The 57,671-nt window shown below is 67.0% G+C and carries 51 protein-coding genes (2 of these 51 running past the window's edge); 18 read left to right on the top strand and 33 right to left on the bottom strand.

The genetic code is table 11. The features are described from left to right. The 10 genes from CETAM_RS00815 to amn all read right to left on the bottom strand — a co-directional run. Window positions 1-1,138, bottom strand: the 5' portion of a protein-coding gene (locus CETAM_RS00815) for a TRAP transporter large permease (RefSeq protein WP_156229308.1). Its footprint begins 179 nt before the window's first position; 1,138 of the gene's 1,317 nt are visible here — the first part of the coding sequence; its start codon is at window positions 1,136-1,138; its stop codon lies off the left edge, out of view. Beyond that, a complete protein-coding gene (locus CETAM_RS00810; protein ID WP_156226636.1) occupies window positions 1,138-1,707 on the bottom strand; it encodes a TRAP transporter small permease in 570 nt (189 codons plus the stop codon). Before CETAM_RS00810 ends, CETAM_RS00815 begins: the two co-directional genes overlap by 1 nt. 4 nt (window positions 1,708-1,711) lie before the next feature. Further along, a complete protein-coding gene (locus CETAM_RS00805) occupies window positions 1,712-2,785 on the bottom strand; it encodes a TRAP transporter substrate-binding protein (RefSeq protein WP_231587537.1) in 1,074 nt (357 codons plus the stop codon). A gap of 373 nt (window positions 2,786-3,158) precedes the next feature. Then, complete coding sequence (locus CETAM_RS00800) at window positions 3,159-4,286, bottom strand: Wadjet anti-phage system protein JetD domain-containing protein (RefSeq protein ID WP_197085766.1); 1,128 nt, start codon at window positions 4,284-4,286, stop codon at window positions 3,159-3,161. Then, on the bottom strand, window positions 4,273-7,590 hold the full coding sequence (locus tag CETAM_RS00795) for an ATP-binding protein (RefSeq protein WP_231587536.1): 3,318 nt from the start codon (window positions 7,588-7,590) through the stop codon (window positions 4,273-4,275). Before CETAM_RS00795 ends, CETAM_RS00800 begins: the two co-directional genes overlap by 14 nt. Next, window positions 7,587-8,216 (bottom strand): DUF4194 domain-containing protein, encoded by a 630-nt coding sequence (locus tag CETAM_RS00790; RefSeq protein WP_156226633.1) that lies wholly within the window; start codon window positions 8,214-8,216, stop codon window positions 7,587-7,589. Before CETAM_RS00790 ends, CETAM_RS00795 begins: the two co-directional genes overlap by 4 nt. A gap of 3 nt (window positions 8,217-8,219) precedes the next feature. Next, the gene (locus CETAM_RS00785) at window positions 8,220-9,701 is read right to left on the bottom strand and encodes a DUF3375 domain-containing protein (protein WP_156226632.1); all 1,482 of its coding nucleotides are present in this window, start codon (window positions 9,699-9,701) and stop codon (window positions 8,220-8,222) included. A gap of 200 nt (window positions 9,702-9,901) precedes the next feature. Continuing rightward, window positions 9,902-11,056 (bottom strand): Fic family protein, encoded by a 1,155-nt coding sequence (locus CETAM_RS00780; protein WP_156226631.1) that lies wholly within the window; start codon window positions 11,054-11,056, stop codon window positions 9,902-9,904. Between the two features lie 89 nt (window positions 11,057-11,145). Next, window positions 11,146-13,881: an FAD-binding and (Fe-S)-binding domain-containing protein gene (locus tag CETAM_RS00775; RefSeq protein WP_231587535.1), complete on the bottom strand. Its 2,736-nt coding sequence runs from the start codon at window positions 13,879-13,881 to the stop codon at window positions 11,146-11,148. Between the two features lie 8 nt (window positions 13,882-13,889). Further along, entirely contained in the window at window positions 13,890-15,317 is a 1,428-nt protein-coding gene (amn, locus tag CETAM_RS00770) for an AMP nucleosidase (RefSeq protein WP_231587534.1), read from the bottom strand. Window positions 15,318-15,473: 156 nt separating this feature from the next. Between amn and CETAM_RS00765 the strand changes: the two genes are divergently transcribed. Next, a complete protein-coding gene (locus CETAM_RS00765) occupies window positions 15,474-17,105 on the top strand; it encodes a multicopper oxidase family protein (protein WP_231587533.1) in 1,632 nt (543 codons plus the stop codon). 155 nt (window positions 17,106-17,260) lie between these two features. Beyond that, complete coding sequence (locus CETAM_RS00760; RefSeq protein ID WP_156226630.1) at window positions 17,261-18,427, top strand: AMIN-like domain-containing (lipo)protein; 1,167 nt, start codon at window positions 17,261-17,263, stop codon at window positions 18,425-18,427. Window positions 18,428-18,434: 7 nt separating this feature from the next. On the opposite strand, the gene CETAM_RS00755 is transcribed toward CETAM_RS00760, so the two are convergent. Further along, window positions 18,435-18,947, bottom strand: a complete 513-nt coding sequence (locus tag CETAM_RS00755) for a ferritin (RefSeq protein ID WP_156226629.1) — start codon at window positions 18,945-18,947, stop codon at window positions 18,435-18,437. A gap of 47 nt (window positions 18,948-18,994) precedes the next feature. On the opposite strand from CETAM_RS00755, the gene CETAM_RS00750 reads away from it, so the two are divergent. Then, window positions 18,995-19,870: an esterase/lipase family protein gene (locus tag CETAM_RS00750; RefSeq protein WP_156226628.1), complete on the top strand. Its 876-nt coding sequence runs from the start codon at window positions 18,995-18,997 to the stop codon at window positions 19,868-19,870. On the opposite strand, the gene CETAM_RS00745 is transcribed toward CETAM_RS00750, so the two are convergent. Continuing rightward, on the bottom strand, window positions 19,867-20,799 hold the full coding sequence (locus tag CETAM_RS00745; protein ID WP_156226627.1) for an NAD-dependent protein deacetylase: 933 nt from the start codon (window positions 20,797-20,799) through the stop codon (window positions 19,867-19,869). The two genes, CETAM_RS00750 and CETAM_RS00745, sit on opposite strands and share 4 nt — an antisense overlap. 155 nt (window positions 20,800-20,954) lie before the next feature. Between CETAM_RS00745 and CETAM_RS00740 the strand changes: the two genes are divergently transcribed. Both CETAM_RS00740 and CETAM_RS00735 read left to right on the top strand, forming a co-directional pair. Continuing rightward, complete coding sequence (locus CETAM_RS00740) at window positions 20,955-21,491, top strand: Rib/alpha-like domain-containing protein (RefSeq protein WP_156226626.1); 537 nt, start codon at window positions 20,955-20,957, stop codon at window positions 21,489-21,491. A 235-nt stretch (window positions 21,492-21,726) separates the two neighbouring features. Next, a complete protein-coding gene (locus CETAM_RS00735) occupies window positions 21,727-22,773 on the top strand; it encodes an NAD(P)-dependent alcohol dehydrogenase (RefSeq protein WP_156226625.1) in 1,047 nt (348 codons plus the stop codon). Between the two features lie 36 nt (window positions 22,774-22,809). Here the strand turns inward: CETAM_RS00735 and CETAM_RS00730 are convergent, their stop codons facing one another. Beyond that, entirely contained in the window at window positions 22,810-24,495 is a 1,686-nt protein-coding gene (locus tag CETAM_RS00730) for an FUSC family protein (protein ID WP_231587532.1), read from the bottom strand. Between the two features lie 255 nt (window positions 24,496-24,750). On the opposite strand from CETAM_RS00730, the gene CETAM_RS00725 reads away from it, so the two are divergent. Continuing rightward, complete coding sequence (locus CETAM_RS00725) at window positions 24,751-25,308, top strand: TetR/AcrR family transcriptional regulator (RefSeq protein WP_156226623.1); 558 nt, start codon at window positions 24,751-24,753, stop codon at window positions 25,306-25,308. Here CETAM_RS00725 and CETAM_RS00720 read toward each other — a convergent pair whose 3' ends face one another. The 3 genes from CETAM_RS00720 to CETAM_RS00710 are packed head-to-tail and all read right to left on the bottom strand — an operon-like array spanning window position 25,309 to window position 29,644. Then, on the bottom strand, window positions 25,309-27,555 hold the full coding sequence (locus CETAM_RS00720; RefSeq protein WP_156226622.1) for a cytochrome P450: 2,247 nt from the start codon (window positions 27,553-27,555) through the stop codon (window positions 25,309-25,311). A gap of 45 nt (window positions 27,556-27,600) precedes the next feature. Continuing rightward, entirely contained in the window at window positions 27,601-28,755 is a 1,155-nt protein-coding gene (locus CETAM_RS00715; protein WP_156226621.1) for a serine hydrolase domain-containing protein, read from the bottom strand. A 58-nt stretch (window positions 28,756-28,813) separates the two neighbouring features. Next, window positions 28,814-29,644 carry an SDR family NAD(P)-dependent oxidoreductase gene (locus CETAM_RS00710; protein ID WP_156226620.1) on the bottom strand — a complete coding sequence of 277 codons (831 nt, stop codon included), beginning with the start codon at window positions 29,642-29,644 and terminating at the stop codon, window positions 28,814-28,816. A gap of 238 nt (window positions 29,645-29,882) precedes the next feature. On the opposite strand from CETAM_RS00710, the gene CETAM_RS00705 reads away from it, so the two are divergent. Further along, window positions 29,883-30,578: an aspartate/glutamate racemase family protein gene (locus CETAM_RS00705; protein WP_156226619.1), complete on the top strand. Its 696-nt coding sequence runs from the start codon at window positions 29,883-29,885 to the stop codon at window positions 30,576-30,578. 33 nt (window positions 30,579-30,611) lie between these two features. Continuing rightward, a complete protein-coding gene (locus CETAM_RS00700; RefSeq protein WP_231587531.1) occupies window positions 30,612-32,090 on the top strand; it encodes a succinic semialdehyde dehydrogenase in 1,479 nt (492 codons plus the stop codon). On the opposite strand, the gene CETAM_RS00695 is transcribed toward CETAM_RS00700, so the two are convergent. Genes CETAM_RS00695 through CETAM_RS00685 form a run of 3 tightly spaced genes read right to left on the bottom strand, consistent with a single transcriptional unit; the run spans window position 32,087 to window position 33,461 of the window. Beyond that, the gene (locus CETAM_RS00695; protein WP_156226618.1) at window positions 32,087-32,629 is read right to left on the bottom strand and encodes a DUF4334 domain-containing protein; all 543 of its coding nucleotides are present in this window, start codon (window positions 32,627-32,629) and stop codon (window positions 32,087-32,089) included. The genes CETAM_RS00700 and CETAM_RS00695 overlap by 4 nt on opposite strands. Window positions 32,630-32,652: 23 nt before the next feature. Beyond that, window positions 32,653-32,961, bottom strand: a complete 309-nt coding sequence (locus CETAM_RS00690; RefSeq protein WP_156226617.1) for a monooxygenase — start codon at window positions 32,959-32,961, stop codon at window positions 32,653-32,655. Window positions 32,962-32,981: 20 nt separating this feature from the next. Next, complete coding sequence (locus tag CETAM_RS00685; RefSeq protein ID WP_156226616.1) at window positions 32,982-33,461, bottom strand: MarR family winged helix-turn-helix transcriptional regulator; 480 nt, start codon at window positions 33,459-33,461, stop codon at window positions 32,982-32,984. A 110-nt stretch (window positions 33,462-33,571) separates the two neighbouring features. Here CETAM_RS00685 and CETAM_RS00680 point away from each other — a divergent pair, with 110 nt between their 5' ends. Continuing rightward, on the top strand, window positions 33,572-34,501 hold the full coding sequence (locus CETAM_RS00680) for an aldo/keto reductase (protein ID WP_156226615.1): 930 nt from the start codon (window positions 33,572-33,574) through the stop codon (window positions 34,499-34,501). Between the two features lie 13 nt (window positions 34,502-34,514). Continuing rightward, window positions 34,515-35,630, top strand: coding sequence for an SDR family oxidoreductase (locus tag CETAM_RS00675; RefSeq protein ID WP_156226614.1), 1,116 nt, complete (start codon window positions 34,515-34,517; stop codon window positions 35,628-35,630). Window positions 35,631-35,779: 149 nt separating this feature from the next. On the opposite strand, the gene CETAM_RS00670 is transcribed toward CETAM_RS00675, so the two are convergent. Further along, window positions 35,780-36,010, bottom strand: coding sequence for an Rv0909 family putative TA system antitoxin (locus tag CETAM_RS00670; RefSeq protein WP_231587530.1), 231 nt, complete (start codon window positions 36,008-36,010; stop codon window positions 35,780-35,782). A gap of 805 nt (window positions 36,011-36,815) precedes the next feature. Between CETAM_RS00670 and CETAM_RS00665 the strand changes: the two genes are divergently transcribed. Both CETAM_RS00665 and CETAM_RS00660 read left to right on the top strand, forming a co-directional pair. Beyond that, complete coding sequence (locus CETAM_RS00665) at window positions 36,816-37,622, top strand: hypothetical protein (RefSeq protein WP_156226613.1); 807 nt, start codon at window positions 36,816-36,818, stop codon at window positions 37,620-37,622. 41 nt (window positions 37,623-37,663) lie between these two features. Beyond that, window positions 37,664-38,620: a caspase family protein gene (locus tag CETAM_RS00660; protein ID WP_156226612.1), complete on the top strand. Its 957-nt coding sequence runs from the start codon at window positions 37,664-37,666 to the stop codon at window positions 38,618-38,620. A gap of 72 nt (window positions 38,621-38,692) precedes the next feature. Here CETAM_RS00660 and bsaP read toward each other — a convergent pair whose 3' ends face one another. The 3 genes from bsaP to CETAM_RS00645 form a co-directional block, all read right to left on the bottom strand. Then, window positions 38,693-38,932, bottom strand: a complete 240-nt coding sequence (gene bsaP / locus CETAM_RS00655) for a biotin synthase auxiliary protein BsaP (protein WP_156226611.1) — start codon at window positions 38,930-38,932, stop codon at window positions 38,693-38,695. Then, window positions 38,932-39,945 carry a biotin synthase BioB gene (gene bioB / locus CETAM_RS00650; protein WP_156226610.1) on the bottom strand — a complete coding sequence of 338 codons (1,014 nt, stop codon included), beginning with the start codon at window positions 39,943-39,945 and terminating at the stop codon, window positions 38,932-38,934. Before bioB ends, bsaP begins: the two co-directional genes overlap by 1 nt. 78 nt (window positions 39,946-40,023) lie before the next feature. Next, window positions 40,024-41,109: a baeRF3 domain-containing protein gene (locus tag CETAM_RS00645; protein WP_156226609.1), complete on the bottom strand. Its 1,086-nt coding sequence runs from the start codon at window positions 41,107-41,109 to the stop codon at window positions 40,024-40,026. A gap of 111 nt (window positions 41,110-41,220) precedes the next feature. On the opposite strand from CETAM_RS00645, the gene CETAM_RS00640 reads away from it, so the two are divergent. Next, window positions 41,221-42,552, top strand: a complete 1,332-nt coding sequence (locus CETAM_RS00640; RefSeq protein WP_156226608.1) for a M20/M25/M40 family metallo-hydrolase — start codon at window positions 41,221-41,223, stop codon at window positions 42,550-42,552. Here CETAM_RS00640 and CETAM_RS00635 read toward each other — a convergent pair. Genes CETAM_RS00635 through CETAM_RS00605 form a run of 7 tightly spaced genes read right to left on the bottom strand, consistent with a single transcriptional unit; the run spans window position 42,549 to window position 48,351 of the window. Continuing rightward, window positions 42,549-43,412 (bottom strand): prenyltransferase, encoded by an 864-nt coding sequence (locus CETAM_RS00635; protein ID WP_156226607.1) that lies wholly within the window; start codon window positions 43,410-43,412, stop codon window positions 42,549-42,551. The genes CETAM_RS00640 and CETAM_RS00635 overlap by 4 nt on opposite strands. An 8-nt stretch (window positions 43,413-43,420) precedes the next feature. Continuing rightward, complete coding sequence (locus tag CETAM_RS00630; RefSeq protein ID WP_156226606.1) at window positions 43,421-43,705, bottom strand: lycopene cyclase domain-containing protein; 285 nt, start codon at window positions 43,703-43,705, stop codon at window positions 43,421-43,423. Beyond that, window positions 43,702-44,052, bottom strand: a complete 351-nt coding sequence (locus tag CETAM_RS00625; protein WP_330221205.1) for a lycopene cyclase domain-containing protein — start codon at window positions 44,050-44,052, stop codon at window positions 43,702-43,704. Before CETAM_RS00625 ends, CETAM_RS00630 begins: the two co-directional genes overlap by 4 nt. Further along, a complete protein-coding gene (gene crtI / locus CETAM_RS00620) occupies window positions 44,045-45,691 on the bottom strand; it encodes a phytoene desaturase family protein (protein WP_330221214.1) in 1,647 nt (548 codons plus the stop codon). The genes CETAM_RS00625 and crtI overlap by 8 nt, the downstream gene beginning before the upstream one ends. Beyond that, the gene (locus tag CETAM_RS00615) at window positions 45,688-46,599 is read right to left on the bottom strand and encodes a phytoene/squalene synthase family protein (protein ID WP_156226604.1); all 912 of its coding nucleotides are present in this window, start codon (window positions 46,597-46,599) and stop codon (window positions 45,688-45,690) included. The genes crtI and CETAM_RS00615 overlap by 4 nt, the downstream gene beginning before the upstream one ends. Further along, on the bottom strand, window positions 46,592-47,560 hold the full coding sequence (locus CETAM_RS00610) for a polyprenyl synthetase family protein (protein ID WP_156226603.1): 969 nt from the start codon (window positions 47,558-47,560) through the stop codon (window positions 46,592-46,594). Before CETAM_RS00610 ends, CETAM_RS00615 begins: the two co-directional genes overlap by 8 nt. After that, on the bottom strand, window positions 47,557-48,351 hold the full coding sequence (locus CETAM_RS00605; RefSeq protein ID WP_156226602.1) for a glycosyltransferase family 2 protein: 795 nt from the start codon (window positions 48,349-48,351) through the stop codon (window positions 47,557-47,559). Before CETAM_RS00605 ends, CETAM_RS00610 begins: the two co-directional genes overlap by 4 nt. Window positions 48,352-48,863: 512 nt before the next feature. Here CETAM_RS00605 and CETAM_RS00600 point away from each other — a divergent pair. Further along, window positions 48,864-49,526: a lipocalin family protein gene (locus tag CETAM_RS00600; protein WP_156226601.1), complete on the top strand. Its 663-nt coding sequence runs from the start codon at window positions 48,864-48,866 to the stop codon at window positions 49,524-49,526. A 126-nt stretch (window positions 49,527-49,652) separates the two neighbouring features. Here CETAM_RS00600 and CETAM_RS00595 read toward each other — a convergent pair whose 3' ends face one another. Beyond that, window positions 49,653-51,197 carry an SDR family oxidoreductase gene (locus CETAM_RS00595; RefSeq protein ID WP_156226600.1) on the bottom strand — a complete coding sequence of 515 codons (1,545 nt, stop codon included), beginning with the start codon at window positions 51,195-51,197 and terminating at the stop codon, window positions 49,653-49,655. Between the two features lie 82 nt (window positions 51,198-51,279). Then, window positions 51,280-52,770, bottom strand: coding sequence for a cryptochrome/photolyase family protein (locus CETAM_RS00590; RefSeq protein WP_156226599.1), 1,491 nt, complete (start codon window positions 52,768-52,770; stop codon window positions 51,280-51,282). A gap of 110 nt (window positions 52,771-52,880) precedes the next feature. On the opposite strand from CETAM_RS00590, the gene CETAM_RS00585 reads away from it, so the two are divergent. The 4 genes from CETAM_RS00585 (at window position 52,881) to CETAM_RS00570 (ending at window position 57,520) form a co-directional block, all read left to right on the top strand. Beyond that, complete coding sequence (locus tag CETAM_RS00585; protein WP_231587529.1) at window positions 52,881-53,669, top strand: tryptophan-rich sensory protein; 789 nt, start codon at window positions 52,881-52,883, stop codon at window positions 53,667-53,669. A gap of 148 nt (window positions 53,670-53,817) precedes the next feature. Continuing rightward, complete coding sequence (locus CETAM_RS00580; RefSeq protein ID WP_156226598.1) at window positions 53,818-54,882, top strand: ABC transporter substrate-binding protein; 1,065 nt, start codon at window positions 53,818-53,820, stop codon at window positions 54,880-54,882. A gap of 5 nt (window positions 54,883-54,887) precedes the next feature. Continuing rightward, complete coding sequence (locus CETAM_RS00575) at window positions 54,888-56,486, top strand: ABC transporter permease (protein WP_231587528.1); 1,599 nt, start codon at window positions 54,888-54,890, stop codon at window positions 56,484-56,486. Between the two features lie 2 nt (window positions 56,487-56,488). Next, a complete protein-coding gene (locus CETAM_RS00570; RefSeq protein WP_156226597.1) occupies window positions 56,489-57,520 on the top strand; it encodes an ABC transporter ATP-binding protein in 1,032 nt (343 codons plus the stop codon). 2 nt (window positions 57,521-57,522) lie between these two features. Here CETAM_RS00570 and CETAM_RS00565 read toward each other — a convergent pair whose 3' ends face one another. After that, window positions 57,523-57,671 carry the 3' portion of a DinB family protein gene (locus CETAM_RS00565; protein WP_156226596.1) on the bottom strand. It continues 364 nt past the right edge of the window, so the window shows 149 of its 513 coding nt (coding positions 365-513); the start codon falls outside the window, past its right edge — the gene reads right to left on this strand; its stop codon occupies window positions 57,523-57,525.

The raw sequence follows: 57,671 nt of genomic DNA, 5'->3' as shown, positions 1-57,671 counted from the left end.
GGGTGATCACGCCGACCGACAGGTTCATCACCACCATGGCGCCGAAGTGGACGGGGTCGACCCCGAGCTCGGTGACCACGGGCAGGAAGATCGGCACAAAGATGAGGATCGCCGGGGTGGGGTCCATGAAGGTACCGATGATCAGCAGGATGAACATCATGATGAGCAGGATGACCACCCTGGAATCGGACACCGCCAGCAGTCCGGAGGAGATCATCTGCGGGATCCGGGCGAACGCCATCACCCAGGACAGGGCGGAGGACACCGCGACCAGCATCATCACGATGGAGGTGGTGCGGGTGGCGCGCAGGAGGATCTCCGGCAGGTCGCGGACGCTGATGTTGCGGTAGGCGAAGCCGAGGACCAGGCAGTAGATGACGGCGATGGCCGCCGACTCGGTCGGGGTGAACCAGCCCGCGAGGATGCCGCCGATGACGATGACGATCATCAGCAGGGAGGGCACCGCCCGCCAGATCGTCAGCAACGCGAGCGAGAGCGCGGGGTGGGTGGTGTCGCGTCGGTAGTTCTCCCGACGTGCCATGAGCAGGGCGACGATGAGACAGGCGACGATCCACAACAGGCCCGGCCCGACACCGGCCATGAACAGCGCGGCGATTGAGGTCGAGGACACCAGCGAGTAGACGATGAAGGTGTTCGACGGGGGGATGAGCATGCCCGCGGGGGCGGAGGCGACGTTGACGGCCGCCGAGTAGGCGCGGGAGTAGCCGTCCTCACGCATCCGCGGGGTCATGACGGTGCCGACGGCCGAGGCGGCCGCGACGGCAGCGCCGGAGACCGCGCCGAACATGCCGTTGGCCACGATGTTGGTCTGCGCGAGCGAGGCTGGCATGCGCCCGACGAGGACTTTCGCGGCGTCGATGAGCCGGGCGGCGATGCCACCTGAGTTCATCAGGGCGCCGGCCAGCACGAAGAAGGGGATGGCCAGGAGGCTGAAGGAGTTGGTGCCGGTGAACATGCGCTGGGCCACGGCCTGCGCGGCGTTCTCCGGGCCGAGCACTGCCATGGCGGCGAGCATGGAGGGCACGCCGATGGCCACGGCGATGGGGACCGAGGCGGCGATGAGGACGACGATGCCGACCAGGAGGATGAGCGCGGCGACTGCCGCGGGTGCGAGGATCATTTCCGGGTCCCTTCGTCAAGGACGATCCGGCTCTCGGCGGCCGCGTCCTCCATGTGCATGGGTTGTTCATCGGACTCGTCGATGTCCGGGTAAGGCTCCTCACGGTCCGTGAGCACCGCCACGAGGTCGATGACAGCGAAAATGGCGACGAATACGCCCGTGATCGGGATGACCACATAGACCCAGCCGATGGCCAGCGGCAGGGCGGTGAGGTTCTGGCTCCACGCGATCGAGGCGGCGAGATAACCGCCCCACACCATCGCCACGAGCGCGAAGAAGAGGATGACCACCTGGACGAACGAGGCCAGGATCTTCTGCACACTGGTGCGGAAACGACGGGCGAGGAAGTCGACGGCGATGTGGCCGCGCTCGCCGAAGAGGAAGGCCGAGCCGACGAAGGAGAGCCAGACGAAGAGGATCTTCGACAGCTCTTCCGACCAGGTCGACGGGTCATTGAGTGCCTGCCTGGTGAACACCTGCCAGGTGGTCACCAGCACCAGGACGGCGAAGAGAATCACGCTGACAATCCCCAGGAACTTCGAGAGGGCACCTTTGAATGCGGTCATGGTCTCATTCCCCCTGGTCCTGGTCGGCGGCGCGGACCTTCTCGAAGAGGTCGCGCTGGAAATCGGTGGTGAGGAACTCGTCGCGGATCGGTGCGAGGGCCTCGTCGAAGGCCTGCTTGTCGACGTCGGTGAACGTCGCCCCCTCAGCCTTCGCCTCCGCGATGGCCTGCTCGGTCTCCTCCGCCCACAGGTCGGTGTGCTCTGCCATGGTCCTGTCCCACTCCTCGAGGAAAAGCCCGCGGTCCTGCTCGTTCATCGCCTCGAGCAGGTCATGGCGCATGACCATGTAGTCCAGTCCCACGAGGTGATTGGTGCTGCTCCAGAAGGGCGCCACTTCGTTGTGGTTCTGGGTGACGTAGCTGACCTCGTTGTTTTCGGCGCCGTCCAGCACGCCGGACTGGATGGCGGTGTAGACCTCGCCGTAGGACAGCGGGGTGGCGGATCCACCCATGAGCTGGATCATGCGGATGTGCATGTCGGATTCCTGGACGCGGATCTTCTGGCCGGCGAGATCCTCGGGTGTGGTCACCGGGGCGTCCTTGGTGTAGATGCTGCGGGTGCCCTGCGTGAATCCGCCGATGACGGAGATGTTGTCGCTGTCCTCGAGGCTGGAGAACAGCGGCTTGATCAGGTCCTGGTCGCGGACCACCGACATCTGATGATCCACCGAGCCGAACGTGGTGGGCATGTTGAGGACCTGGAAATCCTTGTTCAGGTTCTCCAGCTGAGTGCCCGAGACGATCGCCATCTCGATGGCGCTCGACTTCACGAACTGCAGGACCTCCTGCTGCGAGCCCAGCTGCTCATTGGGGAAGATCTCGATGTTCCAGCGGCCGTCGGTCCGCTCCTCGAAGCGTTCCGAGAGCCCCTGGAGCGCGATGTAGCTGGGGTGGCTCTCGGACTGGTTGAGGGCGAGTTTGACGTAGGTGGTCTTGTCGGGGGCGCCGACGGTCTCCAGATCCAGTCCGCCCAGATCGGCGCAGGCGGCCAGTCCGAGCGACAGGACGACCGCCATGGTGGCCGCGAGAGGTCTGCGTCGAAGGCCGGCACGGGGGTGCCTCGGTGGGGTTCTCATCATCTGCCCCGCTGTTCGGCGTCCGCGGGCATGGGAATACGCGTCATGTCCCAATGAAACTATCTTTAATGTGCGGGGCGCAACCCACGTTCCCTATAAGAGTTATGTATCACATCTACGGCCCTGGCCGACGACCCTCGGACCACGGACAATCAACGGAGGCGGCCGTCGCCCAACGAGAATTCCGGGGGTGCCGGGGGTGTCAGAAGTCGGCCGCTGACCCGCTCCCGGTGTCCGACACAGGCGCGGCGGGGGGACCATCGGGGCGTCGAGAAGCACCGGTCACGGGTTCACCACCACCAACCGCGACACCGAGCCCTCCCTGAGGCGGCGGTAGCCGTCGTTGATGTCCCCGAGGGTGTAGACATCTAACCGCTTAAAGCCTGGTCAGCGCATCATCCACCGCCGCCACCGCGACATCGAAACGGATCCGCTCCTGCTCGATACGCAGGTGTCCGGCCTCGATCAGCGCGTCCAGGCCCGCGAGCTCGGAGTCTGTCAGGTGGAAATACAGGCGGCCCTGGAAGTCCCGGTCGGCCACCCCGAAACGCTGCCACCGCGTCACCGTGTCCCGGTCCATGAGCACCGAGCGGACGGAAGGCACCGCGGACCGGACAGCGTCGAGGATCCCGTAACCGTCGGCGTCCAGATCACCCCAGTAGATGAGGGGGCTATCGGCGAAGTAGGGCGCGCGCACGATGTCAGCAGCCCGGTAGCCCCCACCCCAGGCCAGGACCACACCCGGCCGGGTGGGCAGCGCGAGAAATGACTCGAGGTTCTCCACCATCACCACTGCCCGGGGTACAGGCAACGAAGCAAGATCAACGACCGGAATCTCCACGTCCGCCAGCCCGGCAGGTGCGTCCGAGAGGTGGAACCGCAGACGGACCCGGGGAGTGGGAGCCGCCAGGCCGAGCTCCGCCCGCCCCATCTCGCCCCGGCGCCCCGCCAGCAGGGTCTCCACCAGTGGCCGGTGCCGCTCCAGCCATTTGGTGTGCACGCCCTCCACCGCCACAGCACGGGGAGGGACACCGGATGCCGGATGGGCCTCGAACCAGTCGACCACCTCGCCCGCCAGATGAAGATCCATCTCCGGCACCCCCTTCCACAGAGGTAGCGCGGCAACCACCGGGGCGAGGGAGCCCACTACCGAGGCAAGCAGATCCCGACGCTGAACCAGGTCCTCCCATTCCGACCGGTGTCCGGTGAAGTCCACCAGGGCGTCCACCGTGTCCAGGTGCAGCCGGACCGGGATATTCTGCCGACCGAGGCCGACGGAGGACCAGTTGCGCACCGCGACCTCCACGCCCGCCACTTCCTGCCACTGGCGGGTGAACTCCTTGACGGCAGGCTCATCTGCCGCAGCCTGGGCCGCCGTGGGTGGCCGCAGGGGAAAGCCGTAACCCTCAAAATCCCCGGCCAGCAGCTCACGCTCACGGGAGCGTAGGAAACGGAGGGCGCGGGCGCGGGCTTCGATAAGCGAGAGCACGTCAGACCGCTTCAATCCGGGACAGTCGCGAGGTACCGCGGATCTCACCCTGTTCATCTGGCGCCTCCCGGTAGCTGACCACGATGGTCGCTCCGACATAGCTGCCCAGGGTCTGGATCAGCTTCAGCGGGGTGGCCAGCACCATGTGGAAACCGAAGCTGGCGAACACGTCCATGGTCTGGCGGGTGAAGGCCGGATCAGCACGGTCGAAGGCCTCGTCCAGGATGACGGTGGCAAAGGTCGGGTACTGCGCACCGGGTTCCGCCAGCTGATAACGCAGGGCGGCAGCCAGGCAGAAGAACACCAGTTTCTGGGCCTGACCGCCGGACAGGGAGGTGGAATCGACGTAGGTGTTGATGGTCCTGCCCTCCTTGTCACGTTCCAGACCGATGAAGCTGACGTGCCGGCGGGTGTCCAGGACCAGGTTCCGCCAGCGGATGTCCGCGGAATCCTTCGAACCCACGCGACGGATGATCCGGGCGATGACCTGGTAGCGGGCGAAAGCCTGCTTCTCGTCGTTGGTGCTCAGTCCGCCGCTGATGGCGTCGTCGAGGTCACGCTGGAATTCCTGGACCACCTCCCCGCGCCGGTCGCGGACCTGGATGTGCAGGAAACGGTCGGTGTTGAACTCGGAGCGCTCAAGGGAACGGTTGATCGGGTCGATCCGTTCCTCGATCTCCCGTCGGGCATTGCGCAGTGCGCGCGCGATCTGACCCAGGTTGCGGGTGGACATGTCGTTCATCAGACCGAGGAACTTCGAGGTGAACTCCGCCAGCCGATCGCCCCGCAGCGCACCCAGGCGGTTGAGCGCCTCCCCGAGATACTCGGGCTGAGGTAGTAGATCGGCCTGTTCAGCCGGCCATTTCTGCAGGTAGCTGCTCAAGGTCGAAGTGATCTGGGTGTTCGCCCGGCTCAGGGTCGAATCAAAACCGGCGATCTCGGAATCCAGCTCCTCCCGGAGCATGTTGCTCCGCTCGTCGACGTTTCCGGCGTGGATCCGCCGGGTGGCATCGGTGAGGCGGGTCTCCAGCTCCCGGGCGACGGCATCCTCGACCTCTGCTTCCGGGATCTGCCGCAGGCTTTCCAGTTCTTTTCGGGCGCTGTCCTGCTGGTTGGCGGTGACCGATTCGTCACGGTGTGCCTGCGTCCACTGAGCCTCCGCCTCAGCCAGCTCCGCCGCTGCCGTCTGCAGACGGGCCGAGAGTTCCGCCGCCTCCGGGGTGGTCTGCAGCTCCTGCAGGGACCGGTCGAGGTCAGCCACCGCCTGCCTGGCTACCGCCGTGTTCACCTGGGCCCAGGAGGTGGACAGGATCAGCTCGGCGGCCCGGAGTTCTCTGTCCAGTGCATCGATCCGTGTCTTGGCCTCCTGCTGCCGGTGGATCGCGGCCTGCATCTTCCCGTCCGTCTGCTTGACCTGTTGGCGCAGCAGCTCGATCTTGTCGTGGTTGGTGGATCCGAGGCGGTAGGAGGAGCGGTCCCCCAGCCGTCGGCGGTCGTCCTTCTCCAGCCGCTCCGTCGAATCTCCGGTGCGCTGGGCGAACCTGCGAAGCCCCCGGATGGTCACCCCGGCATCACGGGGGCCGAGTTCCGCCAGTTCCGCCGGACCGTTCACGCACAGAATGTTGTGGTTACGGCCCAGTTCCACCTGGAGCCAGCCCTGGAAAGGAGAGGCGATGACATTCACCTTCCGCGGCAGGGCGTTATGCGCCAGACGCGGGGAGGAATGGTCGTCCCCCGTGCGCACACCACTGACCACCAGCCTCGTGCCCAGATGTTCGGCATGGATCCACTCCCGGATGCGGGGGAGGATACCGCTCTCGACGAGCAGGGTGGCGGCCAGGCCACCCAGCAGCCGCTGAACCACCGGCTCCCACTCCGGATCCACCGGATCGATGAGTTCACCGGCGAAAGGGACGTCCCGGAGGTTGAGGCCCAGGTCCTGGCACATCCGTTCGCGGACCTCCAGCAGGCGGGAGTCGATGTTGCTGGTACCCCGGCTCAGTGCCCTCAACTCGCGGTCCGCAGCCTCGTGCTCATCCGCCGCCCGTGTGCGGGCGGCGACGGCCTCCTGGCTGGCGGCCTCGAGTTCAGCCCGGGCAGCGGGGTACTCATCGGTGATCACCCGGGCAGCATTGCTGAGCACCAGAAAATCCTCCGCCGACTCGGGCGCCTGTCCCCCGATCCCCTCCACGGCGTCCACCAACCGCGCCCGGTGAGCCTCGGTGCGTTCGGCATTGTCCGCCGCCGCTTCCCGGCGCGCGCTCAACTCGCCGTGTTTCGCGCCGAGGGTGTCCTCCACCGCATCGCGGGCGAAGCGCTCCATCTCCCGCACATGGGTGAGACGTTTAGCCGCGGACTCCAACCTGGAGGAGGCTTCATCGTGTTCGACCGTGAACCGGCGGACCAGCACCTCCTGTTCATCGCGTTTGATGCGGTTGCCCACCGTCCGCAGGGCACGTTTGAGCGCCGTCGTGTGTTCCCTGGCCTTCTGTGCCTCCCCTTTCTTATGCTGCAGCCCCACCAGCGGCTCCAGCGCCGCAACCTGGGATTTGATGTCCTCAACTTTCTCGTAGGCGCCCTCCAGATCCCGGAACTGTTCGACGGCGGTGTCCGCGAATCCGAAGGTGCCGGGTTCCTCCAGCATGTAGTCCCGGAAGAGATCGTCCAGGCTCTGCAGATCCTTCGCGGACTGCGCCCGGTGGAGCAGGTACTGGGTCTCTTCACTGGCGATACCCAGGCGCTGCCGGAACTTGCCCGCGAACACCGAGTGGTTCTCCGAGAAGGTGGCCTTCTTGTGTGTTGCTTTGATCCGCCGTTTGTCGATGCCGCTGCCCAGGTACTCCACAAGGTCATAGGCCGTCTGATCCCCGGGGAAGAGCCCGTAGAAACGCGAGACCTCGGCCGGTGAGTTGTGCCCCGATTTCAGATAGAACATGGCCACCAGGGTGTGGGCGCCACCGTCCCCATCGTCATAGGTGAGTCCCACCACCGAGTAGGTGGCTTTCGGACGCAGGTAGGTGGCCACCACGGTGCCGGACGCATGGTCCTCGCGCGAGCGCCACGCGCCACGGATGTAGGAGACGAGGTTGCGTCCCTTGCCCCGCGGGGTGTTCGCCTGGGCGGCGGCGTTGAAACGCACTCGATCACCGGGCAGGAGGACGGCGGTCACGGCGTCGATGAGAGTGGATTTACCTGACCCGGAACCACCGGTGACCAGGAAACCCTCCCGGGCCACGGGAATGTCCACGCTGCCCTCGAAGGTGCCCCAGTTGATCAGCTGGATACGGGAGAGCCGGTACTGGCCCGGATGGATACTCACTGGTTCTCCTCGCTGTCTCCGGCGGACCGGAATCTCTCGTACTCGGCGCGCACGCCTTCCACCGTGGCGGCGTCGAAGATCTGCCGCAGGGCGGGCGACACCTCAAAGCGCCCCTCGGTTTCGGTGGCGTGGACCAGGGAGTAGTCGACCATCCGGCGGAAGGAGGCGTCGAAACGCTTCGCCAGCTTCGTCTCGTCGCGTTCCGCATCCACCCGGTAGAGCAGCACCTGCTCCCGCAGTTCACCACGGTCCACGATCACGCGCTCCCCTGGTGCCGCCAGAGCCAGCTCCTGACGCAGGTGCAGGATGATCAATGTGTCCACATGGCTGAGCGATTCCGTGCGCAGCACCTTCGGGACCGGTTCGCGTCTGCCGTCGCCGGCGTCCACATCCTGCCCACCGGCCGCCGCCCGGGTGAAGGCGATGCCGGAATCCTCATCGAGCACCAGATCCAGGAAAACATTGTGCAGGGCAGAGCGCAGGGCGTTTTCATCGGTGGTGATCGCCTGCCACACCTGCGGATGATCCTGCGCCGTGACCATCGGCCCCTTGAGCAGCTGCACCAGGGCGCGGCGTGAGTGATAGGACAGTGTGCCGGTGTCCTCCGGCCACATCAGGGTACTCATTCCTCACATCTCCTCTTGGTCCGTGTCACGGGTGAACTGCCAACCGCTGATCCGCGCGCGTCGGACCTTCACCGGCGGTTCCTCCCCCGCATCCTCCCACTGCACGGTCTGCGCGCGCCCGGTAGGCACACCCCGACTCATCGCCAGATACAGGAGACCCACCACGCTGGCCAGGCCCTGGGTGGCCGGGGTGAGCTCCAGAACCTGCGCGATGGTGGCCACGGGCTGTTTCGCCAGAGCAGCCTCGACGGCCTCCTCGAGTTCCTCGAAGTCGATCTCGCTGGCGCGGATCTGCTCCATGAGCACCTCGGCGTCAAGTTCCACTTCCTCGACCTGCTGAGGGACCTCGTCAACGCGTTCCTCACCGGGGTTGCGCAGGCGCATCGCCGCAACCGAACGCAGCTGCATGCCGATGCGTACCAGGGGCGTCTCCATCTGGTTGAGGGCCGACACCGAACCCTCCTGGGCCGCCTCGGCGGCGGAGTGCCGGGTGGCCCGCAACAGCTGAATCATGCGTCGGTTCTCCGCGAATTCCTCGGTGGTCACGTAATGGCGCAGGCTGCGCGCCAAGCCTGTCATCTCCTGGCTCACCTCGTAGGCGGCCTCCTCCATGTCCCGGAACAACCGGTACAGGCCGACCCGCAGATGCTCCGGCACATCCTGTGTTTCCTCCCTGCCCAGTACCTCGGCGATCCACCGGTCGATGAGCGCGGTGCGCTCCCGGTCCAACAGCACCTCGAAGAAACTGTTGAAGCTGCGCCCCGCGTCCGAATCCCCGATCAGGTCCACCCCGCGGAAGATCTCCTCCAGTACATCCCCGCGCGAATCCTCCGGATCGAGCAGTTGCCTGCGCAGCTGCCGGTTGAGGTCGCCGAGTTCATGACGCACCCGGGCGAAATCCGCGGGTATCGACGCCGCCAGATCCAGGATGTCCGCCACCCGCTCCGTGACCTGCACCGGGGTGAGCACCTCGAACTCCCCGCGGTGCGTGGCCTCGATGCGCCTTTCAATCTCCTCACGCTGACGCTCCAGTTCGCCGAGCCGTCTGCCCGCGTCCGGGTCGGATTCCTGCGCCAGGGTCTGCAGCGCCAGGGACAGTGACTCGATTCTGGAGGCCGAGACCGAACGGTGCGGGCTGTCCCAGCGTTGCAGCGCATCGAGCACGGCCAGCACGTCCTCGCTGGGCTCCAGGGTCTCACCCGTGCGGACCGTACCCGGGCGGCGCACCAGCCAACCGCTGCGCACCCAGTCCCCCACATAGTCCTGCGGTCCCCGGGGCAGGCTGAAACCCTCGCCCCGCAGCTGGCGCAGCCCCTCATCCAGCAACGCGTAGATCTCGTGGGCTGGACGCGCCAGGGCCCCCTGGGGGAAGTAACTGGCAACCACCGCGAGCACCACCGGCAGATGGTCACTGCGCAACAGCGCCATCATCGGCGATTCCCGCCGGAACCGGGCGAAGCCGAGCGCATGGGAGACCAGACTCATGTCCCCGACTATTCCAGAAAGAGGCAGGGCGCTCGCGGCTCAACTGCTTATCGACGCCGCATCGCCGCCCCCATCGTGCGCCCGTTCAGGTCCGCCGTACGGCCCTTTCACGGGAAACCGCTCCGGTGCCCATATGTCGATGCAATAAACATATGCTCAAAATATGTCGATTTTCTCGCCCAAAATCGACATATGACCATTTAGTTGCTGGTCAGAATGTCCAGAGAACGGGTATTGATGAAGATCTTCTGCCGTCCCATCTTCAACTCGACGAGCATTTTCTCTTCCACTAATACCGCCAGCCACCCCGATGCAGTTTGCCGGCGCGCCAAACCCGCATCAATAACATCCTGGATACGGACATACGGGTTGACCATCAACAGCTCCGCCAGTTCAGCCGCAGGCTGAATTCCTCCGAGCTCACGAATTTCGGCGACAATCTGTTCCTGCAGCTGCCGGAGTCGATCAATCAGTTGATAAGCCTCCCGTGCTGCGTATTCGACACCCCGCACCATGAACAAGACCCACTCTTCCCACTGCGATTGCTCGGTTACAGCACGCAGGAGACGGTAGTATTCTGACTTGTTGGACACGATAAAGCCTGACAGGTAGAGAACTGGCAACTTAAGGAGTCCCTCTTGAATGAGAAGCAGCACATTCAGGATCCTTCCGGTTCTACCGTTACCGTCATAGAACGGGTGGATCGCCTCGAACTGGTAGTGGGTCACCGCCATAAGCACGAGTGGATCCAGGCCATGATCCAGATAGATGAACCTCTCCCATGACGAGAGATGTCTTTCAATTACTTCCTTGCCTTCCGGCGGCGTGTAAACCTTAGTTCGCCTGGTCGGATCCCCGATGAATGTCCCCGGAGTGGCCCTGATCAGCGCCGTACGCCCCTGCAGGATCGCACCGATCTCCTCGGCCGTCTTGACTGATACTGGCCGATCGTCCAGGTGCGTCACCCCATTACGTAGCGCCTCCCTGTAGCGCAGAGCTTCCTTGGTCGCTGGCGAAGGATCCGTGTCCACCGACCACGCTGCCCGGAAAAGCTCATCATTGGTGGTGACGATATTCTCAATTTCCGTCGACGCCTGGGCCTCCCTGAGGGGAATGGTGGAGGTGATGATGTGCGGGTTCGGGATCAAACGACAGGCAGTGTCCAGAGCCGCCAGCTGCTCTCTTGCCTTGATCACCGCCTTGAGCACCGCAGTGGTTTCCACATCGGTCGGCGGAGGCAACGGAGGGAGATCATTGAAGGGAAGATCGGGATCAAAAACAGGCCGCGATGCGCTCATGCCCAAAGAATAAACATACCCTCCAGATATGTCGATTTTCTCGCCCAAAATCGACATATGACCATTCTGATCGCCACAGTGCCTACCGGACGGTCGCGCCACACCACGCGGAAAGAAGCCACCTCACTGGCCCGCGGAGTGACGGCTCAGGTGATGTGTCTGCTTCTCCGCAGATTCACTCCCGCCCCGAGCAGCACCTCCCGCACCACCTCCGCCAGGTGCTTCGCCCGGTGCCCGGTGCCCTGTTCGATCTGGGTGCGGCAGGAGAAACCGTCGGCGATGACCTCTCCTTCCGCTGCGCGGACACGGGGGAAGAGCTCACGTTCGCCCAGGTCCAGGGACATCTCGGCGTGGCCGGGTTCGAAACCCCAGTTGCCGGCCAGGCCGCAGCAGCCGGTGGCGATCTGTTCCTCACGTACGCCCAGGGCGCGCAGGATCGCGGCCGAGTGTTCGGGCCGGCCGAGGGAACGTTCGTGGCAGTGGACCTGCGTCAACGCCGACAACTCGGAGGCCGGGACGTCCAACTCAGCCAGGCGCGGCGCCATGAACTCCGCCCAGGAGACGGTGGCGGCGGCGAGGCGGGCGATGTCGGGGGCGTCGGAAAGCTCGGTGACCTCGTTCTGCAGCATGACGGTGCAGGAGGGTTCCACGGCGATAACGGGCAGGCCGCGGTCGAGATAGGGGCCCATGACTTTCGCGGTGCGGCGCAGGACGCGTTGCACCATGCCGAGCTGCCCGGTGGAGTGCCAGGTCAGGCCGCAGCAGACGAATTCCCGGGGGATCTCCACGCGGTAGCCGAGCATCTCCAGCACCTCGACGGCCGCCTGTGCCGCACGAGGATCCAGGCCCGTGCTGAAGGAGTCCGGCCACAGGACCACCGTCCCGCCCTCCCCCGCGCCGGATCGGAGCCGACCGCGCACCAGGCGGATCAACGGCCGACCGGGATCAAGCCCCGCCAGACGCGCGGCGCCGGGTGTCCGCAGTGCGAGCGAGGCCAGGAGCGTCGCGCCGGGCACCCGGCGTATCGCCCTGGTGAGCAGCGGCAACCAGCCCATCACGTAGTGGGCGCGGGGGCGCAGGCGGCCGCGGTAGTGGTGGTGGAGGAACTCCGATTTGTAGGTGGACATGTCCACGGTGACGGGGCATTCGGAGGCGCATGCCTTACAGGACAGACACAGATCCAGCGCCTCGTTGACCTCCGGGGAGGTGAAACCGTCGAGGTGCTCGCCCCGGTGGGCCTCGGCGAGCAGTCGGGCGCGGCCGCGGGTGGAGTGGACCTCATCGTGGGTGATCTGGAAGGACGGGCACATCGCTCCGCTCATGGACCGGCACGATCCGACGCCGACACAGCGGTTGACGGCGCCCAGCAGCGAACCGCGGTCCCCGCTGAAGGCGTGCACCGGCGTCACCTCCAGTCTGCGTTGCGGAGCCCCGGGCCGCAGGCCCTCCGCGATGTCCTCTGCCCAGACCAGCACGCCCGGGTTGAAGATGCGGTCGGGATCGAAGATGAGCTTGAACTCCTCGAAGGCGTCGCGCATCGTCGGCGAGTACATCTCACGCAGCAGGCCGGAGCGTGCGCGCCCGTCGCCGTGCTCGCCGGAGAGACTGCCCCCGTAGCCGGTGACCAACCGGGCGGCGTCGAGCATGAATCGACGGAAGGTCCGCAGCCCCTCACCGCTGAAGAAGTCGAAGCTGATGCGCACGTGCACGCAACCCTCGCCGAAGTGTCCGAACGGGATGCCGCGCAACCCGTGGGTGTCCATCAGGGCGTAGAGATCCTGCAGGTAATCACCCAGTTTCTCCGGCGGAACGGCGGAATCCTCCCAGCTGGGCCAGGCCTCCCCGCCGTCGGGCAACCGCGTCACGATACCGGCCGCCGCCTCCCGGATCCGCCACAGCACACGCATCTCGGCCGGGTCCACGACCACCCGCTTATCGACACCCCCCTCAACCGCCGCCGCCCGCTCCGCCACCTCCTCCGGCGTGGCGCCCGTGACCTCGCAGAAGAGCCAGCCGCCGGCGTTGTCACCGGGTAGATCAGGATCGGTGCCGAGCGCCTCGACCAAGTCACCGCCCATCCCCTCCGCCGTGGTGATGCCCGGAAGGTTGCTCAGCCGCGCGCCCGCGCGCGCCGCGTCGAAGACGGTCTCGAAGGCCAGCACCACCAGCGCGGTCACGGGTGGCAGCTCGACGAGCCGGACCGTGACCTGCGTGATGACGCCGAGCGTCCCCTCCGAACCTGCGACCGCCTTCACCGGCTCACCGAGCAGATGGTGCAGGCCGTAACCGGAGGACTGTCGGCTGAAGTGCCCGAGCTCGTCTTCGATGAGGCCACGGTTCTCCTCCGCCAGAGCGCGCAGCTGCGCATCGATCTCCGCGTCGTCGCAGCCGTTGTCGTCGAGGGTGATCTCGCGGCCGTCGGCAAGTAGGAGGGTGACCGCGACGAGGTTGTCGGCGGTGGTGCCGTAGGCGACGGAATGTGAACCGCAGGCGTTGTTGGCCACCATGCCGCCGATCGTGGCACGCGAATGCGTGGACGGGTCCGGACCGAAGGTGAGGCCGTACGGCAGGGCGGCAGCGCGGAGATCGTCGCAGATCACGCCGGGTTCCACGGTGGCGGTACGAGCCTGCGGGTCGATCTGGAGGATGCGGTTGAAGTGGCGGGAGGTGTCGATGACCAGGCCCTCACCGATCGCATTGCCCGCAACGGAGGTGCCACCACCACGGGCGACGACCGACCAGCCGCGCTCCCGGGCGAGCGCGAGTACCGCGCGGATGTCCGCCACCGTGCGCGGCTCCGCCACGGCCGCGGGCACCCGCCGGAACACCGACGCATCCGAGGAATACGCGACGCGGGTCATCATGTCGGTACGCAGGTTCATGGGGACTCCTAACGGAAGGGCACCTCACCCATCGTGCGGCGCAGCTTCCTGGTGCGCAGCCGCTCGGGGTCCTCGGCGAGGGATTCGACGGCGCGGACCGCGCACATGACGTGGGCCTGCTTGGAGTTGGAGTAGAAGGCCTGCGCCTGCGCCGGGAGCTTGGGCACCGCGTGAAGCGGCAGGTCAGAGACGGAGAGCAGGGCACCGTAGGGGATGCGGTAACGGTAACCGTTTGCGGCCAGCGCCGAGGATTCCATGTCCACGGCCGCTGCCGTCGAACCCCGCATCCAGTCCCACAGGTCACGCGGGGTGTGCCACTCCCAGTTTCGGTCTGCGGTGGACAGGACGGTACCGGTGCGCATGAGGGAGTTGTCGTCGCCGTAGATCTCCTCCACGGCGGCCTCCAGTGCGATCTGCACCTCGGGCACGGCCGGGATGGGGATGTCCCGGCTGATATGCCGGTCGAGGATGTTGTCCTGGCGCTGGTACGCGTTGCCCAGGATGAGGTCGCCGATGCGCATGCGGCCGTCCATGCCGGCGCAGTGGCCGATCATGATCCACGCCTCGGGGCGCAGCACGGCGAGGCAGTCGGTGATCGTCTTGGCGTTGGAGGGGCCGACGCCGATGTTGATCATGGTGATGCCGTCGCCGTCCCGCGTGCACAGGTCATAGCGCGGCATCTGGTACCGGGACCCCAGGTCAAGGTCCCCCACCGTGATCAACGAGGCACGGTCGCGGCTGATCTGCAGCCCGTTGGGCAGGACCACGTCGGTGTAGCGCGAACCCTCGGTGGCGAGCTCACCCAGCCCGAACTTCACGAACTCCGCGGTGTGCATGTCGTAGTTGGTGAACAGGATGAAGCGTTGGACGCTGTCGACCTCGATGCCGGTGTAGTGCTCGATGCGGGCGCAGGCGATGTCGAAACGCTGCGGCCCGAAGTGGAAGAGCGGTTTCTCGGGACCGTGGAAGGCCTCCCACTCCCCGTCCACGATCGCGTCGTGCACGTTGTCGAGTGTGGGACGCGGGACCTCCGCCGCGCTGTCCCCGGCGCGGCGGGCCTCCGTGATGCCCTCGATGCCGCGGATGTACTCGGGCGGGATCCGCTCCGCGGAGGGGCCGATGAAGATGTCGCAGGGATAGTTTCCCGCCAACCGGGTGAGCTGGTCCCGCAGGTAGTCCCGGATGAGGTGCGGCTTGGACAGCGTCGCGGAATAGCGGCCGGCTTCTTCGACGTAACCGAAGGGTTCGGAACGGTCGATGGGCCGCCACTCCTTCACATCCACGACGAGCCTCGGGTAGACGACGTCGCGGTACTCGTCGTATGTGCCCTCGTCCAGGATCGTCCGGGCGAGGGCGGTGGCGTGGTCATACAACTCGACGAGGCCGTCGACGGCCTCGTCGACGTCGAAAACCTGGGTGAGATCGGTGTCAATCACAGTGGGCGTCCTCCTTCGGCCCAGATTAGTGTCCCCCGCGCGGGCGTGCCCGGGAACGGTGCCTGCCGGGAGAAAATCGGCTGCCGCCAAGGACCCGGCAGGTCTAGGCTGCAGGGCAAGGCTGTGCCCGACACCATCCCGCGCAAGGAGGCCACCATGAGGCAGGGACACGACCCCCAGTGGGCCATGGGATGGGCCGGACTGTGGTGGCTCCTGCTGGTCATCGGCGGCATTATCCTGCTGGCCGGGCTGCTTCTCACCCTGCTCCGGGGGAAGAATCCTCCCCCGGACCAGCACTCCCCCTCCCACCCGATCACCCGCAGACAGCTGCTGTGGTGGACGGTGGCCGGGGCGGGTCTGGCCGCCGCCGGGGCGGCAGGCCTGTGGTCGGAAAGGACGGGGACCGTCCGGGGAACTTTCCGGCCCGGCGCGGGGACAGGCTCCGTGACGTCACCGGAGGTGCTCTCCAGCGCGCGGGGTCTGCTCGAGGTGGAACTGGCGTCCGCCCCGGCCTCCCTCCGGATCGGCGACCGCCGGGCCACGGTGTGGGCCTACAACGGCTCCCTGCCCGGACCCACCCTGAGCGTGAAACCGGGCGACACCCTGCGGGTCCACATGGTCAACGGGTTGGATGAACCCACGAACCTGCACGTCCACGGACTGCACGTGTCCCCGGCGGGCAACGGGGACAACCCCTTTGTCACCATCACCCCGGGCGATGGTTTCGACTACGAGTTCCGTATTCCGCCGGACCACCCGCCGGGGACCTACTGGTACCACCCGCACCACCACGGTCACGTGGCCGACCAGCTCGCCGCGGGCCTCTACGGGGCGATCATCGTCGAGGATCCGGAGGAGCTGCCGGTCGCCCGTGAACGCATCCTGGTGATCTCGGATCTCTCCCTGGACGCCCGGGGCAACGTGGCCGGAGTCAGCCCCATGGAGCAGATGATGGGGCGCGAGGGGGAGATGGTGCTGGTCAACGGCCAACCTTTCCCCACACTCACGTCCGCCCCCGGGCAGCGGGAGAGGTGGCGGATCATCAACGCCTGCCCCTCCCGGTACCTGAAGCTGAGCCTGGAAGGGCAGCCGTGGAGGCTGCTGGCCCGGGACCAGGGCCGGTTGACTGAGCCGTCGGAGGTCCGTGACGTCGACCTGGCCCCCGGCAACCGGGTGGAGCTGCTGGTGGAGACCGTGGGGGGAACCGCCACCCTGGTCACCGTCCCCGTCGACCGGGGCAGCATGCCGGGCATGATGGGACGGCGTTCCGGGAGCACGGCCCCCGTGGACCTGCTCCGCCTGGAGGTCACCGGAGAGCAGGCGTCGCCGCTGCCGACCGTTCCTGCCGGGCCGGCGCGCCGGGATCTGCGGGATGAAACGGTCTCGAACCGACGCACCCTGGATTTCGGCATGGGCGGCATGGGCGGCGCCGGAGGAATGGGTGGGATGCCCGGCGGGATGATGGCATTCACCATCGACGGACGGGAGTTCGACGCCGATCGTACGGACTCCCCTGTCGTGGCCGGCGCCATCGAGGAGTGGACGTTGCGCAACTCCAGCCCGATGGACCACCCGGTACATCTGCACGTGTGGCCCATGCAGGTGGTGGCGGGCGCCGACGGCGCTGACGCTGCTGATCCCCTGTGGCTCGACGTGGTCAACGTCCCCGCTTTCGGCCGGGTCACCGTGCGCATCCCCTTCGAGGATGTCAGCGGCCGCAGCGTCTACCACTGCCACATCCTCGACCATGAGGACCTGGGCATGATGGGCACGGTGGAGGTCAGGTGAGCCGGCCTCGGGCAAGGTGGGGCGCCCATCGCCGGCCTCCTCAGCACGGCGGCCAGCGGCACCACGATACATGCCCCCACCTGCCCGAACAACGATTTCGTACCAACTTCCCCGGAACCATGTACAATGTCGAGGCTCAGGCCTAGCGTGGATCCATGAGACAGCACACGCCATTCCGCAACGTCCGCACCGCCGCCGCCCTGCTCTTCGCCGGTAGCCTTGCCCTGTCCGCCTGTACCGACGGTTACGACAACGGCGCCGATCCCCCACCCCAGACCACCACCACGGCCACGGCGACATCCCCGGCCACCACCACGACCGGGACCGCGACAGCGACAGCGACAGCGACCGCCACCACGTCCGCCACCGGGACGAACTCCCCCACCAGTTCCCCGACCAGCACCCCACCGGCCACCAGGCCCCTCGGCTCACCGAACAACGCCGCGAAGCGGCAGGAGGCCGGCAACAACGCCCAGCTCAACGTGACCAACGTGCGGGTCGGCCGACACGCGGACTTCGACCGGGTGGTCCTCGACCTCGAGGGTGAGGGCATGCCGGGATGGATGGCGGACTTCAACGCCGATCCCCGGCAGGACGGCTCCGGCTTCCCCGTGGAGTTCGAAGGAGCCACCAGCATCGATCTCTGGGTCACCGGTCTCGCCATGCCGGAGCCGGTCGACGGCCAGTACCGCATCATCGGCACCGTGCCCGGTGCCGGCGGCGTGGTCACCGAGGTCGTCGCAGGCTCGTGGTTCGAGGGCCAGAGCCAGTTCGTCATCGGCCTGCCCGGGGAGCGTCCCTACTCGATCCAGATGATCGACAACCCGAAGCGCCTGGTGGTGGACATCCTCCACAAGCCCGGCGCCGCCACCACCCTGACTCCCCTGGGCAACCCGAGTGTCAGTGACAAGTCCCGGGATTCCGGACCGCCGCAGCGCCGCGCGATCACGGACGTCCGCATCGCCACACACGAGAACTTCGACCGGGTGGTCTTCGACACCGTCGGTGAAGGCACGGTCGGCTGGTACACGTCCTTCACCACCGACCCGATCACGCCCGAGTTCGGCGAACCCGTGGATTATGAGGGAGCCGTCGCCCTGGACGTCAACCTGACCGGCGTCTACCGCCCCTCCGAGATCGGCGAGGCCTACCCACCGATCGGCACCGTACCGGGCACCGGCGGCGTGGTCGTCGAGGTCGTGGAATCCCTGTCGTTCCACCAGCAGAGCCAGTTCATCATCGGTCTGACCGAGGAGCTGCCCTACTCCATCCAGATCCTGGAGAACCCGCAACGGGTGGTGGTGGACATCCTCCACGAATAGGCGGTGACTACTGGGTCGGGGTGGCGGGTGTGCGCTCGGCGCCCAGGCGGGCGTCGATACGCAGCAGGCCCGAGCCGTCCTCCCCGACCAACTTCAGCTGGTCGATGATGCCGGAGACGGAGTCCTCCTCCTCGATCTGCTCGTTGAGGAACCAGTTGATCAGGGTGCGGCTGTCGAAGTCCTGCACCTCCTCGGCGATGCGGGCGAGGTCCCGGATCATCTCCGAGACCTTCCGCTCGTGCTCGAGCGCATAGCTGAACGCGTCGAGCGGGCTGGACACACTCAGCCCGGGGCTCTCCACCGTGCCCAGCTGCACGCGGCCGCCGCGGGCGAGGATGTGGTCGGAGATCTTGCCGGCGTGTACTCGTTCCTCGTCGGCCTGGGCGGCCATCCACGTGCTCATTCCGCCGAAGCTCAGGTGGTGGAGGTCGTAGGAGAGTTGGGTGTAGATCAACGCTGCATGATGCTCGGCGGTGACCTGCCTGTTGAGGGAGTCCAGGAGTTTCTCGGGAATCTTCATCCCTCCATGCTAGGCAAGGTTGTGGGCCGTGTCACTAGGGTGGGGACATGGCCAATCACTACCTCGCCGAACTGCAGAAGGACATCTCCGAAAAACTGCACCGACTGCTCCCGACGAAGGAAGCGGACGCGGAGAGGCCACCGCGACAGGCCACCAAACCTGATCTCCCCCTGACCGCCCGGTTGCCCCCTCGCGGGCACATCGAGGACGACTGGCGGGCCCGCCCCACCGCCGAACGTCCGTGGCCGGTCGTACTCATCCACGGCACGGGTGACACCAACGGAATCTGGCAGGAACTGACCCTTGACCTGCGGAAGGACGGCTGGGCCGTGTTCGCGCCCGAATTCGGCAACCGTTGCACCGCGGGAGTCGAGGAATCCGCCGAGCAGGTCGGCGCCTACATTGACGCGGTCCTGGCCGTCACCGGGGCGGAGCAGGTGGTCATCGTCGGCCATTCCCAGGGCGGCGTGCTCGCCCGTTACTGGATGCGGCTTCTCGACGGCGCGCCCAAGGTCCGCCACCTCGTCAGCCTCGGAGTCCCTCACAACGGCACCACGATGGGCGGAATGCTGTCGTCGATCACCACCACGAAAACAGGCGAATCGATGATGAACTCCATCGTCCAGTCCTGGTTCGGCCCCTCCGGATTCCAGCTGATCACCGGCCATCCGCTTCTCGACGACCTCAACGCCGACGGCCCCACCGAACCCGGCGTCGGCTACACGAACATCGCCACCAGAAACGACACGATCATCCAGCCCACGGAGACCTGTTTCCTCTCCTCCGATGACCCGGAGGCGGACATCACCAACATCCTGCTCCAGGACGTCGAGCCGAAGGCCCTGGTCCTGCACATCGACCTGCCCGGCGACGCCCGGGTCCGGTGCCTCGTACGGGAGGCCCTCGACGCGATTGCGGTCTAAACCCCGAGGGCGTCGAGAAGCGAATCGAAGGCCGGCGCCACCGGGGTGCGCCACAGAACGTCCACGCGGGTGTCCGCACGGCCGGGGCCACCGTTGATGACCGCCACCGGCTTGCCCTGGCGCTGCGCGTCGAGGACGAAACGGTAACCGCTCATCACCGCCAGCGAGGAACCCACCACCAGCAGCGACGCCGCGTGGTCGAGCATGTCGTCGGCCTGCTTCCTCCGCGCCGGCGGAACCGGTTCCCCGAAGTACACCACGTCCGGTTTCAACCGCCGGGACCCGCAACGGATGCAGCCGACCATGCGGAAACGCTCCACCGCCTCCTGCGGCAGGGTGACGTCACCGTCCGGATTGACCATTGAGGGATCCAACGCAATGGACTCCTGATACCCGGGGTTGGCGGCCTCAAGACGTTCGTCGAAAAGGTCACGATCCTCCCGCTGACCGCAGTCCAGGCACATGACCGTGGCCAGATCCCCGTGCAGATGCAGGAGATTCTCCGAGCCGGCCGCGCGGTGCAGACCATCGACGTTCTGCGTGACCACCCCACGCAGGAATCCCGCGCGCTCCAGCTCCACCAGGGCATAGTGGGTGCGGTTCGGCTCCGCCACGTACATCTGCCGCCACCCGACGAAGGACCGCGCCCAATAGCGTTGCGACGCCGCCGGATCATGACTGAACTCCTGGTACGTCATCGGCCGTTGCCTGCTCAGCGAACCACGCGGTCCCCGGTAGTCGGGGATGCCGGAGTCCGTGGACACCCCCGCGCCGGTGAGCACCAGGACAGGGCCCCGGTCGAGCTGCTCGGCGACACGTTCCAGGGCCTCCACCGGCGGGGTCGGCACGGCTGTCTCCTCAACGACACGGGCGATCGACCGCAGGGCCGAGCGGTGGGAATCGTTGACGGCGGGATCGGTGAAGCTCACGCGGGCAAGTTTACGTGGGACTCCGCCGACGGGACAGCCCCGCAGTCGCCCGGGTGTTCGTGGTGGTGGCGCCCGGTGCCGCAGTGTCTGCGTATGGTTCTCGTGGCTGCACCACCCGGTGCGGCGTTGATTTTTGTCATTAGGAGCTCGTGCAAGTGCTTCCCAGAAAACTGTTCTCCGTATTTGTCGCCGCCGCCGTCAGTGGCGCTCTCCTGGCTGCGCCGGCCACAGCGGAACCGACCCATCAGGTGGTCGAGCAGACTGATGCAGACAAACACACGGTGACTTACCACTGGATCTACGTGATGCACGGCGAGACCGCCACCTCCACTCCCGTGGAGGGGACCGATCTTCCGGCCGGCACTGTCGTCACGTTCGCAGACGGCGCTGCCGTGGAATCGCTGCGCGCAGAGGGGTGGGACATCTCCCTCACCGACAACGTCCTGTCCGTCACCCCGCCGGTGACCGTTGACGGCAGCTTTGAGATTCCGCTCCTCGTCACATATCCGGACAACTCCACGGAGACCGTGTCGGCGGAGATCAGCGTGGACTATTACGTGGACATTCCCGACTGGGTCCACTCCACCGCCACCGTGATGGCCTCGTCTGAGCCGCTGTGGGGCCCGCATTACTCCCCCTTCGAGCAGTCCTCGGCTTTCAAGGCCCTGGATGAGTCCTCCCGTCAGGATTAGCTGACAGCCGGGCCCGCGCCACCCGGGCTAAAGGGCGCGACCTGAACTACGCGATCCCGCTTCCATGTATCCAAACCCACACATGAAGGCGGGATCGCGCCGTTGAGATCGCGCCCTTTATGCAGCCCCAATTGAATGACATTTCCATCAGGAAATACCTCTGGAACACACCTACCCTGGGAAGGGCCAGCACCCGACCGGGTGCCCCGCGCAATCATCTGAAGGAGCATCACCCATGAAGGCCGTCGTCCACACCGGTTACCACACGTTCCCCTCCCTCAAGGAGGTGGAGAAGCCCGCCCCCGGCCCCGGTGAGGTTCTGCTCAAGGTCGCCGGCGCGGGCGCCTGCCATTCCGACGTGGCCATCTTCCACGAGTTCGATGAGGGCCTGAACCCGCAGATGGACCCCGAGTTCATCCTCGGTCACGAGAACTCCGGCTGGATCGAGGAGCTCGGCCCGGGTGTAGAGGGCTTCGAGATCGGCTCCGCCCACCTCGTCTACGGCCCCGTCGGCTGCGGCCACTGCCGCGCCTGCACCCGCGGCCAGGACACCTACTGTGAGAACGCCGCGAAGATGCCTTACGCCGGCATCGGCCTGGGTCGTGACGGCGGGATGGCGGAGTACCTCGTCGTCCCCGCCCGCAACCTGGTGCCGCTCGGTGACGCCGATCCGATCGACGCCGCCCCGCTAGCCGACGCCGCGCTGACCCCCTACCACGCCATCAAGCTCGCCCTGCCCAAGCTCAACGGCGGCGGCAAGTCTGCCCTGGTCATCGGCCTGGGCGGGCTGGGTCTGATCGGTGTGCAGATCCTCAAGGCGCTGACCGGCGCGACCATCATCGCCACCGACATGAAGGAGGAGGCGATGGCCGAGGCCGAGAAGCTCGGTGCGATCACCGTGAAGGGTGGCGAGGGCCAGGTTGAGCGCATCCGCGAGATCACCGGCGGTAAGGGTGCTGACCTCGTCCTCGACTTCGTGGGCGTCGGCGCGACCGTGACCACCGCCATGAAGTCCGTGGCGCGTCAGGGCCGCGTGAGCATCGTGGGCATCGGCAACCTCTCCCCCTACGAGTGGGCCTTCCTGACCACGCCTTACGAGGCCGAGCTGGTCAACACGTACTGGGGCACCGTCGAGGAGCTCCACGAGGTCGTCGACATGTACAGGGCCGGCCAGATCGTCCCGCAGGTCACCCGTTACTCCCTGGACGATGCACTCGAGGCCTACCAGGCCCTGGTCGACGGCAAGATCGCCGGCCGTGCCGTCATCGTGCCGCACCAGTAGACACCCGCTTATCGACGCCCCGTCTCCCCGCCCAACCTAGAGGCCCGGGAGGCGGCGTTCCTCTTCAGCCACGCCCCGGTACTCAGCGGCGGTGCGTACCCGGCCGCCCAGCACCGCGATCTCCTCCATCGACATGGATCGCTGTGGGTGCGCCGCGGCGGAGTCGAGCAGCCCGTAGCCTGCCAGCTGCACGGCGAGGTGGGTGCTCCACCTTTCCTCCGCCAGGTCGGGGTAGTTGTTGGCCAGGGACTGGGCTGCCCTACGTTCGCCGAGCAGCTCATACTGCAGGTCGCGCTGCTGTGCCAGGGTGCCCGAGGGACTGCTCGCCAGGAGGGCGCCGAGGAGTGAGCCCATGGCGTCGAAGGTGCGCCCCACCAGCCAGGCGTGGTGACGCGGTGCGGAGTTGGGGAACCACACCCACAACAGCAGGATGCCGAAGATGACCGAGATGAGCATCTCCCAGGAGCGGGAGGCCACCACCTCCATGAGGGGATCCGCGACAGAGTTGCCCATGAGCAGGGCGAGCGGGGTGGTGAAGATGACCGCGAAAGCGTAGTTGCGGACCACGAAGAACTCCGCGAGGAACTGGCACACCGCCAGCGCCAGGAGAAGGGTGACCCCCTCGACCTGCAGGAGATGGAAGACGGCGAACAGACCGATGCCCAGGGCAGAGCCGACCAGGCGGTGCAGGCCCCGAATGGTGCCCGGCGTCCGGTCTGGCCCCCACTGCAGGATGAGCAGGGCTGAGACGATCGCCCAGTCGGGCCGGTCAAGACCGACGGCGATGCCCACCACGCCCGCCAGCAGGGTGGCCACCAGGATCCTGCCCGCGGTGAGGGAGGCGTGGCTGTGCGGGTGCATCGACCGGTAGAGGCGGTAGAGAACGGTCGGCCGCGCGTGCGGGATGGCGGTACGCGAGAGATCGATGTCCTTCGGGGTGTCCGTCAGGTTCTCCACGGTTCCGTCGTTGACCAGTGACAAGCTGGCGTTGACCAGCCGGTGATGGGCGGCCAGGGTGCGGCGGACCAGTTCCTCCTGGCGGTGGTCGACCACCTGACCGCCGCGGAGCACACCGGCGTCCGCGAGCATGCCCCAGGCGGTGGTCAGGGCGGTCATCGCCTGATGGTTCTTCCCCACCGCCGGCTTGGGTGCCGCAACGAAGTCGTCGACGGCCTTCTCCAGCACGTGGACCGCCTGTTCCTGGGGACGCCGCGCATTGAACAGTGCCGGCGCCATGCCGATGACGACGCCGGAGACGACGCCGACCAACGCCCAGGAGCCGACCTCAACCGGGCTGAGCCCGAGGCGGGCGACCATCGTCGAGCCACCGGCGACCATGACGATGAAGAAGGATCCGGGAGGGTTCAGACGCAGCGCGTTCTGGATGAATCCGCCGAAGGTCGCAATCAGCGAGGTGTAGACCGTCGCCAGCATCAGCCACCAGTGGGATCCCCCGTCCGCCATGTTCTGCCACATGTAGGAACCGACGAAACCACCCACGGTGGCGCCGGCGGCGATCAGCAGGCCCGCGGTGAGCATGACCCGCCACCGGGTGCGGAAGGGGTGGCCCTCGCCGTAGATGACGGTGAAGCCGCCGGCGGCGATCAGCAGCATCTCATTCTCCAGCCCGAAGGCCAGGGCGATGAGTCCGGGGATCGTCAGCGCCAGGGCCGCCCGGAGCGCACCGGGCCAGCGGGGACCGGTGGAATTGTAGGCCGTCAACAACTGCCAGGCCCGTGGCCGGGCGGGTAGCGGTTCCGTCTCCATATTGGCGGTTTCGGTGTGGCGAGGGGTCATTCCCGGGCCGGGCTGTGGTCGGCCCGATCGGCCTGCCGACTCTTCTTCCGGACGTGGATCAATCACCAGATGCTCCCCCTCAGTTATATGCCACCTGCCATTCTATGATCCATTGTTGTGCCAGGGGGCCGGTCGCCGGGCGCTACGCTGTCATGGACGCACCAGGAAAGGAGCGCACCGATGAACCTCAGGGACCAGCAGGCCGCAGAAACCCGCCAGCGATTCGTGGACTCCGCTTTCGAGTTGTTCTCGCAGCAGGGCTACGGGGCGAGCAGCATGAATCAGATCGCCAAGCTGGCCGGGGGCAGCCGGGCGAACCTCTATCTGCACTTCCGGAACAAGCCCGACCTGGTCCTGGCGAAGATGCGGGCCATCGAACCGGAGATCACGGGCCCGTTCCGGGAACTGTTTGAGCCGGAGCGGCATGACGGGGCGTCGATACGCCTGTGGCTGGAGCGAATGCGGGACCTGTTTCTGGAGTTCAAGGTGGAGTTCGCGGCAGTGGAGCAGGCGATGGCCGAAGACGAGGAGGTGGCGACCGAATGGTTGGGGATGATGCGGCGGATAGGCCTGACCCTGCCCGGCCTGGCCGAGGATCAGCAGCGCATGCAGGACTTCATGGCGCTGCTGATGAGCCTGGACCGCAACTACTACTTCCTCTACGTGCGCGGACTGCGGGAGAATGAGGACCTCGTGCTCGAGGCCCTCACCCGCCAGTGGCTGACACTGTTTCCCTGACTAGCGCTGGAGCACCAGCTTCCCGCAGCCGCGGGAGGCGCGGGACACGCAGATCATCATCGTCTCGGAGGCCTCCTGCTCGTCCGGGGTGAGGATCGAGTCGCGGTGGTCGACCTTTCCTCCCAGGACCGGGGTCTCGCAGGTGCCGCAGGTGCCCGTCCTGCAGGATGAGATCACGGGCAGTCCGGCCTCGGCGGCGGCGTCGAGAATGCTCTCCCCGGCGCCCACGGCCACGGTCACTCCCGACTCGGTGAACTCGACCTCGAAGGCTTCGTCGGCGTAGTCGCGGGTGATCACCTTCGGGGCGAAACGCTCGAGACGCAGGCTGTTCTTCGGCCAGTGCGCGGAGCCGTTCTCCACGGCCTGGAGCAGCCCTTCCGGGCCGCAGCAGTAGATGAGGGTGTCCTCGGCAGCGTCGCCGAGGATGCCCGGCAGGTCGAGGTGGCCGAGTTCATCCTGCGGAACCAGCTGCACCTTCTCGCCGTAGGCAGCCAGTTCCCCGGTGAAGGCCATCGAGGAACGCGTCCGGCCGCCGTACACGAGCTGCCAGTCGCGCCCGGCACGCTCGGCCTCCCGGACCATGGCCAGGATCGGGGTGATCCCGATGCCGCCCGCGAGGAAGAGGTACTTCCCGGATTCGACGAAGCGGAAGTTGTTGCGCGGCCAGGACACGGTCACCGCATCCCCCGCACGGAGCCGGTGCGCCGCCACTGAGCCGCCCCGGCTCTCCAGCTCACGCAGAATGCCCACCCGGTACATCGAGCGGTCCTCCGGATCACCCGAGAGGGAGTACTGGCGGACCAGTTCCTCCCCGTCCGCGCCCGTGAGGTGCAGGTCGATGTGGGCACCGGGCTTCCATTTCGGCAGGTCTCCGCCATCAGGGTGCGCCAGGGTCAGGGAGATGACGCCGCCGGCTTCCTCCCGGCGCTCCGCCACCGTGAGATTCAGGGTGCGCACGGTCTGCTGCTGGGAACGTTCTACGTCCGCGAGGTCCCAGTGGACGTTGAGGGAGCGGCGCGCCGGCATGAGGGCGAAGCGCACGAAGTCGACGGCCTCCGGGTCATCCACGGTGACCGAGGGGAGACGCTCGTAGAGCACCTCCAACCCGGTCGGCCCCTGCACGCGGGCGAGGGGATTGCCGAGACACTTATGGCGTCCGGTGGAAAATCCCAGGTGGTCGCGGGGATCAGGGCGGTGGATGTCGAACTCCAGCGGGCGTTCGACGTAGTCGGGATCGGTGTTGGCGGACGTCAGGGCGATGAGGATGCGGTCCCCTGCCTTGATCTCGGCGCCCCCGATCTCCACGTCCACGTTCGACAACCGGGACGTGAACGTCGAGGAGTTGCGGCGGCGGATGGTCTCCTCGAAGACGCGGGTCCACAGCTCGGGCTCGAGGATCGCGTCCTCCCTGGCCTCCGGGTGCGCCTGCAGGAAGAGGACGGCGTTGGCCATCGCCTGGGCGGTGGTGTCCGTGCCGGCGGCGGCGAACTCCGTCAGGTGGATGGCGATCTGGTCCGCGCCGAGGACGTACTCGCCGTGCTCATCCTTCTGCGAGGCCATCATGGAAATCAGGTCGCGTTCGTCGGACTCCCGACGGGTCTCGATGAGCTCGCGCAGCTGAAGATTGGATTCCACGTAGCGTGCCCACACGATGGAATGCTCCGGCTCGGAGACCGGCTCGTGGGCCGAGGAGAGGACGTGGAAGAAGTCGTCGCGCAGCTGCTTGACGAAGTCGGCGTACTCGTAGCCCAGGCCCATGTGTGCGAGCAGGGTCTGGGTAGTCAGCTCGATGCAGTAGTCCTCGAGCAGGTTGCCCTGGCCGTTGTTCTCGAAGGAGTCGATGATGCGGTGGGCACGCGCCTCGATCTCCGGTTGCAGGGCCTGCATGTCCTCCTCGAGGAAGCCCAGCTGGGCGACGCCGCGGGCGACGGTGTGCCCGTCCGGGTCTGATCCGAGCAGCACGCGGGACATGAGCTCGGAGGAGATCGTGTCCTGGTGCGCCTCGGGCACGTCCATGCTGGCGGAGTTCGCGGTGGACGAGAAGCTCTTCCAGTCGGAGAGGACCCGGACGGCGTCCTCGTGCCGGGTGATGATCCACGCGTTCATGTGCGGGTAGAAGAACGTCGGGGTGGTCTCGCGGAAAGCCTCGAGGTACTGGGCGGGATCAATGTAGTAGGCGTCGGCCATGGCGTCGAAGTTGTGGGCGACGGGGCACTTGCCGGTCGGCGGGGCCTGGAGGGAAGTCATGGTGGGTCAGCCTTTCGGGGAAGGAGGCAGGCAGGGGTCCGCAGATCAGACGACTGCGGCGGAGACCATCGTGGAGAGTTTCTGGAATCGGGCGACGTTGAGGCCCTCGTCCATCACGCCCGCGGACAGGAACACGAAGGTGACGTCGAGGACCGGGTCGACCCAGAACAGGGTGGAGCCGGCGCCGTTGTTGCCGAACGCCTCGGGGGAGGTGAAGGGGCCGAAGAAGTTGGGCACGGGGCCGGTACCGGAGAGAATTACTCCGAGACCGATGTTGCCCTTCGGGGCCTCCCAACCCATCTGTGTGTTGACCATGGTGTAGAGGTCATTCATCATGTCGCCGGTCTGGAGGGTGGTGGCCTGCTCGATGACGGTCGGGGCGATGAGCTGCTCGCCGTTGACCTCGCCCTTGCGACGGAGCATCTCGACGAACTTGAACACGTCGTCCACGGTGGAGGTCGCGCCCACCCAGGGCAGCTCCGCATCCTCGGTGATGACCTCATTGAGGCCCTCGATGTCCTCGGGACGCAGGAATCCCTCCTCATCCACATATGCCTTGATGGGAACTGCGCGGTCCTGGTTCTGCTTCGGCAGACCGAAGGCGGTGTCCTTCATGCCGAGGGGCTCGAAGATCATCTCCCGCGCCATGTCGCGGAAGCTGTCGTGGCCGTAGGCGCGGCGCACCATCTCGCCGATCAGTGCGTGGTTGATCGCCGGGGAGTAGTTGACCTGGGTCCCCGGATCGTGCACCACGTCAACGCTGCCGAGAGCCTTGGCTACATCGGGAAGCAAGCGGCATTCCGTCAACGGCAGGCCCGGGTTCGGGGTGGCGGGCATGCCGGAGGTGTGGGTCAACAGGTTCCACAGGTTGATCCTGTCCTTGCGGAGCATGTGGAACGGGTCGGTTCCGAGGAATTCCGGGATGATGTCAATGACGCGGGTGGACAGGGCGAGCTTGCCCTCACCCAGTGCACGGTAGGCCAGTGCATTGGTGAATGCCTTGGTCAGGGAGAGGATGCGGTAGATGTCATCCTGCTGGGACGGGCGTCCGGTGGCACGCTCCGCGAAACCGTAGGTTCCCTGCAGCGCGATTTCACCGTGCTGGGCGATGATGACGTTGACGCCGTCATAGTCGCCGCGGTCGATATCGGCCTGGATGGTCTCTTCGATACGCTTGAGCTGTGCGGGGTTGAAAGCCATGGGACGTTGTCTTCCTTAAGATTTCGGGGATGGTGGGGATCCGGTTGAGGGGTGAGGTTTAGGTGAGGTAGGCGCCGCCGGACGGGGAGAAGACCTGGCCGGTGTAGTGGGCTCCGGCATCAGAGGAGAGGAACACCAGCGTCTGCGCGACCTCCTCGGGTTCCGCCAGGCGTTTGAGGGGCTGGAGCGACAGCAGCGCCTGGACGTGGTCATCGCCGGACTGGTTCATCATGGCGGTGTTGATGCCGGCCGGGGCCAGCGCGTTGACGCGGATGTTGAAGGGGGCCAGTTCCCCGGCGTTGGAGCGGGTCATACCGACCACCGCTGCCTTGGACGCCGGGTAGTAGGCCGGCATCGGCAGGGAGACGAGTCCTGCGATGGAGGCGAAGTTGGTGATCGCTCCCCCACCGGCCGCCTTGAGCAGGGGCACCGCCGCGCGGGTGGTGTAGAAGGTGCCGTAGAGGTTGATCTTCATCACGCGGTCGAAATCCTCGTCCGGGATCTCGCCGAGGAACTCCGGCGCGAAGGGCTCGCCCTTCTTCATGGCCTCGACCATGCGGTGGTTGATGTCGTCCACCCATTCCACGGCCCGCCTGTTGGGCACGCTGACTCCGGCCGCATTGACCAGCGCGTGCAGTTTGCCGTGGTTCTCTCGGATCCGGTCAAATGCCTCGTTGACCGCTGCGGAGTCGGAGATATCCAGGCCAATGGCGGTGACCTGCGGCTGATCCCGGAACTCCCGGTCGAGGTTGTCCTGGGAAATGTCCATGGCGTAGACGGTGGCGCCCTCCCGGACAAAGGCCCGGACGGTGGCCAGGCCCATCCCGGAGCCGGCGCCGGTGACTGCGGCGATCTTGTGTTCCAGGGCGGGGCCCGTGGTGAGAGTCATGACATGTCCCTTCGTTGACTGTGCGATGTGACACAGTCAACCGTTTCGCTGGACAGGTGTCTAGCGTGGAGGGTCGGGAAATTTTCCCCCGCAGGTCACCCACTGTGAGGCCACCCACATCCGGGGGCAATGAGGGTGCACGGTCACCTTCCCCGGCCCCGCCCCGCCACCACCCCCTGCACAAGCCGTCCCATTCAGGCCGAAGTCCAGGTCCGGACGGAAAACCTATCCTGGGACCATGAAGAAACTCGGCCTCATCGGCGGAACCGGACCCGAATCGACACTCATCTACTACCGGCGCCTCCACGAGAGCGTGCAGAAGGCGGCCGGCGAAACGGTCATCCCTCCGATGACCATCGAGAACCTCAGCGCCTTCCGGGTCTTCGAGTACCTGGAGCAGGGGGACGTCGAGAAGCTCCACGACTACCTCCTCGCGGGCATCAACAGCCTCGCGGCCGCCGGCGCCGAGTTTGCGGCACTCAGCGCGAACACCACGCACATCGTCTTCGACCGCCTGCGGGAATCCTCTCCACTGCCGCTCATCAGCTCGATCGACTCGACCCGACGTGCCGTCGCCGAGTCCGGCGCGAGGTCCGTCGCGTTGCTGGGCACCAGGTTCACCATGGTCAATGACTTTCTCGCGGGACCGCTGCGGCAGGACGGCGTGCACGTGGCGATCCCGGACGACGAGGAGATCGCGTACATCCAGGAGAAGATCGCCACGGAGCTGGAACTGGGGGCCGTCAAGGCGGAGACCCGCGCGGGATTCCTCCGGATCATCGACCGACTCATCGCAGACGACGCCGTTGAACTGGTCATCCTCGCCTGTACCGAACTGCCGATCCTCTTCCCCCCGGGCACCCTGCCGGTGCCGGGACTGGACACCATCGACCCGCATGTCGAAGATCTCACCCGTGAGATCCTGCGGAGGTAGCCGACGCACGCAACCATGACGAAGATGGGAGGCATGACCACGCTGACCGTCACCTCCCCGGCCACCGGATCCCACATCGGTGACGTCCCCGTCCATTCCGCCGCCGACACCTCCGACGCCTTCTCCCGCGCCCGACTCGTCCAGCCCGCCTGGGCCGCGACGCCCGTCGCACAGCGCAGGAAGATCATGCTGTGCCTCCATGACCTGCTGCTCGAGCGGCAGGCCGAGTTCCTGGACGTCATCCAGGACGAGACCGGCAAGAACCGCGCGAGCGCCTTCGACGAGATTCTCGACGTCGCCGTCACCGCCCGCCACTACGCCCACGCCGCCGCGCGCCTGCTCACGCCCCGCCGGGTCCGCGGGGCGGTGCCCGTGCTCACCCGCACCCACGTCGAGCGCGTCCCGGTGGGCGTGGTAGGCATCATCTCCCCGTGGAACTACCCGCTCGCCCTGGCGCTTTCCGACGCCATCCCGGCGCTCCTCGGCGGCAACACCGTCGTGCTCAAGCCGGACGAGAAGACCCCGTTCACGGCCCTGCGCGCACTCGCACTCCTCGAGGAGGCCGGCCTGCCCCGCGATGTGATGCAGGTGCTCACGGGCCGGGGCGTGGTCACCGGCCAGGCGGTCGCGCAGGAATGTGACTACCTCATGTTCACCGGCTCCACCGCCGTGGGGCGCCGATTGGCCGCGACCGCCGGGGAGAGGCTCATTGGTTTCTCAGCCGAGCTGGGCGGCAAGAACCCGCTCATCGTGGCACCTGACGCCGACGTCGCACGCGCCGCCCGCGGGGCTGCCACGGCCTGCTTCACCAACTCAGGCCAGCTGTGCATCTCGATCGAGCGGATCTACGTGCACCACGATGTCGCCGACGAATTCCTCACCGCCTTCATTGCCCACACCGAGGCCATGAATATCGGCCGCGGCCGCGAATGGACGCTGGACATGGGTTCGCTGATCTCCGAGGAACACAAGCTCAGAGTCGCTGCGCTTGTCCACGACGCCGTCTCCCGCGGCGCCACCGTCCTCACCGGCGGCCGGGAGCGAAGCGATCTGGGACCCGCCTTCTACTCCCCCACCATCCTCACCGACGTGCCTTCCGACGCCAGGCTCTTCGGCGAGGAGACCTTCGGCCCCGTCGTCGCGGTGGAGGTCGTGGACAACATCGACGAGGCCGTGGCAAGGGCGAACGAATCCAGCTACGGGCTCAACGCCTCGGTGTGGGGTTCGGTGCCGACCGCACGGAAGATCGCCTCCCGCCTGCAGGCCGGCACCGTCAACATCAACGAGGGCTTCGCCGCCGCCTGGGGTTCCCTCGACGCACCCATGGGCGGGTGGAAGCAGTCTGGCGTGGGCCGACGACACGGCGACGTGGGCCTGCTCAAGTACACCGAGGAGCGGACTGTCGCGGTCCAGCGGATGCTGCCGCTCAGCGGGCCGTCGTCGATGCCGCGCGAGCGTTATGCGCAGGTGATGTCGACGGCCCTGCGCTACGGCCGGGTGATGCTGCGTTAGCGGGCGGAAATCTCGCGGCGCAGCAGAAAGAAGAAGGGCTCGGACAGGCCGCGCAGGTCCATCAGGCCGAGGAGGGTGTCGGCGTCGAGTCGGCGGAAGTGGTCGTTGATGGGCTGGGAGTCGTAGATCATCGTCGCCGTGGCCACCCCCCGGTAGACGACCATGCGCAGCCGCGCCTTCGGCCGGCCGGTCTTCAGCAGCGGCAGGCAGAGTCGCCCGGCCGCGACCACCGCCGGGTGATGCGCGAGCCGGGGGAACCTCAGCGCCAGACGCACGGGGATGACGGCCGGCTCCACCCCAAAGAGCTCTCCGTTGTGGGCGAAGATGAGCGGGGCCACCCCGTCCGCGGAGGAGAAGCGTTTGCCGTGCCAGCCGTAGGCGCCCAGCAGCCCGTCGAGCGGGTTGCCGGTGGGCGACTCGGAGCCGGCCCACCGGCCGTACATCTCCTCGATGCCCACGGCCGGGAGGGCATCGAAGATCTCCAACGCACGGGCCGGGGTCACGCCGACTTCCAGTTCAGCGATCACCTCACCGGTCATGGGGTTCTCCCGGCAGGGCCGGGTCAGCGTTCCAGCAGCGCGTGGTCGACGCGGGAAAGACCCTCATTGACCTCGTAGGCCGTGGCGGTGATGTCGGTGATGCCGAAGCCCGCCAGGCGGGCGGTGTGCTTCTCCACGTAGGCCCGGGCGCTGGCCTCATCGGCGAAGAGGTAGACGCCGCCGGCGACCTCGCGCTGCGGATCCTCGGTCCAGACCTTCCAGACCAGACCCTCCTGACCGGCGATGTCATCTGCCAGGTCGGCGTAGGCGGCCTCGGCTTCGGGGCCGAAGGGACCGGTGGACGGGAACTCGAAAACCAGGAGCTGTTTCATGGGTCCAGATTACGGAAAAATCAGCGCGCCGGCCCCGGAGCGTCGACCGCCTCGACGATACGTGCTGCGGCCGCACCCAGGGCGGCGACCTGCTCGGGAGACAGACCGTCGAAGACGTACGCCCGGACCGCCTCCACGTGGCCGGGGGCCGCCGCGGCGACCTTAATTTTCCCGTCATCCGTGAGCTGGGCCAGCGTGTAGCGGCCGTCGGCGGGGTCCGGGATGCGGCGCACCCAGCCGGCTTTCTCCAACCGGGTGATCACGCGGGAGAGGTGCGGCAGTTTCATGTTGGCCACCACCGCCAGTTCACTCATCCGCACGGAGGCGTCCGGGGCGATGGAGATCTGTGAGAGGGCGTTGTATTCGGCGAGCGAGACGCCGGCGTCCTCGCGCAGCTGCGCGTCCAGCCGGACCGGCAGCCATTCCAGTACGGACCAGAGGGAGAGCCAGGTGTCCATCTCGCCCGGGCTGAGCCAGCGCGGCGTTTCCGAGGGGTTCATGGAAGGAATCATAGCGCATGACTTTACGCTTCAAGTTGACACGTAAAGTCAACCGGCTTAGGGTCGGCCTTATGCGTCAAACCATGACGGATCCCATCAAAGGAGCAGTTATGTCCCTTCCCCAGATCACCCTTCCGCTCGTCCTCGGCGGCAACACCTTCGGCTGGACCTCCGACCGCGAGACCTCCTTCGCCGTCCTCGACGCCTTCGTGGCGGCAGGTGGCACGCTCATCGACACCGCCGACCTCTACGCCGTGTGGGCCGGCGACGGCACGGGTGGCGACTCCGAGCGGGTCCTGGGCGAGTGGTTCGCCGCCCGCGGCAACCGCGACCGGGTCGTCCTGGCCACCAAGATGGGCGGCCTGGCCCCTTATGACAACCAGCAGCACGACTCCGTCGTCGCCGCGCTCGACGCTTCGCTGAAGCGCCTGCAGACCGATTACATCGACGTCTTCTACAGCCACTACGACGATGAGAACGTCTCCATCGCCGACCAGGCCACCACCTACGACTCCCTGGTCACGGCCGGCAAGGTACGCCACATCGCGCTCTCCAATTACACCCCGGAGCGCATGCGCGAGTGGTTCGAATACGCCACGGCCAACAATCTGACCGTGCCCGCGGCCATCCAGACGCAGTACAACCTCCTTCACCGCAGGGACTTCGAGGAGTCCTACCTGCCGCTCGCCCGCGAGTACGGTGCCGCCACCTTCCCCTACTTCGCGTTGGCCTCCGGCTTCCTCACCGGCAAGTACCGCTCCGCAGAGGACCTCGAAGGCCGCAACCGCCAGGGCTTCATGGCGGGTTACGCCACCGCGGAGGGCTTCGCGGTCGTGGACAAGCTCGTCGAGGTCGCCGAGGCCCGCGGCGCCGAACCCGCCACCGTCGCGCTCGCCTGGCAGCTGGCCAAGGGCGTCACCGCACCGATCGCCTCGGCGTCGACACCCGAGCAGCTCCCGGCACTGGTCGCCGCCCCCACCCTCCAGCTGACCTCCGACGAGGTCGAGTCCCTGGACACCGCCTCCCAGCCCTTCGCCTGAGACAGGAACACACATGACCCTCAACGACAACACCCCGGGCCTCGGCCTGACTGAACTCCCCGACCCGGACGGCACCGTCCTCGTCGTCGGCGACGCCGGCCTGATCGGCAGCTACGCCGCACGCCAGTACGCCCGCCAGGGTTGGCCCGTGCACGGCATCAGCCGCCGAGAGCTTCCCGACGCCGAGTGGACCCACCACAGCGCCGACCTTCTCGACGCCGCCGCGCTCAGCGATCTCATCTCCACCACCGATGGCCTGCGCGACACGACGCACCTGGTCTTCGGCGCGTACGTCGAGAAGCCGAGCGACCCGGAGCTCATCGAGGTCAACGACGCCCTGCTGCGCAACACCCTCGACGCACTGCAGGCCGCCGGCGCACCGCTGAGGCACGTCACCCTCTACCAGGGCGGCAAGGCCTACGGCCATCACCTCGGATTCTTCAACACCCCGGCCAAAGAGTCGGACCCGCGCCTGATCGCCCCGCACTTCTACTCCACCCAGGAGGACATCCTGCGGGCGCGGGCCAGCGAAGGCGGCTTCGCCTTCACCGCCCTGCGGCCGGAGGGAGTCACCGGCTACGCCACCGGCAACCCGATGAACCTGCTGCTGGTGATCGGCGTCTACGCCGCGATCTCCCGGGAGCTCGGCCTGCCGCTGCGCTTCCCCGGCACCCGCGCCGCCTACGAGGTTCTGTACCAGACCACCGACGCCGAGTTGCTCGCCCGGGCGACCGTCTGGGCCGGCTCCTCCGGGCAGGCCGCGAACGAGATCTTCAACGTGAACAACGGCGACCAGTTCCGCTGGGCGCAACTGTGGCCGCGCTTCGCGCAGCACTTCGGCATGGACTACGCCCCGCCGCAGCAGATGTCGCTGGCTGAAGCCATGCCGCAGCACGCGGCCGTGTGGGAGCGGCTGGTCGAACGCCACGGACTGGTGGACACCCCCTTCGACAGGCTCGTCGGCTGGGGCGTGGGTGACTTCCTCTTCCACCACGAGGCGGACAACATCACCTCGACCGTGAAGGTCAGGCAGGCCGGCTTCGCCGACGCCCTGGACACCGAGACCAGGCTGCTCCAGCTCTTCGACCGCCTGGTCGAGGACAAGGTGCTGCCGCCCTTCGACGCTTAGCCCGGATGTCAGGATCGGGCTGAAGTTTCTCCGGCAACCGCCCAGCAAGGGAGGCCAGGGATAAGACCCGGTCCGATCCTGACATCAGCCCGCACGACAAGACGCCGACCCCTCACCGGGGTCGGCGTCTTCAACGTTCGTGGGGGTTTCTAGAGCGCGGGGTCGGGGTCGGCCTGCGGATCGTCGCCGGCCTCGGCATCGACACGGTTGTCCCCGCCCCCGCCGATGCGCTGGTCGGCGGCATCGCGGGCCTGGGAGATCTGCCCGGCCTTGTCCTCGCCGAAACGGTCGGTGGCGTGCTGCACCGCCTTGTCCAGCAGAGCGTCGGTCTTCCCCTCGTCGGCGAGGAACTCGCGGGCCTTGTCCCTGGCACTGTCCATGATGCCCATTGTCATCGGTCCTTCCGGTCGTTGAATACTGGTGACTCCGAATGTAGTCCTGACTTCGACGGGCAGACTTTTCTTCAGGAAGTCGACGACCTTACACACCAGCTTCTTGCTGGCGGCCCTGTTCGGATCCTGGGCACGGTCGGGCAGAACCGCCCGATTTCCGCGAACCATTGACGCTCATTGGAACCGGGACTAGCGTAATAGCTAATACTTTTGTGGCCGATAGCACCTATTCTTCTCCGCCTTACGCTCCATAAGGAGGCCCCCTTGTTCGAGGAGGCAGAAGATCCCGTTGACAACAGAGCGGCTCGCAGCGAGAGCGAGTGGCTTTGCCCTAGTTCTTCGTCAAAGAATGCCACCCTGGTCCTGGGAATAGTGCAGCCGGACGGAACGATTGCTTATCTCCGTGATCGTTTGCCCGTCGATCCTGTCCAATTGGTGCCTACTCCCGATGGGCGGGCGCCCGAACAGCGCATGCGGTTTGCATCCTCCTGCGAGACGACCGGCTGCCGTCAGTGGAAGAACGGTCGATGCGGGGTCCCGGAAGGGTTCGCCAGCGTAGTTCAGGAAGTCGGAAACTACAGCTCACGTCGGAGTCTGCCCCGTTGTTCGATCCGGGCGGACTGTCGCTGGTTCCATCAGGAAGGTTCCTCCGCATGTCAGATATGCCCTCTGGTCGTGACCAGAGGGGATTTTCCCATCAACAGTCAGAATTCGGAAGGTGAGTGAAATGAGCACAAGCAGGAGCGTTGGAAGCCGATTCGCTGTAGATCTTGGGGAGGTGAAGCTACCGGAGGTGATCGAACGTCGCGTTGAATCGGAGATCCAGGCTGCCGTGCTGCGTGGCCTGTTCGATGCTGATGCCAGTGGCGCCCGTCGGTACGATTCCCCGTTGATCAAGAAATTTCCGGGAGGTCTCGCGGGCTTTTTCCTGGGTGACGGCACAGGATTCCCCTGGCCGGAGCTGCCGACCGATGAATTTCCGCCCTTAACCCCCAGCGATCACACGGTCATCATCCGAGCGATCATGGAGAATGCATTCGCGGTGATCAAACATCTCGACGATCCCAGGAGCCGGAAACCGGACGGGGCCGAGGTCCTGCGCGCCGCCTTGAAGGTGGGAGGCATCGCAGATTGGGTCAAGGACCTGATCTCTGCGGTGTTGTCCGTTCTCGAGCAGATAGATGCCCAGCGAGGTAATGAGCCGGCTGCTGCCCGTCGGGCGGTCGACGATCTGCGCGACCGGCTCCAAGGCCTCCCGCTGGACCGCAAGATCGAGCTCCTACGCGGCGAACAGGGACGATACCGTTCCAACGACGGCATGGCGGAAGGCATGGAGCTGGCTGCCTCGATTCTGGAGGACGGGGCCTCCACCATCTACAGCGCCGATTTCCCCTTCAACCGAATGCTCACAGAAGGAAGCGGTGCCAGAAAACCTTCGCTGGGTGCCACTGCAGACGCCGACGGCGTCGGAGGAGTCGCGGGCGCACTTATCGGCACTCCGATTGCAGGTGTTGGCGCCGGACCCGGTGCAGTTGCAGGCGGGGCTGCAGCTTCGGCCGCGCAGATAATCACCGACTGTATCCTCTGGATTTTCGACTGATTAGGACACCTGAGACGGTCACGGAAAGAGGTTCCGACATTATGGTCTCCGCGCAGGCGCTGCACATCGGACTGAACCGGGTCGATCCCGCCGCTTACGCGGGCTGGGAAGGTCGTCTGCAGGCATGCGAGAACGACGCCGCAGCGCTACATTCCCAGACAAGTGGACGTGGCTACAACGCCCAGATCCTCCTGAGCGAGGACGCAACGTCCGGAAGAGTCTTCGGCATCCTCAGCGAGGCTGCTCGGACGCTGGTCGCGGGAGATATCTTCGTGCTCACCTATGCCGGTCACGGAGGCAGATTCGCGGACCTCAGCGATGACGAAACCGACAGCATGGACGAGACGTGGCTGCTCTACAATCGAGAAATTCTGGACGATGAAATACATCAGGCCCTGGCGGCGTTCGCTTCAGGTGTCAGAGTGGTCGTTCTGTCAGACAGCTGCCACAGTGGAACTGTCATCAGAAGAATGCTGGAAGAGCAACGTTGGCACACGCCACGGGCGGCTCCGTCATGGGTCCAGACACAGGTCCTTGAGCTGGACCGTCAGCTCTACGACGCTGTGAGACGTCGGACTCCCCGGCCGGAGGAGCTACCGGTCTCTGCGAGCATCCTGCTCATCTCGGGAAGCCAGGATGACCAGTTCTCCATGGAGGGTGACCAACATGGCGCGTTCACCGAAGCGGTCCTCGCCACTTTGAACGACGGAAACTTCAACGGTGATTACCGGGCGTTGCATGCTGCCACTGTCGCCGGCCTTCCCCCGGATCAGGTGCCCAACTTCTTCCAGGATGGTCGGCCGTGGCCTGAGTTTGCTGCCCAGAAACCCTTCACGATCCCTCCTCCAGCGGGCTCCACATCCCTCGGTGGTTCACAAGGCACCAGCGAGAAGATGTCTCCGACCGTGAAGGTGACCCTCACCATCGAAACCGCCGTTACCGACCTGACGGCACTACTGGAGGAATTCCTAAAGACGGGGGAAAAGGATCAAGCCTGATTCCGGGTGCGGCGTGCTGCCACGATGGTCCACCAGCCCAGCCCAGAGACAACACAAGGCAACGAGGGTGCGTCAGCGCTCGAACAGCACCGAATCCAACTCCCCGTGGCGGGAGCATTCGGCGAGCCAGCCCGAGGGCCTGATTTGGACCTTCATTCGTCGGCCGCAGAGCTGGCAGTAGCGCGGCGGTTCCAGGCCGGCGGCCGCCCCCACGGAGAGCGCCCGCTCCCCGTCGACACCGATCTGCGCACCCGTATTCGGGTGGAAGGCCGGGGCCTCACCTGCGGCGGCAGCCGCTGCGAGTTCGCCCATCAGATGACCTGGCCGACGGCCTTGATCGGGATGCGCAGTCCGTCGAGCATGTCGAGGTCCTCCTCCATGGGGCGGCCCAGGGTGGTCAGGTAGTTGCCGACGATCAACGCGTTCGCGCCGCCAGCCAGACCCTTCTGCACGCCGAGGTCTCCGAGGGTCAGTTCGCGGCCGCCGCCGAAACGCAGGGTGGCCTTCGGCATGGCCAGCCGCAGCATGGCGGTGGCCTTGAGGGCCTCGGCGGCGTCGATGAGCGGGCGATCAGCGAAGGGGGTGCCGGGGCGCGGGTCGAGGAAGTTGATCGGGACCTCTTCGGGTGCGAACGCGGCGAGCTGGACGGCGAACTCGGCGCGCTGCGCGAGGGACTCGCCCATGCCGAGGATGCCGCCGGAGCAGACCTCGATGCCGGCGTCGCGGATCATCTCCAGGGTGCGGTGGCGATCGTCCCAGGTGTGGGTGGTGGCCACGCGTGGGAAGAAGGATCGTGCGGACTCGAGGTTGTGGTTGTAGCGCTTGACTCCGACAGCCTTCAGGCGGTCGACCTGCTCCCGGGTGAGGATCCCCACGGACACCGAGACGTGGATATCCACCTCCGCGTAGACGGCGGTGACGGCCTCCTCGAGCTGTGCCATGAGGCGCTCGTCCGGACCCTTGACGGCGGCGACGATGCAGAACTCGGTGGCGCCGGATTTCTGCGTCTGCTTCGCGGCCTCGACGAGCTCGGCGACGTCGAGCTGCACCGAGCGCACGGGGGACTCGAAGAGTCCCGACTGGGAGCAGAAGTGGCAGTCCTCCGGGCAGCCGCCCGTCTTGAGGGAGATGATCCCCTCGATCTCGACCTCCTCGCCGCACCAGCGCAGACGCACCTGGTGTGCGAGGTCGAGGAGCTCGGGGAGGTGCTCGTCACCGAGTTCGAGGACCTGAAGAAGCTCCGGCTCCCTGAGGCCCTCCCCCTTCTCCAGGGCGGTGGCGCGGGCGAGGGCGAGGATGTCGGACACGGGTGAGGCTCCAGTCATTGAACAGCGTTTAATGGATTGGAGCCGAGTGTAGCGAACCCCACTGAACACCGTTCAGTGGGGTTCGGGCGGGGAAAGCTAATAGCGGAAGATCGCTCCGGCGGCGTGGTTGCCCGGCAGTTCGGGCACGACGTCGATAGCGCCACGATTAGCCAGGGTGTTGGCGATGGCCGCGTCGAGTTCATCGGCGCGCGCATCCTCGGTGAGGGCACGTTCCGCCAGGACCAGAGTGGCCACCCGGCCGGCGGCGGAGTCGCTGCCGATCAGGCCGGGATCATTGGTCGCACGCCCGGTGCCGAGGGCCTCGCCGAGACGCTCGAGGGTGGCTTCGTGTCCACGCTGCCCTGCGGCCGCAGCGATCGGCCAGGCCTTCTTGTGCAGCTGTGCGTCGGAGAGGTCACTCGGGGAGCCGGGGACGATGTCCTCGAGCACCTTCACGGTGGTGATGTGCTCGGCGATGGCCCCGCGATATTCCTCGAGGGTGGCCAGGATCAGCGGGCGGTGATCGTTGGTGAAGAGGGCCTCGAAGCCCTTGCTCACCTGCTGGAGGAAACCGTTGCGCACGTTGTAGTCCCGGGGGCCCTGACCGTGAGCGGCGGAGGTCTGGGAATACTGCCGCGTGATCTGCGGCTCGCGGGTGTTCACGCCCTCAGCGTCCTCGTCCGAGGCGGGGATGTCCCCCAACGGGAGTTCGGTGATGGTCGCACGGTCACCCTCGAAGATGCGGACCTTGCCCCGGCCGACGGCCAGGAGCAGGAACTCCTGATCCTCGGTGAACAAGGGCAGGATGGGGCGCAGGTTGGGGTGATCGCCCACGGTGACGGCGGGGACGAAGTCACGGTCGGTACGGAAGTGGCGGACACCGTCCGGGGAGGCAAAGATCGCCAGGCCGTCGACCTGCTCCTGCCAGAATCTCCGTGAGTCGGCGAGCGACTGAACGGGGGCGAGCAGGGCGTCGGCGTCGGTGTCCGGGTAGCGCTCGGCAAGTTCCTTGCGTGCCTGCTCGAGCAGCGGACGGAGTCGCTGGGAATCAGAGAGGGTTTCCGCACCACCACGGTGGGTGGGGATCACGATGGATACCGTGGGCCCCGGCTTCGTGGCCAGGTCACGGAGAGCATCATGGCGGACAGGATCCGAGTCGGTGATGATGTTCCTGGTATTCATAAATCCACTCTACGGAGCACATAGCCGTGTCGCGGGAAGTTTTCCAATCCGTGACCTGATGATCCTGCCCAATCACCGGCGGCACGCATGAGAGTGGATAGGTTGGAGTTCATGCCGCTCTACGACGACACCCTCGCCCTCCTCCGCGCGCTCATCCGCAACGCCTGCGTCAACGACCTCACGCCCGCCTCGGGCCAGGAGGTCCACAATGCGGACACCCTCGAGCTCTTCTTCGACGGCGTCCCCGGCGTGGAGATCAACCGCTATGAATCCGCACCCGGGCGCGTGAGCATCGTGGTCACGCTCCCCGGCACTGACCCCTACGCCGAACCGCTGACCTTCCTCGGCCACACCGACGTCGTGCCCGTGGACCGGCATCACTGGACCGTCGACCCCTTCGGCGCGGAGATCAAGGACGGCCGCATCTACGGCCGCGGCGCGATGGACATGCTGTTCATCACCGCCACCATGGCCGCCGTGCTTCGCGACGCCGCCCTCACCGGACGCCCCACCGGCACCCTCACCTTCGTGGGCGTCGCCGACGAGGAGGCCCGCGGCGGTCTCGGGGCGAAGTGGCTCTCCGAGCACCACCCCGAGGCCTTCTCCTGGCGCAACACCGTCTCCGAGACCGGTGGCTCCCACCTGCCCATCGCCGACGGCTCCGACGCCCTGGTGCTGGTCGTCGGTGAGAAGGGCGCCGCGCAGCGCCGCCTGCACGTCTCCGGCGACGCGGGCCACGGCTCCAACCCCTACGGCCGCGATTCGGCGGTGGTGAAGATCGCCGAGGTCGCGCGCCGCATCTCGCACATCGACATTCCCGTGTCCCAGGATCACCTCTGGCAGGGTTTCGTCCGGGCATTCCGATTCTCCCCCGAGATCGAGACCGCCCTCCTGGAGGGCACCGACCCCTCGGCCTTCGAGCACTTCGGCGAGGACCTCAAGCGCTACGCCCACGCGCTGTCACGCCTGACCATCTCGCAGACCATCCTGCGTTCCGGCGCGGCCATCAACGTGCTGCCGTCGGCGGCGACGCTCGATCTGGACATCCGGCCGCTGCCGGGAACAACGCAGGACGACGTGGACGCGCTCCTGCTTGAGGCCCTCGGCGACCTCGCCGACCAGGTGCGCATCGAACACCTCATCTCCGAGCCCGCCACGGTCTCCCCCACCTCGGGTCCGCTTTATGACGCCCTCGTGGACACCTTCGATGAATTCTTCCCCGGTGTCCCCGTCGTACCCACCATCGCCGCCGGCGGCTCGGACCTGCGCTTCGGCCGACGTCTCGGCGGCAACGGCTACGGCTTCGCCCTCCACGCCCGGGAACGCACCCTCGGCGACGTCTTCTCCCAGCTGCACACCCACGACGAGCACCTGGAACTGGAGGACCTCGACCTCACGGTGAAGGCCTACCGCTCGCTGGTGCGCCGCTTCTGCGGGGTCTAGCTCCCGATGAACACCGCCGCCAGCGTGATCGTGACAATCGCGCCCACCAGGTAGTTCAGCCAGAGGAACACCCGCCAGGCGCGGTTGACGTCCTCGCAGGTCTCGTCGGTGATGTTCCAGAAGCGCAGCGTGTTGGCCACGTAGCCCAGGCCCGCGATACCGACGATCCAGCCCGGCGAAGGCAGGGCGAACACCAGCAACGCGGCCACCAGGTAGGCCCCGGCGGCCAGGCGGGTGGTCAGCCGTGCCCCGAAGGCGGTGGCGATGGAGCTCAGCCCGCCCTCGCGGTCCGCCTTCACATCCTGCACCGCGCCGAGCGCGTGACTTGCCATGCCCCAGAGGAAGAAGGCGCCGGCCGCGAACCAGAAGTTGGCTCCCCCGCCGTCTCCGGCGATGTAGGCGCCGACGATCGCCGGGGTGACGAAGTGCGCGGAGGACGTCACCGAATCCAGCACCGGGCGTTCCTTGAAACGCATGGGCGGCGCAGAGTAGGCGACCACCGCAGCCATGGCGACGGTCAGCCAGAGCGCGGAGGTCCAGGTGCCCGCCGCGTAGAGCACCACCAGGAAGGGGATGGTGGTCAGCGCCGAGGCCCACAACAGCGGGGCGTGCATCGACCTGGGCAGGACCGCACCCTCGACGCCACCCTTGCGCGGGTTGCGGATGTCGGACTCGTAGTCGAAGACGTCATTGATGCCGTACATCGCGATGTTGTACGGGATGAGGAAGAAGAGCACCCCGACCCAGAACAGCCAGTCCAGTCCCCCACCGGAAAGCAGGTACGCCAGCCCGAAGGGGAAGGCGGTGTTGACCCAGCTGATCGGGCGCGACGCAGCGAGCACTCCCCTGATGATTTCCATGGCCAGACCTACCTTTTCCCCGGCCAGAAGGCCGGGACGATGAGAGCGACGAACAGGGGGTAGAAGAAGTCCTCGACCGGAACCAGGCCCACCTGCAGGCCGAGACGCTGCGCGTCACCGTAGCCGACGAGCTCCGCCCAGATCATGAGGTTGTCGAAGACCGCCGTGAGCACCAGGAGCACCGCCGCGACGATGGCGGTCACCGCCACCTGGCGGGGGGCGGAGTTGCGCCGCACGCCCCACAGGACCGCGGCGAGGATGAGGAAGGGCAGGCTGATGAGCAGGTAGGTCACGCCGGCCTCCCGGGGGAGACGCGGGCGTCGAGAAGCATCCGCGTGCCGGAGGTCAGGTTGATGGTCAGGTAGGTGAGGAAGAACAGGAACACCGGCTCCTCCACCGGCATCTCCGGGGCGAGCACCACCCCCGTCATGAAGGAGGAACCGCCGCGGAAGAAGGACCCGGTGGCGATGCCGAAGGCATCCCAGACGAGGAAGGCCACCACCACGACCACGCTGAGGATCGTGGCGCGGCGGGCGTCGAGGAAGAAGGCCAGTTTCCAGCGCCAGTCGCACAACACCATGCAGGCCAGGACAACGAGGAGAATCGTCAGATAGATGAACGGCACCAGGAACTCAGGCACGGGCGTCCCCCGGCTCCGGGAGCGGGCCCGGACTGGTGTCGCCGTGCAGGCGCTTGATCACGTTCTCCGCGGAGATCAGACACATGGGCACGCCCACACCGGGCACCGTGGTGGCACCCGCGTAGTAGAGGCCCCCCACCTTCCCTGAGACGTTGCGCCCACGGAGGAAGGCCGACTGGCGGAGCGAGTGACCCGGACCGATGGAACCACCACGCCAGGCATGGAAACGCTCGGCGAAGTCGGCCGGGCCCAGGGTCCGGCGCACGACGATGCGCTCGGCCAGGTCCGGGACGTCCGCCCACTCGGCGATCTGGTCGATCGCGGCGTCGGCGATGGCCGCCACCCGCTCGGATGCGGTGTCCCGGTAGGCGTCCCCGTGGCCGATCTCCTCGGCCGCCGGGACGGGCACGAGGATGAAGAGGTTCTCGTGGCCCTCCGGCGCCACATCCGGGTCGGAGGCCGAGGGCATGGAGACGTAGATGGAATGGGAGGCGTCCAGCGGGCGGTTGGGAACCGGACCGTCGAAGACGGCCTCGAAATCCTCCGACCAGTCACGGCTGAACAGCAGGTTATGGTGGGTCAGCTGCGGCAGCCGGCCGCGCACACCCGCCATGACCAGCACGGTACCCAGCCCCGGGTCGCGCGAGGCGAAGTACTTCTCCGGGTAGGTGCGCAGGCGGGCAGGCAGCAGGTGGGTCTCGGTGTGGTGGAGATCCGCCCCGGAGACGACGATGTCGGCCGCGATCTCCTCGACGCGGCCGTCAGCACGACGGACCCGCACACCGGTGGCCTTCTCCCGGCGGCCGTCCTTCGCGGTGGTGATGGCCGTGACCTCGGTGTCCAGCTCGATGGTGGCGCCGTGTTCCACCGCCTGGCGGTGGATCGCCTGGATGACGGCGGTGAAGCCACCCACCGGGTAACGCACGCCCTGCACCAGGTCGGTGTGGCTCATCAGGTGGTACATCGAGGGCGTGTTCTCCGGTCGGGAGGACAGGAACACGGCCGGATAGGTGAGCATCTGACGCAGCCGGTTGTCCCGGAAGCGCTCGTTGACGAAGGAATCCAACGGCTGGGTCAGCAGCCTGGCCAGCTTGCCCAGACGCTGACGGACGTCACGGTGCAGCAGCGGGCCCGGCGAAGAGAACGTGGTGTAGAGGAAGCGTTCGATGGCGATGCGGTAGGTGTCGCCGGCGCTGTCGAGGTACTCGCGCAGCTTCTCGCCGGCACCGGGTTCCAGGGATTCGAACAGCTCCGCAGCTGCGTCGACACCGCTGGGCACGTCCACCGGGGTCTCCCCCTCGGAGAACACCCGGTACGCCGGGCTCAGGTCGACCAGGTCGATCTGCTCCTCGGTGGTGGTGCCCAGCAACCGGAAGAAATGGTCGAAGGCGTCCGGCATCAGGTACCAGGAGGGGCCGGTGTCCCAGCGGAAACCGGGGTGCTCAGCCAGGCTCAGGTCACCGGCGCGGCCCCCGACGGTGTCGGTGCGCTCGACGACGGTGACCTGTATGCCGTCCCTGGCCAGCAGCGCGGCGGTGGCCAGTCCGGCGACACCGGCGCCGATCACGACGGCCGTGCGGGGGATGTTGTCTGCCATGTGTCTGATTCTCGTTTCTTCGGGTCCGGAACTTCGGGTCAGCTTGTGTGCGTCATGCGACGTGCGGTGGCGACCGCCCGTGCCAGTATCGCCAGCTTCGTCCGACGCGGCACGCTGACGCGGCGGCTGGTCAGTTCCGCTGCGGGCAGTTCCTCCAGTCGGTCGGTCAGCGTGGTGAACAGTTCCGCCGCCGCCAACACTCCGGTACGGGCGGACAGAGGCAGCAGCGGTATGACAGTCCGGGCGTGGGCGAGATCCGCGCGGATGTCGGCGATCAGGTCTGCCTTGTGTTCCTCGGTCAGTTCGTGTCCGGCAAGGCCCGGGAAATAGGCGCGCCCCAGGGTGTCGGAGTCCTCCGCCAGGTCCCGCAGGAAGTTGATCTTCTGGAAGGCGGCGCCGAGGGAACGCGCCCCGTCCTCCATCCGGCTGCGCTGGGCGTCCGTGACCGGGTGATCGACCAGGAAGGCCGACAGGCAGAGCAGACCGATGACCTCGGCCGAGCCGTAGACGTAGTCCTCGAAGCTCTGCTCGTCATAGGTCGTCTGGTTCAGATCCCGACGCATGGAGGAGAAGAATGCCGTCACGTGCTCCGGGTTGAAACCGCATCGCCGGGCACTGACGGCGTAGGCGTGCAGGACCGGGTCCACGTGGAAACGTCGCCCGGGGGCGGCGAGGACCGCGCGCTCGTAGTCGTCCAGCGCGGCGGCGATCTCCCCGTGGCTCAGACCTGCGGCACGCGCGGTGCCGTCGACGATCTCATCCGCAATGCGCACCATGGCGTAGAGGTTGCGGATGTCCGTGCGCACCTGCTTCTCCAGCAGACGGGTGGCCAGGGAGAAACTCGTCGAATAGGAGAGGATCACCTCATGGGCGGCCTTGACCGCCGCGCGGTCGTAGCGGTCCAGGAAATCCTCCAGCTGCCCACGGTCCGGGGGCGTCTGCTCAGGCATGGGCACGCAGCATCCCTTCGATTCGTTTCGTGATGTGGTGCAGATTCTCCCGGATGCCCGGAGCCAGGTCGATCTCGTCGATGAGTCTGCGGGCGTCGGCCAGGTACGCGTCACCCTCCGCGATGACGGTACGGATGATCTCCGCCAGGGTCTGCGGATCAGTCGGCCCGTCGGCGGGCATTCTCATCGTCACCAGCGTCGCGCGCCTGTTCACCACATCCCCTGCGGTCTGCTTCCCGGTGACCGCACTGTCACCCACTGCGCCGGCGATGTCATCGGCCGCCTGGTAGGCGTTGCCCAGCGCATGCGCGATCGGCCTCATCGTCTCCGGATCCCGCCCGGCGGCCAGCGCGCCGAGCTTGAGCGGGGTGCCGAAGCTGTACTCGCTGGTCTTGAGGTGATTGCTCAACCGGACCTGCTCCAGGTCCGGATCCGGCTCAGCCAGATGCGCGATGTCGAGGATCTCACCGGTGATGGTCTCGTGCGCCGCGGCCGAGAGCAGCCGCATACCGCGGCGGACCAGGTCATCCGCCAGATCCGAGGTCAGCAGCAGCTGCAGGGCACCGTTGATCCCCAGGTCCCCGGCGACGATGGCCAGCGAGGTCCCCAGGTGGGCGTCCCCGTAGGTCTCCCGGACCGCGGCGTGGATCGTCTTCCGTCCTCGGCGCATGTCATCGCGGTCGATGATGTCGTCGTGGATGAGGAAGGCCCCGTGCAGCAGGTCCACACAGGCACCGAAAACGGTGGCCGCGTACAGCTCCTCGCCGGTGACGTCTCCGGCGGAGATGTGCACCAGCCGGGAGCGCAGATGTTTGCCTCCCAGCGAGAAGGTGGCCACCCCGTCGTAGGCCATCGCCAGCAACGGGACATCGTTCGACACGTGGTGCCGCCGTCCGCGCGCCAGGAAATCCTCCAGCAGCTCCAGCGAAGCGTCGACCCGTGTCTCCAGGTCCTCGGTCACGGTGACAGCACCTCCTGCAGGCGGGATCCGAGCCGACCCCGTTGTGCCAACCGACGGTGCGGTGGGTGAATTCTCCAGTTGCGGACGATGGTATAGAAACCTCTGTGGAAGCGCACGGCCAACTGCCGCAGGCCGTGCAGGGCGCGGTCATCCATGCCCACCACCAGATCCCGTTGGAACCAGATGGTCTCGTCTGCGCGGACCGCAAAGGACAGCTGCATGTCCTCGTGCACATAGGTGTCGCTCAGGTCGACCTCGTCGCGGATGCTGGCCCACCAGTCGGCACGGATGGAGTAGTTGGTGCCGAACAACGGATAATGCCCCAGCGTGGAACCTACGCTGGCGAAGTAGGCGCCCAGGTAGAGGGAGCTGGCGATGGCGCCCGCCACGCCCGGGATGTCGAAACGGGCGGAGCCGGTCACTCCGACCACCCGTCGACCAGGTGAGGCTTCGGCTGCGCGCCAGATGCCGCGCACGCGCTCCAGGTAGTCGGGGGCGAGCTCGACGTCGGCGTCGATACGCATGAGGATGTCGCCTTCGGCGGCGTCGAAGCCGGCCATGGTCGCCCAGGTGATGCCGCGGCGGGGCTCATCGACGACGCGGGCGCCGTGGCGGCGTGCGACCGCAGCGGAATCGTCGGTGGACCCGTTGTCGACCACGATGACCTCCGCGGGCGCGATCGACTGCGCCCGGAGACTGAGCAGGCAGCGCTCCAGCAGCCGTGCGTCGTTCAGACAGGGGATGATCACGCTGAGCGCAGGGCGGTCGAATGATACGCGTGCATCACTCATCGGTGACCCCGCAGGAATGCGTCGACATGGCAGAAGATCCTACTGACTGAAATGGGCGTGGCACTTTCTTCCGGGACACCGTGGTCAATCCCCGCCGGGTGGCGGACAGGACGTGGGCGGCGATTTCCTCATCTGTTGTCACCTTCCATGGGGAAGAGTGGCTTTGAAGAGCATAGGCTTGACTAGCTAGGCTAACTAATTTTCCGGCACCTGTCCCGGGTGTCACATATCCGGGGGTGACGGCACGCCCCGGGCAGGACCGCGGCGCAGGCGCCGGGTCGACGCCCCCACCTTTTCCTGAAGTGGTTTCACGCCGGCGCCCACGCCGCCAGGCACTCCTGCCACGGGGGTGATTTTGCCGGAGAGGCAGACGGAGGCGGGCGCGGGCGCTACAGTGAAAACAATCTAGCTTGGCTAGGTAAATAAAACTGTGCGCAGACCGACCCTGTCCACCACGGCCGCCTGACCGCCCCTCCCCAGCCACCGACCACGCCCCAGAAAGGCCTCTTGACATGCGCAAGTCCCTGAAAGCCAGCGCCGCCCTCCTGCTCGCCGCCATGATCCTGCCCGCTTCGATCCACGCTGCCGGCGCACAGGACCTGACCAATGGTGGCCGCACCTCCAGCGGATACGCCGACCTGCTGCCGGCCGGTTCGAGTTCCGGCCCCGAGCTGTCGCAGGTGAACTACGTCGACCCGGAAAAATACCAGGGCACCTGGTACCAGGTCGCGGCCGTTCCCCAGCCCTACACCCTGCAGTGCACCAATGACACGACGGCGCAGTACAAACTGAACGAAGAGAAGACCGCCCTCTCGGTGATCAACTCCTGCGGCTCGCAGATCAGCTCCAATTCCGTGATCAACGGAACCGCGACCATCCGGGACACCGACACCAATGCCTCCCTCCGCGTGAACTTCCCCGGCGTCCCCTTCCAGGACGAGCAGGGCCCGGTGAACTACCGGGTGACCTACCTGGCCTCGGACTACTCCCTCGCCATCGTCGGAGACCCCCAGCGTCGCTCCGGTTTCGTGCTCAGCCGCACCCAGGACCTCAGCCCGCAGCAGTGGAGCCTGGTCAAGACCACCGTCGCCGAGCGCGGCTGGTGGGACTGCTCCTTCCTGACCGTCCCCATGGCCGAGGGACGCAAGGACATCACCCCGCTCTGCCTGCTCTGATCCGCCCCGCCGGAGAGTGGGCGCACCCGGCCGTGTCCGCCTCCGCGGACGCGGCCGGGCGTTCCCGTTCCTCACGTGGGAACGGAACGGCCCGCTTTTCCACGCCCCGGAGGGGGGCCGTTCACCTCAGTTCGTCGAACCGCCCGCAGCGTTATCCCGCTCCGCCGTCCTGAGGATGGTGCGCAGCATGACCGGGAAGATGAGGGCGTGGAAAGGCAGCAGGGACCACCAGTAGAGCCGCCCCAGCAGGCCCGTCGGAGCGTAGAGGGCACGCTGGACGTAGGTGGATCCTTCGCCCCTGTCCTTGACCTCCATGACCAGCCAGGCACGGCCGTCGATCTTCATCTCGGCCGCCAGCACCAGACGGCGTGGCCGATCCAGCTCGACCACCCGCCACCAGTCCACCTTGTCCCCCACTGCCAACCGGAGCGGGTCACGCCTGCCACCGAGACCCGGCCCGCCGATGAGGCGGTCGACGATGCCGCGCACCCGCCACAGCGAGGGGGCGGAGTACCAGCCGTTCGGGCCACCGATTCCCTCGACGACCTCCCAGACCTTCTCGGCGGGGAGGTCCGACTCCCCGGAGCGGACGTCCTCGTAGACGGACTCACCGGTCCACTCCGGATCGGTGGGCAGGCTGTCGGCGGCGTCGCCGACACTGGTCCAGCTCCTGTCCCAGGAGGTGGGCACCCCCCGGCCGCGTTCCGCCTTCACCGCCAGGGTGACCGCCGTCGGGTAGTCGATCAGCCCGCCCGGCGGGTCGGGGATGATCTCGGCGATGTCATGCTCCTCCGTGACGGCGTCCTCCGCCATGGACTGCGCCAGGGGGACGGCCAACCCGGCCGGAACGGGCGTGACCAGCCCGATCCAGCCGCCGGAGAGGGTGTCCATGGGCAGCGGCAGCGGGACGGCGAAGACTCGCCGGCGCAGCCCTTTGTGCCGGCCGTAGATCCGGATCAGGTCCGCGAACTCGTAGTCCTGCCCGCAGCCGATGTCGAACTCCCGGTTCACCGGTTCCTCGAGGTCCGCCGCCCGGACAAGGTAGTAGAGCGCGTCCCGGATCGCCAGGGGTTCGATCCGGTTCTTGATCCACCGCGGCGCCACCATCACCGGCAGCCGCTCGGTGAGGTGCCTGATCATCTCGAAGGAGGCGGAACCGGAACCGATGAGGGTGGCGGCCCGGTACACGAGCGTGGGGGTCTTGCCCTCAAGCAGGATCTTCGCCACACGTTCCCGGGAGCGCATGTGCTTGGACAGGTCATCCAGCTGCCGCCCCCGGGGATGCAGACCGGAGAGGTAGACGATCTGCCTGACCCCGGCCTCCTCGGCGGCGGCCGCGACGATGGTGGCGGTCTGCCTCTCCGTCTCCTCGAAGTCCTCGTCCCTGCCGCCCATGGAATGGACCAGGTAGAACACGACGTCGACGCCCGCCATGATCCGGGCGACGCTGTGGGCATCGGTGAGGTCCGCCTCCACCAGTTCCGCGTCATCACTCCAGTCGAACCGGCGCAGACTCTCCGCCCGTCGGGAAGAGGCCCGCACCTGGAAGCCTGCAGCCAGCAGTTCTGTGACCAGCCGCCCGCCGACATAGCCGGAGGCCCCTGTGACCAGCACGGTTCGCGTGCCGTGGCGGGCGGTGTAGTCGAGGGTCGCGGGGAGTGAGGTAGCCATGGGCCCAGCGTAGATACGCTCCCGCCGTCACGCCCGGTCTACCGGATTTTCATGGTCAAACCGTGACCGCCGACCGTGTGCGTCACTGCCGGATCCCCTCATAGGCGGCCAGGGCCGTGGCCCGGGATTCGCGCAGGTCCACGATGGAGGCCGGGTACCCGCTGCCGCCGTGTTCCGGGACCCAGGTGGAAATGTAGGTGTTGTCCGGGTCGAAGCGTTTGGCCTGGGTCACGGGGTTGAAGATGCGGAAATAGGGGGCCGCGTCGTCGCCGCACCCGGCGACCCACTGCCAGTTGAAGGCGTTGCTGGCGGGATCGGCGTCGACGAGGGTGTCCCAGAACCATTCCTCACCGTGGCGCCAGTGGATGCCCAGGTTCTTGGTCAGCAGCGAACCGACCACCATCCGCACCCGGTTGTGCATGTGCCCGGTCGCCCAGAGCTCGCGCATGCCGGCGTCGACAAGCGGAATCCCGGTCGTGCCGCAGCGCCAGGCGCTGAGGTCGGTGTGGAAGTCCCTCGGCTCCGCAGCCCGGATACTGCGCCGCCCGTCGCGCCCTCCTGCGGTGCTCGCCGCCAGTTCACCGGCGTCCCAGGACCAGGGGAAGGCGTCGAAATTCGCCCGCACGTTGACGGTCGCCAGGTCGGGGCGGTGGTAGAGCCGGTGCCAGGCGAAATCGCGCCAGATCAGTTCGTTGTGGAAGACCGTGACGTCGGGTGCGTCGTCCTGCAACGCGGCCGCCGCCGACCACACCGCCTGCGGACTGATCTCCCCGAACCGCAGGTGGGGCGAAAGCCGGCTGGTCACGGCCATGGCCGGGAAATCACGCCCCTCGGCGTAACCCTGCTTTCCCACGCCGTGCGTCAGCGAATCCAGGAACGCCTCCAGGCGTCGCCACGCGCCTTCCTCCCCGGGCTCCCACGCCTCGTCGAGGCCGCGGGTCCAGTCCGGTTCCCGGCGCGAAGGGTGTGAGGGCAGCAGCGCCAGGGACTCGAGCTCCGCCAAGCTCGACTCGGGTGCCGCACCGGGCCCGTGGAGGTTCCCCGGAATCTTCTCCAGGTGCACCTGCCCTGACCCGATGTCGCCCTGGACCACACCGCGAAGCGTCCGGGAGAACGGCGTGTACACCTTGTACGGGTTGCCCTGACCGGTGGCGATAGTCCAGGGTTCCGCCAGCAGGTGGCCCGGAAAGCTGTGGGCCTCCACTCCCGCAGCCCGCAGCAGCTCCTTGACCTCGGCGTCCAGGTCGCGTTGCGGGCGGTGGTAGCGCCGGCTCCAGGACACATACGTTGCGCCGGTCCGACGCGCCAGCTCCGGGATGAGTCGCCGGGGGTCACCGCGGAGGACCATCAACGGGATGCCGTGTTCGGCCAGGCTCCCGATCAGGCGGGACAGGCTCTGGTGCAGCCACCATCGGGCCGCGCCGCCCAGGGGCCGCACTCCCGTCGTGTCCGGGTCCTCGGCGACATGAACGGCGATGACCGGCCCGCGGGCCGCGGCTGCGGCGAGGGCCTCGTTGTGGCGGATCCTCAGGTCATCCCGGAACCAGAAGAGGGCAGGTGCTTTCTCGTTCACCCCACCAACCTAGCGCTCCCGACCGCCGCGGCGCACCGAGGGGCGTGAGGGCCGTTCAGTGACCCACAACACACGAGTTTCCCTAGGATGGTGGGCAGGAGGTCTCCACCATGTCCCATCCCACCACTGCCCCTGCCCGTGGCAGCACCTGGTTGCTGCCCGTGATCACCCTCGTCGGCGTCGCCTTCGCCATAGCCGCGGCCTTCTTCGGCAGCGGGGCCCTGGGCGGCACCCCCATCAACGAAGCGGCCGGCGGCTCATTGTCCGCCGACGCCACCCCGCTCGCCCCCGCAGGCACGGCCTTCAGCATCTGGAGCGTGATCTACCTCGGCCTGGCCGGCTACGCCTTCTGGCAGCTGTCGGGCACGGCACGTCGATCCGAACGCGAACGCTCGCTGCGCCCCTGGGCCCTGCTCTCCGTGCTGCTCAACGCGGCCTGGATCTGGACGGTGCAGCTCGGGTCGCTCATCGCCTCCGTGGCGGTGATCCTCGCCCTGTTGGCGGTGCTCATCCGGATCATGTTCCTCCTGGGTGCCCCACGCACGGGCGGCATGGTCGAGCGGGTGCTCACCGACGCCACCTTCGGCCTGTACTTCGGATGGGTGCTGGTGGCCACCTTCGCCAACACCTGGGCCTGGCTGGCGGCGTCAGACGTCGAGGCCATGCGGGAGATCCCCGTCGGGGTGGCCGGCATCGTCGTGGCGACTGTCGTGGCGGTGGTGGCCGCCGTGCTGGACGGCGGCCGGCTGGCCCCTGTCCTGGCCACCTCCTGGGGGCTGGCCTGGATTGCGGTGGGTCGCACGGAAGGACAGTTCGAGTCTTCGGCGCTGGTCTGGGCCGCCGGCATTGCCGCCGTCATCGTGCTCCTGGCACCGGTCCCGGGCAGAATGCGGAGGTGAGCGTCGTGTCCGGCGGGATGGGGCATCACCGCCCTCCCCCGACCTGAGCGATTGCTCGTTCAACCTGCACACACGACAAGTTCATGGGATTATCAGTATTTGCCACAAGGCGCATCAATAGTCCCACCAATGGAAAAGGTACCCCGACATGGTCTCCTTCCCCCGTCCCAACTTCCGCCGCTCCCTCTTCGCGGCCACCGCAGTCGGCGCCTCCGCAGCGCTCCTCGTCTCCTGCGCCGAGCCCTCCGAGGACACCGACGCAGCGGCCACCACCGAGACCACCGCAACCTCGGAGATCACCACGATCACGGTGTACACCTCCGAGCCGGAGGAGAAGGTCGACGAGATCAACGCCGCTTTCATGGAGGCCAACCCGGACATCGAGGTCGAGGTGTACCGCGCCGGTACCGGTGACCTGAATGCCCGTATCGCCGGTGAGAAGCAGTCCGGCGAGATCGAGGCCGACATCCTCTGGGCCGCCGATTCCGCCACCTTCGAGACCTATAAGGCGGCCGGTGACCTCGCCGAGCTGCAGGACGTGGACACCTCCGACCTCATCGAGGAGGCCGTTGACGCCGAGGGCTTCTACGTGGGCACCCGCATCATCCCGACCGTCATCGCCTACAACACGGACATCGTCGACGAAGCCGACGCCCCGCAGTCCTGGGCCGACCTGGTCGACCCGAAGTACGCGGGCCAGCTGGTCATGCCGGACCCGGCCGTCTCCGGTGCCGCCGCCTTCAACGCCTCGGTGTGGAAGAACAATGATCAGCTGGGCGAGGAGTGGATCAACGCCCTCGGCGAGAACCAGCCGATGATCGCCCAGTCCAACGGCCCGACCTCCCAGGAGATCGCCGGCGGCGGCCACCCGGTGGGTGTCGTCGTGGATTACCTCGTGCGTGACCTGGCCGACGCCGGTTCCCCGATCGCGGCCGTCTACCCGACCGAGGGCGCACCGTACATCACGGAGCCGGCCGGCGTCTTCGAGGCCTCGGCCAACAAGGAGGCCGCCGAGCGCTACATCAACTTCCTGCTCTCCGAGGAGGGTCAGAAGCTCGCCGTCGAGCAGGCCTACCTGCCGGTGCGTGAGGATGTGGGCACCCCGGAGAACACCCCGGAGCTCGCCGACATCGCTCTGATGACCCCGGACCTCAAGGTCGTCACGGACGACAAGGACGCGGCCGTCGAGCTGTTCCAGAACGCCATGCAGTAACCCTCATGCATGCTCTGTCCCTGATGCGCGCCGGGGTGTGGCTGATCGTCCTCGGACTGTTCGTCACACCCCTGGCGCTCGTCGTCACCCTCGCCGCGGGCGGGAACCAGATCCCCACCCTGCTCAACCAGGGCCTGGGCGCCGCGGTGTGGAATTCGACCTACACCACGCTGCTCTCCGCCCTCGGTGCGGTGATCTTCGGCACCCTGATTGCGCTCGTGCTCGACCGCACGAACGCCGCCGGCACGACCGCTCTCCGGCTGTTCCTGCTCTCGCCGCTGCTCATCCCGCCGTTCATCGGTGCGATCGCCTGGCTGCAGCTCTTCGGCCCGAACCAGGGCCTCAACCGCTTCTTCGGCACCGAGGTGTGGAACATCTACGGCGCCGACGGCGTGACATTCCTGCTCATCCTGCACTCCTATCCGATCGTCTACGTCATCGTCTCCGCGGGCCTGCGGTCCATCCCCTCGGATCTGGAGCAGGCTGCACGCGTGAGCGGCGCGGACACTACGACGGTGCTGCGGACAGTCACCCTGCCGCTCCTCCGCCCGGCCCTGCTCTCGGCCTTCACTCTCACCGCCGTGGCCAACCTGGCGGACTTCGGCATCCCGGCCCTGCTGGGCTCCCCCGCCCGCTTCGAGACCCTGGCCACCATGATCTACCGCTTCATGGAGTCCGGAACCGTGGGCAACCCCCTGCAGGTCGTCTCCACGATCGGCGTCGTGCTGCTCGTGCTGGGCATCGGCGCCGTCCTCGCCGACCACCTCGTGGCCCATCGTGCGTCCTCCAAGCTGCAGGACACCGGCCAGTCGCTGCGTTTCGATCTCGGCGGTGCCCGCTGGCCGGTCACCGCCGTCGCCTGGGTGGTGGGCCTGGCGGTCACACTCGGCCCCATCATGGGCCTGGCCTACCGGGCCCTGCTGCCCGCCCCCGGCATCCCCTTCACCATGGACACCATCACGCTGGAGAACTTCCGCCGGTCCCTGGCCAACCCGCGCGTCGCCGAGGGCTTCAGCAACTCCGTCACCCTGGCGTTGGCGACGGCGGTGATCGCCGGAGTTCTGGGCTGGTTCATCGGCCTGCTGGTCACCCGCACCCGGTTCGTCGGCAACACCGCCCTCACGCTCACCGTGCTGCTGCCGACGGCTCTGCCGGGCCTGATCATCGGTGTCGGCTGGCTCATCCTCGGTCGCTACACCGGCATCTACAACACCATGTGGGTGCTCCTCGGCGCCTATGTCTGCGCGTTCACCGCCATGGTGCTCCAGGCGGTCCGGGCACCCCTGCAGGGCACGCCGCTGGCGGTCGAGGAGGCCGCCCGCATCAGTGGCGCGGGCCGGCTGCGCGCCCTGCTGGGCACCACCGGCGCCATGGCGATCCCGGCGGCGTTCTCCGGCGCGATGCTCGTGGCGGTCACCGCCGTCCGGGAACTGACGGTGTCCATCCTGCTCATCGCGCCCGGCACCACCACCCTCGGCGTGCAGGTGTTCAACCTGCAGCAGGCCGGAAACTACAACCAGGCGTCGGCGTTGTCGCTGATGTTCGCGCTCGTCGGTATCCTCGCCCTGGCGCTGACCGTGCGTTCCCCGAAAGTCAGGAGTTGACCGTGTCGGCCATCGACATCCATGACCTCAGCGTCACCTTCCCGGACGGCACCACCGGCCTCGCGGACGTGAACCTGAGCGTCCGGCCCGAGGAGTTCGTGGCGCTCATCGGCCCCTCCGGCTCCGGCAAGACCACCCTGCTGCGCACCATCGCGGGCTTCGTCCCGCCGAGCACGGGCCACGTCGCCCTCGGGGGCGAGGACGTCACCCGTGTTCCCCCGGAGAAGCGCCGCATCGGCATGGTGTTCCAGCAGCACGCCGTGTGGCCGCACATGACGGTGGCGGCGAATGTGGCGTACCCGCTGAAGATGCGCGGCGTCGATAAGCGTGGGCGCGGTGAGCGCGTCGACCGCGCACTCGAGTTGGTCGGCCTCGACGGGTTCGCGCAGCGCAGGCCCGACTCGCTCTCCGGTGGCCAGCGGCAGCGCGTGGCGCTGGCGCGCGCCATCATCGCCGACCCCACCGCCCTGCTTCTCGACGAAGCCCTCTCCGCCCTCGACGAACCCCTGCGCGACAACCTCCGCCGCGAGCTGGTCACGCTCACGCGCCGCGAAGGGCTGACCACCGTCCACGTCACCCACGACCGCTCGGAGGCGTTGTCGATCGCGGACCGTGTGGTCGTGCTCGACAGGGGCCGCATCCAGCAGATCGCCACGCCGCAGGACCTCGTGCACCGCCCCGCCACCGCCCGGGTCGCCGCGTTCATCGCGGACGCGGCGCTTCTCGACGCCTCGTTCACCGACGCCGTCACCTCCGGCACCCTCACCTGGGCCCCGGACGAGGTCGAATTTCTCGGCTCCCCCACCCCGGAGCTGACCCTCGCGGTCCTGCCCGCCGCCGTGGAGGTCCTGCCCGCCGGCACTCCGGGGGCGCTTCCCGCCGAGGTCAGGTCGGTGCTCTACGACTCCGGCGACTGGTCCGTCACCCTCGACGCGATGGGGACGGTGTTCCGGGCGATCGTGCGGGGCGTGCGGCCCGAGGTCGGGGACCAGGTGTCGATGCGCATCCGCCGACCCCTGGCCTACCCCGCCTGAAACTACCTGCCCAGCTCCGGGGCACCGCCGATGTACTGGACCATGCCCACGTGCTGGAGAGCGTCGATGAGGATGAGGCTCAGGCGGCCCTGGATGGTTTCCGGCGCACCGTTGAACTCGCCGATGACCTTGCCGAAATCCTCCGCCTTGA

The sequence above is a fragment of the Corynebacterium comes genome (assembly GCF_009734405.1).
GTDB classification, from domain to species: Bacteria; Actinomycetota; Actinomycetes; order Mycobacteriales; family Mycobacteriaceae; genus Corynebacterium; species Corynebacterium comes.
The sequence above is the reverse complement of the archived record's forward strand: the minus strand, read 5'-3'. Positions and strand labels throughout refer to the sequence as shown.

Bases quoted from the DNA above. Each gene is read 5' to 3' on its own strand.
- CETAM_RS00810 (WP_156226636.1), bottom strand. From the start codon at position 1,707: ATGACCGCATTCAAAGGTGCCCTCTCGAAGTTCCTGGGGATTGTCAGC.
- CETAM_RS00805 (WP_231587537.1), bottom strand. From the start codon at position 2,785: ATGATGAGAACCCCACCGAGGCACCCCCGTGCCGGCCTTCGACGCAGA.
- CETAM_RS00790 (WP_156226633.1), bottom strand. From the start codon at position 8,216: ATGAGTACCCTGATGTGGCCGGAGGACACCGGCACACTGTCCTATCAC.
- CETAM_RS00785 (WP_156226632.1), bottom strand. From the start codon at position 9,701: ATGAGTCTGGTCTCCCATGCGCTCGGCTTCGCCCGGTTCCGGCGGGAA.
- CETAM_RS00780 (WP_156226631.1), bottom strand. From the start codon at position 11,056: ATGTCGATTTTGGGCGAGAAAATCGACATATCTGGAGGGTATGTTTAT.
- CETAM_RS00775 (WP_231587535.1), bottom strand. From the start codon at position 13,881: ATGAACCTGCGTACCGACATGATGACCCGCGTCGCGTATTCCTCGGAT.
- CETAM_RS00765 (WP_231587533.1), top strand. From the start codon at position 15,474: ATGAGGCAGGGACACGACCCCCAGTGGGCCATGGGATGGGCCGGACTG.
- CETAM_RS00760 (WP_156226630.1), top strand. From the start codon at position 17,261: ATGAGACAGCACACGCCATTCCGCAACGTCCGCACCGCCGCCGCCCTG.
- CETAM_RS00755 (WP_156226629.1), bottom strand. From the start codon at position 18,947: ATGAAGATTCCCGAGAAACTCCTGGACTCCCTCAACAGGCAGGTCACC.
- CETAM_RS00750 (WP_156226628.1), top strand. From the start codon at position 18,995: ATGGCCAATCACTACCTCGCCGAACTGCAGAAGGACATCTCCGAAAAA.
- CETAM_RS00735 (WP_156226625.1), top strand. From the start codon at position 21,727: ATGAAGGCCGTCGTCCACACCGGTTACCACACGTTCCCCTCCCTCAAG.
- CETAM_RS00725 (WP_156226623.1), top strand. From the start codon at position 24,751: ATGAACCTCAGGGACCAGCAGGCCGCAGAAACCCGCCAGCGATTCGTG.
- CETAM_RS00720 (WP_156226622.1), bottom strand. From the start codon at position 27,555: ATGACTTCCCTCCAGGCCCCGCCGACCGGCAAGTGCCCCGTCGCCCAC.
- CETAM_RS00715 (WP_156226621.1), bottom strand. From the start codon at position 28,755: ATGGCTTTCAACCCCGCACAGCTCAAGCGTATCGAAGAGACCATCCAG.
- CETAM_RS00710 (WP_156226620.1), bottom strand. From the start codon at position 29,644: ATGACTCTCACCACGGGCCCCGCCCTGGAACACAAGATCGCCGCAGTC.
- CETAM_RS00705 (WP_156226619.1), top strand. From the start codon at position 29,883: ATGAAGAAACTCGGCCTCATCGGCGGAACCGGACCCGAATCGACACTC.
- CETAM_RS00700 (WP_231587531.1), top strand. From the start codon at position 30,612: ATGACCACGCTGACCGTCACCTCCCCGGCCACCGGATCCCACATCGGT.
- CETAM_RS00695 (WP_156226618.1), bottom strand. From the start codon at position 32,629: ATGACCGGTGAGGTGATCGCTGAACTGGAAGTCGGCGTGACCCCGGCC.
- CETAM_RS00690 (WP_156226617.1), bottom strand. From the start codon at position 32,961: ATGAAACAGCTCCTGGTTTTCGAGTTCCCGTCCACCGGTCCCTTCGGC.
- CETAM_RS00685 (WP_156226616.1), bottom strand. From the start codon at position 33,461: ATGAACCCCTCGGAAACGCCGCGCTGGCTCAGCCCGGGCGAGATGGAC.
- CETAM_RS00680 (WP_156226615.1), top strand. From the start codon at position 33,572: ATGTCCCTTCCCCAGATCACCCTTCCGCTCGTCCTCGGCGGCAACACC.
- CETAM_RS00675 (WP_156226614.1), top strand. From the start codon at position 34,515: ATGACCCTCAACGACAACACCCCGGGCCTCGGCCTGACTGAACTCCCC.
- CETAM_RS00670 (WP_231587530.1), bottom strand. From the start codon at position 36,010: ATGGACAGTGCCAGGGACAAGGCCCGCGAGTTCCTCGCCGACGAGGGG.
- CETAM_RS00660 (WP_156226612.1), top strand. From the start codon at position 37,664: ATGGTCTCCGCGCAGGCGCTGCACATCGGACTGAACCGGGTCGATCCC.
- bsaP (WP_156226611.1), bottom strand. From the start codon at position 38,932: ATGGGCGAACTCGCAGCGGCTGCCGCCGCAGGTGAGGCCCCGGCCTTC.
- bioB (WP_156226610.1), bottom strand. From the start codon at position 39,945: ATGACTGGAGCCTCACCCGTGTCCGACATCCTCGCCCTCGCCCGCGCC.
- CETAM_RS00645 (WP_156226609.1), bottom strand. From the start codon at position 41,109: ATGAATACCAGGAACATCATCACCGACTCGGATCCTGTCCGCCATGAT.
- CETAM_RS00640 (WP_156226608.1), top strand. From the start codon at position 41,221: ATGCCGCTCTACGACGACACCCTCGCCCTCCTCCGCGCGCTCATCCGC.
- CETAM_RS00635 (WP_156226607.1), bottom strand. From the start codon at position 43,412: ATGGAAATCATCAGGGGAGTGCTCGCTGCGTCGCGCCCGATCAGCTGG.
- CETAM_RS00615 (WP_156226604.1), bottom strand. From the start codon at position 46,599: ATGCCTGAGCAGACGCCCCCGGACCGTGGGCAGCTGGAGGATTTCCTG.
- CETAM_RS00605 (WP_156226602.1), bottom strand. From the start codon at position 48,351: ATGAGTGATGCACGCGTATCATTCGACCGCCCTGCGCTCAGCGTGATC.
- CETAM_RS00600 (WP_156226601.1), top strand. From the start codon at position 48,864: ATGCGCAAGTCCCTGAAAGCCAGCGCCGCCCTCCTGCTCGCCGCCATG.
- CETAM_RS00595 (WP_156226600.1), bottom strand. From the start codon at position 51,197: ATGGCTACCTCACTCCCCGCGACCCTCGACTACACCGCCCGCCACGGC.
- CETAM_RS00585 (WP_231587529.1), top strand. From the start codon at position 52,881: ATGTCCCATCCCACCACTGCCCCTGCCCGTGGCAGCACCTGGTTGCTG.
- CETAM_RS00580 (WP_156226598.1), top strand. From the start codon at position 53,818: ATGGTCTCCTTCCCCCGTCCCAACTTCCGCCGCTCCCTCTTCGCGGCC.
- CETAM_RS00575 (WP_231587528.1), top strand. From the start codon at position 54,888: ATGCATGCTCTGTCCCTGATGCGCGCCGGGGTGTGGCTGATCGTCCTC.